General features: G+C 28.7%; 62 protein-coding genes, 1 tRNA gene, 2 riboswitches and 1 other annotated feature (2 of these 66 cut by a window edge). Of the genes, 5 read left to right on the top strand and 58 right to left on the bottom strand.

The features are described from left to right. On the bottom strand, positions 1-275 hold the start of the coding sequence (locus tag M2214_RS05850) for an aspartate kinase (RefSeq protein WP_248483730.1). 931 nt of this gene lie to the left of the window's left edge; only the first 275 of its 1,206 coding nucleotides appear in the window; its start codon is at positions 273-275; the stop codon falls past the left edge of the window. Between the two features lie 21 nt (positions 276-296). Next, entirely contained in the window at positions 297-1,637 is a 1,341-nt protein-coding gene (gene lysA, locus M2214_RS05845) for a diaminopimelate decarboxylase (RefSeq protein WP_330651560.1), read from the bottom strand. A 106-nt stretch (positions 1,638-1,743) separates the two neighbouring features. Beyond that, positions 1,744-1,909: riboswitch (Lysine riboswitch) on the bottom strand. 135 nt (positions 1,910-2,044) lie between these two features. Continuing rightward, a riboswitch (Lysine riboswitch) is annotated at positions 2,045-2,218 on the bottom strand. A 309-nt stretch (positions 2,219-2,527) separates the two neighbouring features. Between lysA and M2214_RS05840 the strand changes: the two genes are divergently transcribed. Next, a complete protein-coding gene (locus tag M2214_RS05840; RefSeq protein ID WP_248483729.1) occupies positions 2,528-3,106 on the top strand; it encodes a hypothetical protein in 579 nt (192 codons plus the stop codon). 93 nt (positions 3,107-3,199) lie between these two features. On the opposite strand, the gene M2214_RS05835 is transcribed toward M2214_RS05840, so the two are convergent. Further along, positions 3,200-3,868, bottom strand: a complete 669-nt coding sequence (locus tag M2214_RS05835; protein WP_248483727.1) for a hypothetical protein — start codon at positions 3,866-3,868, stop codon at positions 3,200-3,202. Between the two features lie 477 nt (positions 3,869-4,345). Here M2214_RS05835 and M2214_RS05830 point away from each other — a divergent pair, with 477 nt between their 5' ends. Next, the gene (locus M2214_RS05830; RefSeq protein WP_248483725.1) at positions 4,346-5,455 is read left to right on the top strand and encodes an N-acetylmuramoyl-L-alanine amidase family protein; all 1,110 of its coding nucleotides are present in this window, start codon (positions 4,346-4,348) and stop codon (positions 5,453-5,455) included. A 367-nt stretch (positions 5,456-5,822) separates the two neighbouring features. Here the strand turns inward: M2214_RS05830 and M2214_RS05825 are convergent, their stop codons facing one another. Then, on the bottom strand, positions 5,823-7,202 hold the full coding sequence (locus M2214_RS05825; RefSeq protein WP_248483723.1) for a [Fe-Fe] hydrogenase large subunit C-terminal domain-containing protein: 1,380 nt from the start codon (positions 7,200-7,202) through the stop codon (positions 5,823-5,825). A 276-nt stretch (positions 7,203-7,478) separates the two neighbouring features. On the opposite strand from M2214_RS05825, the gene M2214_RS05820 reads away from it, so the two are divergent. Then, the gene (locus tag M2214_RS05820; RefSeq protein WP_248483722.1) at positions 7,479-7,616 is read left to right on the top strand and encodes a hypothetical protein; all 138 of its coding nucleotides are present in this window, start codon (positions 7,479-7,481) and stop codon (positions 7,614-7,616) included. Positions 7,617-7,664: 48 nt separating this feature from the next. Here the strand turns inward: M2214_RS05820 and M2214_RS05815 are convergent, their stop codons facing one another. The 14 genes from M2214_RS05815 to M2214_RS05750 form a co-directional block, all read right to left on the bottom strand. After that, entirely contained in the window at positions 7,665-9,080 is a 1,416-nt protein-coding gene (locus tag M2214_RS05815) for a CAP domain-containing protein (RefSeq protein WP_248483720.1), read from the bottom strand. 281 nt (positions 9,081-9,361) lie between these two features. Next, positions 9,362-10,498 (bottom strand): iron-containing alcohol dehydrogenase family protein, encoded by a 1,137-nt coding sequence (locus tag M2214_RS05810; RefSeq protein WP_248483718.1) that lies wholly within the window; start codon positions 10,496-10,498, stop codon positions 9,362-9,364. Positions 10,499-10,815: 317 nt separating this feature from the next. Beyond that, positions 10,816-11,265: a hypothetical protein gene (locus M2214_RS05805; RefSeq protein WP_248483716.1), complete on the bottom strand. Its 450-nt coding sequence runs from the start codon at positions 11,263-11,265 to the stop codon at positions 10,816-10,818. Between the two features lie 106 nt (positions 11,266-11,371). Continuing rightward, positions 11,372-11,926: a host-nuclease inhibitor Gam family protein gene (locus M2214_RS05800; protein WP_248483714.1), complete on the bottom strand. Its 555-nt coding sequence runs from the start codon at positions 11,924-11,926 to the stop codon at positions 11,372-11,374. Between the two features lie 40 nt (positions 11,927-11,966). Continuing rightward, on the bottom strand, positions 11,967-12,389 hold the full coding sequence (locus tag M2214_RS05795) for an NUDIX hydrolase (protein ID WP_248483712.1): 423 nt from the start codon (positions 12,387-12,389) through the stop codon (positions 11,967-11,969). 97 nt (positions 12,390-12,486) lie between these two features. Next, entirely contained in the window at positions 12,487-13,113 is a 627-nt protein-coding gene (locus M2214_RS05790) for a CatB-related O-acetyltransferase (RefSeq protein WP_248483710.1), read from the bottom strand. 200 nt (positions 13,114-13,313) lie between these two features. Further along, positions 13,314-14,051 (bottom strand): amino acid ABC transporter ATP-binding protein, encoded by a 738-nt coding sequence (locus tag M2214_RS05785; protein WP_248483708.1) that lies wholly within the window; start codon positions 14,049-14,051, stop codon positions 13,314-13,316. A gap of 10 nt (positions 14,052-14,061) precedes the next feature. Next, on the bottom strand, positions 14,062-14,733 hold the full coding sequence (locus M2214_RS05780) for an amino acid ABC transporter permease (protein ID WP_248483706.1): 672 nt from the start codon (positions 14,731-14,733) through the stop codon (positions 14,062-14,064). A 15-nt stretch (positions 14,734-14,748) separates the two neighbouring features. After that, complete coding sequence (locus M2214_RS05775; protein WP_248483704.1) at positions 14,749-15,543, bottom strand: amino acid ABC transporter substrate-binding protein; 795 nt, start codon at positions 15,541-15,543, stop codon at positions 14,749-14,751. 194 nt (positions 15,544-15,737) lie between these two features. Continuing rightward, positions 15,738-16,292: a nitroreductase family protein gene (locus M2214_RS05770; protein WP_248483702.1), complete on the bottom strand. Its 555-nt coding sequence runs from the start codon at positions 16,290-16,292 to the stop codon at positions 15,738-15,740. A 164-nt stretch (positions 16,293-16,456) separates the two neighbouring features. After that, complete coding sequence (locus M2214_RS05765; RefSeq protein WP_248483701.1) at positions 16,457-16,633, bottom strand: hypothetical protein; 177 nt, start codon at positions 16,631-16,633, stop codon at positions 16,457-16,459. Between the two features lie 142 nt (positions 16,634-16,775). Next, entirely contained in the window at positions 16,776-16,964 is a 189-nt protein-coding gene (locus tag M2214_RS05760; protein WP_248483699.1) for a hypothetical protein, read from the bottom strand. A 468-nt stretch (positions 16,965-17,432) separates the two neighbouring features. Continuing rightward, positions 17,433-18,500 carry a transglutaminase domain-containing protein gene (locus M2214_RS05755; RefSeq protein WP_248483697.1) on the bottom strand — a complete coding sequence of 356 codons (1,068 nt, stop codon included), beginning with the start codon at positions 18,498-18,500 and terminating at the stop codon, positions 17,433-17,435. A gap of 86 nt (positions 18,501-18,586) precedes the next feature. Further along, positions 18,587-18,662: transfer RNA gene (locus tag M2214_RS05750), tRNA-Gln, on the bottom strand. Positions 18,663-19,058: 396 nt separating this feature from the next. Between M2214_RS05750 and M2214_RS05745 the strand changes: the two genes are divergently transcribed. After that, the gene (locus M2214_RS05745; RefSeq protein ID WP_248483695.1) at positions 19,059-21,062 is read left to right on the top strand and encodes a methyl-accepting chemotaxis protein; all 2,004 of its coding nucleotides are present in this window, start codon (positions 19,059-19,061) and stop codon (positions 21,060-21,062) included. 86 nt (positions 21,063-21,148) lie between these two features. Here the strand turns inward: M2214_RS05745 and M2214_RS05740 are convergent, their stop codons facing one another. From M2214_RS05740 to M2214_RS05550, 39 genes are all read right to left on the bottom strand, one after another. Next, entirely contained in the window at positions 21,149-22,675 is a 1,527-nt protein-coding gene (locus M2214_RS05740) for a YifB family Mg chelatase-like AAA ATPase (RefSeq protein ID WP_248483693.1), read from the bottom strand. Between the two features lie 13 nt (positions 22,676-22,688). Beyond that, positions 22,689-23,042: a YraN family protein gene (locus tag M2214_RS05735; RefSeq protein WP_248483691.1), complete on the bottom strand. Its 354-nt coding sequence runs from the start codon at positions 23,040-23,042 to the stop codon at positions 22,689-22,691. A 206-nt stretch (positions 23,043-23,248) separates the two neighbouring features. Beyond that, complete coding sequence (locus M2214_RS05730) at positions 23,249-23,521, bottom strand: EscU/YscU/HrcU family type III secretion system export apparatus switch protein (protein ID WP_248483689.1); 273 nt, start codon at positions 23,519-23,521, stop codon at positions 23,249-23,251. Between the two features lie 4 nt (positions 23,522-23,525). Then, a complete protein-coding gene (locus M2214_RS05725; protein WP_248483687.1) occupies positions 23,526-25,001 on the bottom strand; it encodes a hypothetical protein in 1,476 nt (491 codons plus the stop codon). A 1-nt stretch (position 25,002) separates the two neighbouring features. Next, entirely contained in the window at positions 25,003-25,782 is a 780-nt protein-coding gene (locus tag M2214_RS05720) for a ribonuclease HII (RefSeq protein ID WP_248483685.1), read from the bottom strand. Between the two features lie 54 nt (positions 25,783-25,836). Next, a complete protein-coding gene (ylqF, locus tag M2214_RS05715; protein WP_248484783.1) occupies positions 25,837-26,706 on the bottom strand; it encodes a ribosome biogenesis GTPase YlqF in 870 nt (289 codons plus the stop codon). Positions 26,707-26,896: 190 nt separating this feature from the next. Further along, entirely contained in the window at positions 26,897-27,238 is a 342-nt protein-coding gene (gene rplS / locus M2214_RS05710) for a 50S ribosomal protein L19 (RefSeq protein ID WP_248483683.1), read from the bottom strand. Positions 27,239-27,318: 80 nt separating this feature from the next. Beyond that, positions 27,319-28,074 (bottom strand): tRNA (guanosine(37)-N1)-methyltransferase TrmD, encoded by a 756-nt coding sequence (gene trmD, locus M2214_RS05705; RefSeq protein WP_248483681.1) that lies wholly within the window; start codon positions 28,072-28,074, stop codon positions 27,319-27,321. Then, positions 28,074-28,577: a ribosome maturation factor RimM gene (gene rimM / locus M2214_RS05700; RefSeq protein ID WP_256466708.1), complete on the bottom strand. Its 504-nt coding sequence runs from the start codon at positions 28,575-28,577 to the stop codon at positions 28,074-28,076. Before rimM ends, trmD begins: the two co-directional genes overlap by 1 nt. Before the next feature lie 164 nt (positions 28,578-28,741). Beyond that, positions 28,742-28,972: a KH domain-containing protein gene (locus tag M2214_RS05695; RefSeq protein ID WP_248483677.1), complete on the bottom strand. Its 231-nt coding sequence runs from the start codon at positions 28,970-28,972 to the stop codon at positions 28,742-28,744. A gap of 27 nt (positions 28,973-28,999) precedes the next feature. Then, positions 29,000-29,245, bottom strand: coding sequence for a 30S ribosomal protein S16 (rpsP, locus tag M2214_RS05690; RefSeq protein ID WP_099190410.1), 246 nt, complete (start codon positions 29,243-29,245; stop codon positions 29,000-29,002). A gap of 21 nt (positions 29,246-29,266) precedes the next feature. Then, positions 29,267-30,622, bottom strand: a complete 1,356-nt coding sequence (gene ffh / locus M2214_RS05685; protein WP_248483675.1) for a signal recognition particle protein — start codon at positions 30,620-30,622, stop codon at positions 29,267-29,269. After that, positions 30,619-30,987: a YlxM family DNA-binding protein gene (ylxM, locus tag M2214_RS05680; protein WP_248483673.1), complete on the bottom strand. Its 369-nt coding sequence runs from the start codon at positions 30,985-30,987 to the stop codon at positions 30,619-30,621. Before ylxM ends, ffh begins: the two co-directional genes overlap by 4 nt. A gap of 91 nt (positions 30,988-31,078) precedes the next feature. Continuing rightward, positions 31,079-32,362, bottom strand: coding sequence for a signal recognition particle-docking protein FtsY (ftsY, locus tag M2214_RS05675; RefSeq protein ID WP_248483671.1), 1,284 nt, complete (start codon positions 32,360-32,362; stop codon positions 31,079-31,081). A gap of 10 nt (positions 32,363-32,372) precedes the next feature. Next, positions 32,373-35,933 carry a chromosome segregation protein SMC gene (gene smc, locus M2214_RS05670; RefSeq protein ID WP_248483669.1) on the bottom strand — a complete coding sequence of 1,187 codons (3,561 nt, stop codon included), beginning with the start codon at positions 35,931-35,933 and terminating at the stop codon, positions 32,373-32,375. Between the two features lie 14 nt (positions 35,934-35,947). Next, positions 35,948-37,015, bottom strand: coding sequence for an elongator complex protein 3 (locus M2214_RS05665; RefSeq protein WP_248483667.1), 1,068 nt, complete (start codon positions 37,013-37,015; stop codon positions 35,948-35,950). Then, positions 37,015-37,725: a ribonuclease III gene (rnc, locus tag M2214_RS05660; protein WP_248483665.1), complete on the bottom strand. Its 711-nt coding sequence runs from the start codon at positions 37,723-37,725 to the stop codon at positions 37,015-37,017. Before rnc ends, M2214_RS05665 begins: the two co-directional genes overlap by 1 nt. Before the next feature lie 130 nt (positions 37,726-37,855). Continuing rightward, a complete protein-coding gene (locus M2214_RS05655) occupies positions 37,856-38,290 on the bottom strand; it encodes a CD1247 N-terminal domain-containing protein (RefSeq protein ID WP_248483663.1) in 435 nt (144 codons plus the stop codon). A gap of 67 nt (positions 38,291-38,357) precedes the next feature. Beyond that, the gene (gene efp, locus M2214_RS05650) at positions 38,358-38,915 is read right to left on the bottom strand and encodes an elongation factor P (RefSeq protein ID WP_248483661.1); all 558 of its coding nucleotides are present in this window, start codon (positions 38,913-38,915) and stop codon (positions 38,358-38,360) included. Between the two features lie 25 nt (positions 38,916-38,940). After that, on the bottom strand, positions 38,941-40,005 hold the full coding sequence (locus M2214_RS05645) for a M24 family metallopeptidase (RefSeq protein WP_248483659.1): 1,065 nt from the start codon (positions 40,003-40,005) through the stop codon (positions 38,941-38,943). After that, positions 40,005-40,448, bottom strand: coding sequence for a type II 3-dehydroquinate dehydratase (gene aroQ, locus M2214_RS05640; protein WP_248483657.1), 444 nt, complete (start codon positions 40,446-40,448; stop codon positions 40,005-40,007). Before aroQ ends, M2214_RS05645 begins: the two co-directional genes overlap by 1 nt. Positions 40,449-40,487: 39 nt before the next feature. Continuing rightward, positions 40,488-41,000: a shikimate kinase gene (locus M2214_RS05635; protein WP_248483655.1), complete on the bottom strand. Its 513-nt coding sequence runs from the start codon at positions 40,998-41,000 to the stop codon at positions 40,488-40,490. 1 nt (position 41,001) lies between these two features. Then, entirely contained in the window at positions 41,002-41,277 is a 276-nt protein-coding gene (locus M2214_RS05630; RefSeq protein ID WP_248483653.1) for a late competence development ComFB family protein, read from the bottom strand. Positions 41,278-41,288: 11 nt separating this feature from the next. Further along, positions 41,289-41,795, bottom strand: a complete 507-nt coding sequence (locus M2214_RS05625; protein WP_248483651.1) for a PilW family protein — start codon at positions 41,793-41,795, stop codon at positions 41,289-41,291. Continuing rightward, a complete protein-coding gene (locus M2214_RS05620) occupies positions 41,788-42,216 on the bottom strand; it encodes a pilus assembly FimT family protein (protein ID WP_248483649.1) in 429 nt (142 codons plus the stop codon). The genes M2214_RS05625 and M2214_RS05620 overlap by 8 nt, the downstream gene beginning before the upstream one ends. Before the next feature lie 18 nt (positions 42,217-42,234). Then, positions 42,235-42,912 (bottom strand): hypothetical protein, encoded by a 678-nt coding sequence (locus M2214_RS05615; protein ID WP_248483647.1) that lies wholly within the window; start codon positions 42,910-42,912, stop codon positions 42,235-42,237. 3 nt (positions 42,913-42,915) lie between these two features. Beyond that, positions 42,916-43,272: a hypothetical protein gene (locus M2214_RS05610; RefSeq protein ID WP_248483645.1), complete on the bottom strand. Its 357-nt coding sequence runs from the start codon at positions 43,270-43,272 to the stop codon at positions 42,916-42,918. Between the two features lie 87 nt (positions 43,273-43,359). Continuing rightward, positions 43,360-44,379 (bottom strand): potassium channel family protein, encoded by a 1,020-nt coding sequence (locus M2214_RS05605; RefSeq protein WP_248483643.1) that lies wholly within the window; start codon positions 44,377-44,379, stop codon positions 43,360-43,362. A gap of 217 nt (positions 44,380-44,596) precedes the next feature. Continuing rightward, positions 44,597-45,472, bottom strand: a complete 876-nt coding sequence (gene aroE, locus M2214_RS05600) for a shikimate dehydrogenase (RefSeq protein ID WP_248483641.1) — start codon at positions 45,470-45,472, stop codon at positions 44,597-44,599. Beyond that, positions 45,472-45,993 (bottom strand): tryptophan transporter, encoded by a 522-nt coding sequence (locus M2214_RS05595; RefSeq protein ID WP_248483639.1) that lies wholly within the window; start codon positions 45,991-45,993, stop codon positions 45,472-45,474. The genes aroE and M2214_RS05595 overlap by 1 nt, the downstream gene beginning before the upstream one ends. Positions 45,994-46,111: 118 nt before the next feature. Further along, positions 46,112-46,371: a binding site (T-box leader), on the bottom strand. 78 nt (positions 46,372-46,449) lie between these two features. Beyond that, a complete protein-coding gene (locus M2214_RS05590) occupies positions 46,450-47,625 on the bottom strand; it encodes an NAD(P)-dependent malic enzyme (protein ID WP_248483637.1) in 1,176 nt (391 codons plus the stop codon). Positions 47,626-47,634: 9 nt separating this feature from the next. After that, entirely contained in the window at positions 47,635-48,195 is a 561-nt protein-coding gene (locus M2214_RS05585) for a Fe-S-containing hydro-lyase (protein ID WP_248483635.1), read from the bottom strand. 9 nt (positions 48,196-48,204) lie between these two features. Continuing rightward, complete coding sequence (locus tag M2214_RS05580) at positions 48,205-49,047, bottom strand: fumarate hydratase (RefSeq protein WP_248483632.1); 843 nt, start codon at positions 49,045-49,047, stop codon at positions 48,205-48,207. A 124-nt stretch (positions 49,048-49,171) separates the two neighbouring features. Continuing rightward, complete coding sequence (locus tag M2214_RS05575; RefSeq protein ID WP_248483630.1) at positions 49,172-49,387, bottom strand: hypothetical protein; 216 nt, start codon at positions 49,385-49,387, stop codon at positions 49,172-49,174. Position 49,388: 1 nt separating this feature from the next. After that, complete coding sequence (locus M2214_RS05570) at positions 49,389-50,543, bottom strand: Ger(x)C family spore germination protein (protein WP_248483628.1); 1,155 nt, start codon at positions 50,541-50,543, stop codon at positions 49,389-49,391. Positions 50,544-50,561: 18 nt separating this feature from the next. Then, positions 50,562-52,064 carry a spore germination protein gene (locus M2214_RS05565; RefSeq protein WP_248483626.1) on the bottom strand — a complete coding sequence of 501 codons (1,503 nt, stop codon included), beginning with the start codon at positions 52,062-52,064 and terminating at the stop codon, positions 50,562-50,564. 129 nt (positions 52,065-52,193) lie between these two features. Then, positions 52,194-52,829, bottom strand: coding sequence for a nitroreductase family protein (locus M2214_RS05560; RefSeq protein ID WP_248483624.1), 636 nt, complete (start codon positions 52,827-52,829; stop codon positions 52,194-52,196). Positions 52,830-52,931: 102 nt separating this feature from the next. Beyond that, on the bottom strand, positions 52,932-53,369 hold the full coding sequence (locus M2214_RS05555) for a MarR family winged helix-turn-helix transcriptional regulator (protein WP_248483622.1): 438 nt from the start codon (positions 53,367-53,369) through the stop codon (positions 52,932-52,934). Positions 53,370-53,679: 310 nt separating this feature from the next. Next, positions 53,680-53,916: a sigma-70 family RNA polymerase sigma factor gene (locus M2214_RS05550; RefSeq protein WP_330651582.1), complete on the bottom strand. Its 237-nt coding sequence runs from the start codon at positions 53,914-53,916 to the stop codon at positions 53,680-53,682. A gap of 146 nt (positions 53,917-54,062) precedes the next feature. On the opposite strand from M2214_RS05550, the gene M2214_RS05545 reads away from it, so the two are divergent. After that, complete coding sequence (locus tag M2214_RS05545; protein WP_248483620.1) at positions 54,063-55,679, top strand: Na+/H+ antiporter NhaC family protein; 1,617 nt, start codon at positions 54,063-54,065, stop codon at positions 55,677-55,679. Between the two features lie 26 nt (positions 55,680-55,705). On the opposite strand, the gene M2214_RS05540 is transcribed toward M2214_RS05545, so the two are convergent. Further along, positions 55,706-57,671 carry the end of a 2-hydroxyacyl-CoA dehydratase gene (locus M2214_RS05540; protein ID WP_248483618.1) on the bottom strand. Its footprint extends 2,243 nt past the window's final position, so only the last 1,966 of its 4,209 coding nucleotides appear in the window; its start codon lies beyond the right edge, outside the window — the gene reads right to left on this strand; it ends in the stop codon at positions 55,706-55,708.

The raw sequence follows: 57,671 nt of genomic DNA, 5'->3' as shown, positions 1-57,671 counted from the left end.
GAATTGTATCCTTGTTCCTTAAATATCATTGATAGTAATGAAATAGACACTTGTTCTCCTGTAGACATAAGCATATCTAACTCTCTCTTGCATGGATTTTGTGAAATTTCTTTAGCCATTTCAACAAGTCTATCAGTACTTTTGCCCATAGCAGAAACTACAACTACTACATCATTTCCTTTTTCTCTTTGATCTATCACTCTTTTTGCAATATCTTTCATTCTATCTATACTTCCTACAGAAGTTCCACCGTATTTCTGAACTATTGTAGCCATATTAATTGCCCCCTTTAATATTTAAAATAATATATCATTTCTAATAAGATCTTCATACGTTTCTCTTTTAACAGCAAGTCTTGATTCTCCACCTTTAACAAATACTACTGCCGGCTTTAAAATTCTATTGTAATTGCTGGACATGCTGTAATTATATGCACCTGTGCTTAGAACAGCTAATACATCATTTCTTTGAACTTTTGGTAGTTTAATATTTTTTATTATAATATCCCCAGATTCACAACATTTTCCTGCAACAGTATATGTTTTTCCATGTTCAAAATTCATTTTATTAGCAACAACAGCTTCATACTTAGCATTATATAAAGCTGTTCTTGGATTATCAGTCATACCTCCATCAACAAATATATACTCCTTACCTGAATATGTTTTTTTAGTTCCTCCTATTTTATAAAGTGTAGTTCCTGCATTAGCAACTATTGCTCGTCCTGGTTCTATCATTACCTTTGGAATTTTTACACCAATTTTTTGTGTTACGTCTTTTATTAGTAAAAGCATATTATTAAGACACTTTTTTATATCAATTTGATCATCTTCATCAGTATAGCGTACTCCAAACCCTCCACCTAAATTTAATTCTTCAGTAGTAAAATTACTCTTATCTTTTATTTCTTTTATAAATTCAAACATAGCTAAAACACTTGAATAAAATGACTGCTCCTCAAAAATTTGAGAACCTATATGACAATGAAATCCCTTTAAATTGACTCTATCACTCATTTGAAATTTATTTATTACAAAATGAATATCATCACTAAATATTGATTCACCAAACTTTGAATCATTTTTAGAAGTCTGAATATACTCATGGGTATATGCTTCTATTCCTGGATTTACTCTTAATAATACATCTATTTTTTTATCTAATTCTTCACATAAGCTCTCTAATAAGTCTAATTCTTGTCTATTATCTACTATTATTCTACCTACACCTGATTTAATAGCTAAAGTTAATTCTTCTTCTGTTTTGTTATTTCCATGCATATATATTTTATTTGGAGGAAAATTTGCTTTTAACGCAGTATATAGTTCTCCACCAGATACAACATCTAAACATAACCCTTCAGCTTTTATAATTTTACATATAGCTAAATTTAAAAATGCTTTAGAAGCATATATTACTTCAGTATTAATTCCTTTCAACGAAAAACTTTTATTAAATAATTTGCAATTATCCCTAACTAACTCTTCATCTACTACATATAGTGGAGTTCCATACTCTTTAGCTAAATCAACTACATCACAATTTCCTATTTCAAAATTTCCCATATCATTTATATTCATTGTTCCAAATAATTTCATTATAACGTCACCTCTCTTATATATGTTTTCATTTTTCATGCTTTTTTATAAATAAAAAAAACAGTCATGAGCAAAAGGTACTCATGACTGTTTTATACAAAATCAAAGTATATTTTATATAAAAACAATAATTCCTTTTGCCCCAATATGATAAGTCCTCCTTTAGAAAATTGGGCTATTTTCTAAAGACAGTACTATGCTTATTCAACATAGTCCCAATACATAAATTCTATGTATTTCGGCGGTTGGACCTTTCCAATCTATAACATTTATATGCTGTACTCTTTACAACCGCGGCCTCTATATCATATTGTTTATATTTTTTATTTTTAAATGTAATAATTCCTTGTATATAAAAAAGCAGTTATGAGCAAAAGGCACTCATAACTGCTTTATACAAAACTAAAATACTGTTTTATACAAAAACATCTATTCCTTTTGCCCCAACATGATAAGTCCTCCTTTAGAAAATTGGGCTATTTTCTAAAGACAGTACTATGTTTATTCAACATAGTCCCAATACATAGGATTTATTCATCTATGTATTTCGGCGGTTGGACCTTTCCTGTATATATCTATCATATGCAGTACTAATTGCAACCGCGGCCTCTATATCATATTGTTTATATTTTTTTTTATTTTCTGATTAATTGTTTAAAAGAATTCTAACAGATATTATACTGAGAGTCAACAATATTTTTAAAAATAAAGTTTTAAATTTTAGTATCATCAGAAATGAACCACTGAAAAAATGCATTTAATAAAGTTGTTAGAAGTAAATATGTCAGCTATTTAAGTAAAAGTGGAAACAAAAATAATTTATCAAAACTTGGGGACTATGATAAATAAATGTGTTATAATGTGCATAAAATAAATTAAGGTTATATTATACAAAAGGGCAGAAATAATTTACTTGTTCAAATAAAAAAATGAAAGGTGATATAATGAGGAAAAAAAGATATTTTCAAAATCACTATAAATATGATAAAAATAATAATACTTATTTAATACAAGTGTCTCTTGATGATTATGATGATGTATATGATGATTGGGACCCTTCACCTTTTAAGAAAAGAGATATTGAAGACGAATTTAATGATTTTGTAGTAAATTCATCAGAGGATATACCTTTAAGTTTCAATATCCAAATTATTCTTTATTTACCTGAGTCTAAAAAAGATCCAAAGAAAGAAGTAGCTTTATTATCAGCCTATAAAAATTATTACAGCTATGCACTCGATAGACTTGTAAAGAGCAAATCCAATCTTAACAAAAAAACTTTATCGTATTTATTTCTTTCTATTTCATTTCTTAGTATGGGTTATTTTTTTATTAAAGATATACAAAACGTATTTCTTAATATTTTACACGAAGGAATATATATAGGTGGATGGGTGTTTTTATGGGAATTTTTCACTAATATTTTCATAACAACAAGAGAAGTACAGGCGGAGTATAAGCTGTATAAAAGATTGTATCAGTCTGAAGTTAAATTTATTTATAAGTAGTTTTTACATCAATATTATCCAGAGAACAAAATTTTTATAATCCCTTAGTGTATAAAAAAAGATGCATATGAAAATCATACACATCTTTAAATCTTATAATATTGAACTAACTAAAGCAAAAATACTTTCTTTAAAGTAAGCTACAGTTATAAGCTCACTTGCAACTATTATCATTGGATATACACAAGTAGTTTTTAATACAGATAATCCAGTTAAACTCTTAATATAGTTATAAAGTAACTTATATTGAGTAATCTTTGCTATTATAAATAATATCATACTAATTTGTACTGATACAGCTGATGCAACTATTCCTAAAGATATATAAGCAATAGGTACAATGTACGATATATTTATTGAAACTATTAGATTCTTAAAATCTACCTTTTTATTAGATAATAAGTTTATTAAAGCTATAAAACTTATTATCATTAAACTTTCGATGAATATAGCTTTTGATCCAATTACAAATACATTTGTCCAGTTAGATAAGTTAAATACACTAACCCCTTTCGATAAATCAAAATTTTCTGTCAAGCTATATATGTTATTTATGATATTATTCGAAGAAAGATTAGCTAAAAAAACCATATTCATCAAACTAAATACAATAGAACAAAATCCTAACATTCCTATACTTTCCACTATACTAAACTGTGGAGATGATGATTTTATTTGCCCCTTAATGCCCTTACCTAAACTAGCAATTACTTCACTAATAAGGTTTCTTCTTTTACCATAAACTAATTCTCTTTTTTGCATTTCTTACACCTCTTTTTTTAAAAATTTACTTTTCTTAATTCAATATTAACACCATTTATTTCGTTTTTCTAGCATTGTTATTTTTTTGATTTCATGTTTTTTTGATATTTTTTCTCCAAAAAAATATTATGTATTTTTGTCACTCAAAAACATGCTTCAATAGATTCAAAATACAACATTTTTTATGTTTCTAATCATGATTAATCTTTACAAACAACTTTGTATTTTTTTATAAGTTTTTTAGTTTCCGCCGGATTTCGTTAATTTTTTTTCAATACTTTTGGTAAACTATATTTAAGTATTTAAACATATACATATATTAAATAAAACAAAACTTAATTCAAGTGGAGTTTTTGCTCCAGCTGGATTTTTAGTTAAGCTAATCTAAAAGCTGTTAAGGTCTTATCTCTATCCTTAAGAGAATAGAGTTTTAGAACTTTTAGCTTTCGAATAAACTTATATAAAGAGGTGATTAAAATGAGTAATCCATTAATAATTATAGACCCTGGCCATGGAGATGTTGACCCTGGTTGTTCTTATCAAGATATTTATGAAAAAAATATTGTACTTGATATAAGCTTGTATCAACTTAAAAGATTTGAAGAGATTGGAATTAATGCGACTATAACTAGATACTCTGATATATACCTTAATCCAAACGAAAGAGCTAAAATAGTTATGGAGTCTAACGCAGTTTATTGCATAAGCAATCATATAAATACAGGTGGTAGAAAGGGTTGTGAGGTTATTCATTCCATACACAATGATGGAAAATTAGCTTATGAAATATTCAATAAATTAGTAGAGTCTGGACTATATCCTAGAAGAGTTTATTCAAAAAAAAGTACTCAGTATTCAGGTCAAGATTACTATTTCATGCACAGAAATACAGGGTCTTGCATAACCAACATAGTTGAGTACTGCTTTATAGATAGTCAAAATGATAGAGAAAAATTACTTAAAGATTGGAAAATATATGCCGAACAAGTTATAAAAGCTTTTTGCGAATATATAAATCATCCTTATAAAAATAATACAGAATATATAGATGCAATTAATAAGCTTTGTGAGTATGGGTTTATAAATATTCCATCTTACTGGATAGAAAGTAATTCATATGAGATACCGTACTTTGAAGAATTAGTGATTAAATATACTGGCAAAGATAATTTTGATGAAGCCATTATTCATCTAGCTCAATGTAATATTATAGATTCACCTAATTACTGGCTAAATAATAATACTTATAGTATTGAAAATATTCAGCTGTTTATTATAAAGATCTCCGATAATATAGAGCATTTTGAATTTGCAGATTCTGTTTATACTCTTTATGATTATGGAGTAATAAACTCTCCTTATTATTGGATAGATAATTCTTCATATGAAATAAAATATTTCGAAGAATTAATTATTAAGTATACTAATAAATCTACATTTGAAGATGGAATTATATATCTTGCCGGTTGCAATGTTATAAATACTCCTGAATATTGGTTAGATAATGATATTTACAGTATTGAAAATGTACATCTTCTTATAATAAAACTTGCAAACCATATAGAACACTTTGAAAAAGCATATTAAAAAGGGATTCTAAATAGAATCCCTTTTTAATTATCTACTCCGTAGATATTTTATTCATCTCCTCATCTATATCCATATTCCATCATACATCTATATATACAATTCATATATTTTCTAGGATTATTTTTATGTTTGTAATAGCATTTATCTATACAATTCTTATATTTTTTATGTTTTTTATTTCCTCCCTTTTTTGGGTGATGAGGGTGATGAGGGTGATAAGGTTTATAAGGTTTATAATAATCGTTGTAATACATAGTCTTTTGGCTCCTTTTATAAAAAATCTTTTTTCTATAAATTATGATTTTTTATATTAAAAGTTACCAAGATTTTGCTTTATATTACCTGTTATATTCTTGAATAACTACTATCTTTTTAGTATATTAACTATTTCTTCATTTTGCATCATCTTATTTATATCATGAACTTTAAATTGGCTTAATATCTTAACTACATTTTCATTATCAAAAGGAGTCATTATTAAAGAATCCTCACCAAACTCATTAACTAGTGATGTGGCTTTAGCTACATCTATGTTAGTTCTAGGTCCTCCAACGCACCCACCTTTACATCCCATACCCTCTACAAAGTTATAATCTATCTTTTGATCACTAGACAGGTCACTTAAAAGTTTATTACAATCCTTAGCTCCATCTACCTTTTTTGATTTTAACTTTATAAGTCTTTTAGGATTTAATCTGTTGACTACACTTTTAACAGAAAAGCTTACTCCTCCTGTTCTTGCATATACTCGTCCGGCAAACGATGCTTGATCCTTCTCATCATTTGCAAGTCTGCTTAAATTTATATTAAGAGTATCAAATACCTCTTTAAGCTCCCTAAACGTCAGTACAAAATCAATATCACCTCTTAACTCTTCTTCTTTTGCCTCAGCTTTTTTTGCTATACAAGGACTTATAAATACTACCTTTGAACCCTCATAAATCTTCTTGAGAAATCTTCCTGACGCAATCATTGGTGATATAGATGGTGGCATATGTTCAAATAACTCAGGATATTTCTTTTGAACTAGTTTAAACCACACAGGGCAACAGCAACTAGTCAAATAAAAATCTTCTTCATCTTGAACAAGTTCAATAAATTCAAAAGCTTCTTTTATAGTCAATATGTCAGCAAATAATGCAACCTCTATCATATCCTCAAACCCCATAAGCTTTAAAGCTGTTCTAATTTGACCCATAGTTACATCTCCAAATTGGCCTGTTATTGATGGTGCAACTGTTGCATATACCTTGGTATTCTCATCTTTTAACATATCAATTAAAGGAACAAACTCTATCTTATCTGCCAAAGCCCCAAAATCACATTCCTTAACACAGTCCCCACAATCTAAGCATCTATTATTTTCTATAATAGGACCTTTTGTTCTTTTGTATATATTAGATTCATACTTACAAGTATCTTTACAGTTACAATCCTTTTCACAATAATCACAAACACCATCTATTTTAGTAACTATAGGATTATTAACCTTTTTTATTTCTTTTATGTTTTTCATCTCACCCTCAAATCTTTCATTAGTGCTCGGATCAAGTCCCATTGCTACCCTTATATGATTTTTGATAAAGTTCATATCCTTTTCTTCGAATCCATACTTTTCTTTAATATCATAAGCTAAATTTTCTAAATCATCCTTATCCTTTAATTTATCATTCCAATATCTATTCACAATTTCTGAGAATATATACATTCTCTTTTCTTGAAAATTTTTAAATTTTTTATTCAAATTACCCACCTCTAATATATCTTATTTAGGATATTATTACCAAAGCAAGTACCTTATATGTACAAAAAAGAGGATAGATCAATTTTTGATCTATCCTTGTGGAATAATTAAATGACTTCACTAAAGAGGATTGCCAAGTTCATCTTAGCTAGCTTATTTAATACATACCCCTTGATTATTATTTTAAAACATTTTTAATGATTTTTTATACCCCATTTGTTGTAAATTAATAGTATAACATAATTGCTAACAATTTATTTAAAGGAGTAGATTAAGTTGAATAAGAACAAGTTAATGGCAATACTCGTCTTGTTCTCTGATTATATGATAGCTGTATCTCCTAAAGATAATAGCATATTAGTTGAAAATATATCTAGAATTTTAAGTGAAGAATTAGCATTTAGAAATAAATAAAACAGTTGGGTAACCCAACTGTTTTATTTATGCTCTTTTTCATGTCTATTATCTAGATGTATAGAATAACTGAGTATAATAAGCTCTATAAGGAGAATTAGAATTATAGTTAATACCTACTCCCATTTCTTCACAATTAGTATTTAACATGTTTTTTCTATGACCATCAGAATTAACCCATACAAAATATGCAGCTATACTATCTGATTGGCCTGCTGCTATATTTTCTCCATAAGTTCTCCAAATAAGATTGTTATTAGTAAGCCTCTTTCCTGGATCTTCTCCATTTAGGTTCACATGATTAAAATATTTATTAACAGCCATATCTGTACTATGCTTTCTTGCAACAGCTGATACGTTATCATTATACTTCAAAGGTGAAAGATTATATCTACTTCTTAACCCATTAACTAGGTGAAAATTTTGTTTTTCTTGAGAGTATATATATTCAAGATCTGAATTTGACATTCTAGTTTGTCCTTTAGTTATATATATAGTGTCCAACTTATTAGAATTATTTTTATCATATAAAAAGTTGATATTTGCTTTAGTTTCTCGCTTGTACTCATCAAAATTATCACTATTTACCTGATTGCTTGTAACCCCTATTTTATACCCTCCAAAAGCTTCAAAATTATTTGAATTAGAAAGTATTGAATATACACTACCATCTACAATTTCTATTTGAAAATGATTTGAGTAATCTTGGTTAAAGTAAACATACCACTCCCCAAAATTTAAAGATTTAAGTGTGTCATTTGGTTGACCAAATTTTTCAATAACACTATTTTTGCTGTCACCTATATTTATACTCTTTTGATTTATATAAATATATTTACCTTTAGTATTATTTTGTTTACTTGAATTAAATTTATCATTACATCTAACAGTAAGCGCTATGGCTTCTTCTATGCTAACATTATCTTTAGGATATAAATGATTGTTGTATCCATTCATAATTTTATAGTAGTTCATAGCTTTTACAGATTCAAAAGCCCAATTAGATATGTCTTTCTCATCTTCATACATTTGACTGAAGCTATGCGCTGAATTAGCATCTTCATGATCCTTAGTTATTCTATAAACCATCGTGCAAAATTGTTCACGAGTAAGACTATCATTAGGAGCAAATTCATTTTCTGATACTCCATTTATTATTCCTACCTTTTTTGCTTTTAAAGCATATTGATCTTTAGTATCTACAAAGATATTCATGTTATTTGATTCAAGCTCTATTTTTTTATTATTAATAGATTCATATAACCTCACCGCAAGCTCTACAAATTCAACTCTATTCATATCACTTTGGTATCTATCTTCATACCTATTAGTAGTAAGTAGCTCTTCTGATTTTGCCTTTTCAATTTCATTTTTAGCCCATTCACTAGGTTCTGCCAAAACATTAACTGAAGCAATTGAAAATAATAAAACAGTCAAAACTAAAGCTAAAACATTTCTTTTCATGTGCAAACCCCCTTTCTTTAAAAATTTTATCATTCTTTGTCGATTTTTGTAGGACGTCAAAATAGTAGTATCCTTTAATCTATATTCCTAAATATATTAACATTATTTTATCTGAAAGAAAAACTAGGTTTGAAAATTCAAACCTAGTTTCATGGGGATTTTAAAAATATTTTGATTAGGGGTTTCAAAATATACTTAATAGAACTTATTATAGTTTAGTATATATATACCTAAACTTTTCTTCTTTAAACATCAATTTTATAAATTTATATATTCTTTTATTATAACTTTAAAGCTTTTCTCAAAATTTCTTTTACATCTTCAATTTTGGCTTTTCTAGGATTCATAATCAGACCAATTTCATCCATTGCAGCGTTTGCTATAATATCACAATCATCCTTTGTAATCCCAATATCAGATAACTTTGGTACCCCAATATTTCTATTAAGTTCATGAATCTTAGCTACAACTGAATCAGCAGAAATTTGACTTTCTTTAATTTTCATAGCACGACCTATTTTATTTAGCTTATCCTTCATATAAGGGGCATTGTATTCTACAACAAAGGGTAACATAATAGCACTAGCTACTCCATGAGCTATGTTAAAATATGCTCCTAACGGATGTCCTATACCGTGCACAAGCCCTAATAAAGCGCAGTTACAAGCAAATCCCGCTAAGAGACTTCCATTCATCATATTTTCTCTAGAAGCTAAATTAGTACTATTTTCAACAGCTTCTTCAATATTATTAGAAATAAGCTCAATGGATCTTAAAGCATTAATGTTTGTAAATTCATTAGAAAACTTCGATACATAAGCTTCAATAGCATGTGTTAAAGCTGCCATTCCTGTAGTAGCTGTAATACTAGGCGGTAATCCTATAGTTAATTTACTATCCACTATAGCATAATCTGCATTAATGTTTTTACCTCCTATTACCATTTTAATCTTCCTATGAGTATCAGTTATAACTGCAAAATTAGTTACCTCACTAGCTGATCCAGCAGTTGTAGGTATAGCAATTAAAGGAAGTCCAGGATTTTTCACAAGATTAAATCCTTCATAATCACGTATATTTCCTTGGTTTGATAATAAGATATTTATCGCTTTAGATGAATCTATAGCACTACCTCCACCTACTGCAATAATTAAATCTATATCTTTTTCTTTATATTCTTGCACACACTCTTTAACCATTGTGTCTGTAGGATTTTCTATAACACCATCAAATACTAGTACATCAACATTTTCAGTATTAATATGTTCTAAAACTAAATCTACGATACCTACTTGCTTAACTCTTTTATCACAAATCAACAACATCTTAGATACCTGATGTTCTGATATTATATCTTTAATTTTCTTTAGCGAGCCTTCTCCAAAAAATACTTTACTTGGGATTTCAAAAAGTTGCAATTTTATTTTCCTCCTATTCAATACACCTCTATGTAGGTAAGTTTTTTTAAAGATCATTCTATTAATATAATGATTTTTAGTATATATATATATATATATATTAGTAATATCTTTTAGAACATGAATAGCTCAAATTTATTATAGAATTATGTCGTTAAATCGATATTTATTGTAATTATAATGTGAAATATGTATTCAAATTATATCTAATTATTAAAAGAGTTTGATAACAAACTAATTGTACAGTCAAAATAATCTTTCGTCAAACTATTTTTTAAATTCATATTTTGTTAGTCATCCATGAATAATAATTATAATCAATTTTCATATGCTATTTTTTCAATATCATCTAAGTATCTAATCTTCATACAATAACTTGTATCTCTTCTTCCCATATATACGTTACCTATTTGTAGAGATTTAATTTGACTCCAAAATATTTCTTTTGAAGGCTTTTTCGTATGTATTGAATACAACTTAATAGAATTATCATCAATAATCATGCCTATATTTTGGAGAAAATACTGATAACTTACTATTATAAGTAAAAACGCATAAATAAAATATGTTATTATTCCTTCTTCACCATTATTGTGAGTCATATATTTTAATAAATTGTTCTCATTATCACCAATTTCTACAATAGCTTCTTTATAAAATACAAAAATATTTTTTATAGTGAGAAATATCAAAATTGTAACTACAATAGAAAATACAATTAATATTATTTTTTTCTTCTTATTTCCTATACTATATTCCCTATACAAAAATCTTCCTCCTTATATGATTTTACTATATTTTACCATATATTCATTAACATAAAAACATAAAAAGCACTCTTATTTAGAGCGCTTTAATAATCTAAATATATTATTAGAATTTAATTTCAAATTTTCCGGGCTTAATATCCACATATAGCCCTTCAACTTCAAGCACCTCTCCAGTAGTTTTGTTAATTATACACCCTTCATTTATAAATAAATTTTTCTTTAAATCTGACCACGCTATATCTTCTTTTATTTTTATATACTCTTCATATCCATCTAAGTTCTTTATACTTTCAATTACTTTTTCCTTGTCTATTTTAAAATCTTGTTTATCTTTTTTTATTATTATCTTTCCAGCAGGTAAAGAATATGTTTTTTGAGTCTTAGTCTCTTTCATTTTGACAGTTTCAATATATTCTCTTAATTTAGCTTCAAAAAAGCTTGTTTCACTTTCCATCTTCTTTCTTTCTTTTTCTAAAGCTGATTGTATTTCATTTATCTTATTTGAAGCCACTCTTTCAAATCTTTCATATTCTTCTCTAGCTTCTTTTATCTTATCTAAGGCCCAGTCAGCTGTATTATCATTCTCTATCTTCCAAGTTTCTTTTTCTTCTTCCTCTACATTTAGAAATAAATCTGATAATCTAAAATTTTCATTCATATTTATTTTCTCCTTTATTTAAATTAAGCAAATGCGTATTTTATATATTTTTTAAGCCTAATACCTTCTCATACAGCTTAGGTTGAATCTGAGCATATGTTAAAGCATCTGGAATTTCTTTAAATATTCCGATTTCTTTTATTTCAAATTTTGGTAATTCATCAAGCTTTTCTATTTTTACATAAAACAATCTTCCAAACCTGGTTTTATTATCCATTGTTACTGAATAATCATATACACCCATGATACTATATTCTTTCGCTCCTGTTTCCTCAAATAGCTCTCTTGATCCTGCTTCATCTATGCTTTCACCTAATTCCCTATGCCCTCCTGGTAACTCCCAAGTGCCTCTATCTTTATGTTTAACAAATATATATTCATTTTTAAACTCTGCCACTATAACTGCAAATTCTAACTTTTCATCTTCTACCTTTCCAATTTCATAAAAATCTATTTTTATCATATAGTTTTCTCCTTCAAATTAATATTCAAGAGTTCAAAACTCTTCATTACAAATGTATATACTTTTTTAATTCTTGAGATAATATTTCATGGATTATCTATATATTCGAAATATCATAAATAATTTTTATATTATTGCTTGTAATCAAAGGCATGTACTCTTTAATCTTTTTAACATCCCAATTCCACCATTCAATTTCTATAAGCATTCTGATTTCTTCATCAGTAAATCTTTTTTTTATAACTTTTGCTGGATTACCACCTACCACAGTATACGGATCTACATCTTTTGTAACTATAGCTCTAGCTCCGATTATTGCTCCATCTCCTATTTTTACTCCGGGCATTATAATTGCCTCCGTTCCAACCCACACATCATTTCCTATGATGGTATCTCCAGAAAACTTAATTCCATCGTTAGGATTTACATCCTGAAATTCATCAAAATAGTAAAATGGATATGTACTAATCCAATCTTGTCTGTGTCCTTGATTTCCAGCCATAATAAATACCACTCCTGAAGCAATAGAACAGAACTTGCCAATTATTAATTTATCAACATCAACTCTATCTGGATGAAGATATCTTATACAAATATCTTCAAAATGTTTATCATGATAATATCCTGAATAGTAAGAATAATCTCCAGCAATAATATTTTTACTTTTTACATTATCTTTTATAAAATAACTATCGGTCCAACCTTCAAATACTTTATTTCCCATATACTCCTCCTACTCAATTGCTATTTTTTTAATTAGTTTGATATAATGTATATTTTATCATAATTAACGACTTCAAATTACATTCTTGTATAAATATGTAAATGATTAATACCTTTCATTCTCTATTCAATATTATAAATAGTAAAAGGGCTGTCTTGATCTAGAAATTATTCTAGATCAAGACAGCCCTTTTACTATACTTACTTATTTATTATTTGTTTTAAAAATCTTTTAGTTCTTTCATGTTTTGGATTATTAAAGATTTCATCAGGATGTCCTTCTTCTATTATGTTTCCATTATCCATGAATATAACTCTGTTTGCAACTTCTTTTGCAAATCCCATTTCATGAGTAACTATAATCATAGTCATATCTTTTTTGGCTAAATTTCTGATAACATTCAGTACTTCTCCCACAAGCTCAGGATCAAGTGCGGATGTTGGCTCATCAAATAATATAACCTTAGGATTTAATGCCATGGCTCTAGCAATACCAACTCTTTGTTGCTGACCTCCCGATAATGCAGATGGGTAATTATTCATTTTATCAGAAAGTCCAACTTGATTTAATATATCTGATCCTAAAGCACTTGCTTCTTCTTTACTCATTTTCTTGTTTACTATTAAAGACTGAGTAATATTTTCAAGTGCTGTTTTATTTTTAAATAAATTATAATTTTGAAAAACCATTGCAGTTGATTTTCTTAAATTATTTATATCTTTTTTAAACGGATTAGCTGCATCTATAGTTATATCATCAATGTTTATTATTCCACTCTCTGGTTTTTCTAAATAGTTTATACATCTTAGAAATGTTGATTTACCTGATCCAGAAGGTCCTATAATAACTACAACCTCTCCTTTTTTAACATTTAAATCTATACCTTTCAAAACATGTGTATTGTCGAACTTTTTATCAATTCCTTTTATATTTATCATTTCTTCACTCCTAATATGCCTTAGACATATTTCTTTCTAATTTATCTACAATATAAGTAAATAAAATGGTAATTACCCAGTATATTATTCCTACTGCCAAATAATTTTCAAAGAATCTATAACTTGCTGCTGAACCCATCTTAGCTGCTGCAAGCATCTCTGAAACTCCCAATACAAAAGCTAATGAAGTTTCCTTCATAAGGCTTATGAAAGTGTTTCCTAAAGATGGTATGGCAATTCTTGCAGCTTGAGGAAGAACTATTTTTGTCATTCCTTGAAAATATGTCATTCCAACTGATAAAGCGGCTTCCATCTGCCCTTTATCTACAGAATTAATAGCTGCTCTAATAATTTCTGACATATAAGCAGAACTATTAACACTCAAAGTTACAAAAGCTGCTGTGTATGCATTTATTCCACCTAATGAAGGAATAACTTGTGGAAGTCCATAATAAAATATGAATAACTGTACAAGCAGTGGTGTGCCTCTAAAAAAGGAAACATATATATTAGATAAAGGGTACAATATTCTTATTTTATACGTTCTAATCAAAGCTATACTGGTTCCTAGCACTAATCCAATAAATATTGATATTAGTGCTAGGCTTAATGTAATAGGTAAAAACTTAATAAATTCTGGAAACCTACTTATAAAATACTCTATCGAAAAATTAATACTCATTTAATCCACCATCTTCTATTCTTTAGTAATGTCTATTTCAAACCACTTCTTAGATATTTTTTCTAAAGTTCCATCACTTCTCATATCTTCAACTGCTTTACTTACTTTATCTACTAGTTCTTTATTCTCTTCATTATCAACAAATGGGAATGCATTCTCTATTTTACTTATAGGATTCCCACCTAATTGAATATCTAGTCCTGATTTTTGAACATTTGTCATAGCTGCTAACTTATCATTTAAAACTGCATCTATTCTTCCAAGTGCTACATCTTGAAGTGAGCCTAAAAAGTCTTCATAAGTAACTACTTCAATCTCGTTATTTACATCAAACTCTCTTATAATTTGTTCGTAATTCGATCCAAGACTCACGCCTACTTTTTTACCTTTTAAATCCTCTAACGATTTAACATCTTCATTTCCTTTTTTAACTATTAATTGTGCTCCACTATATACATATGGTGTTGGGAATATATATTTTTGTTTTCTTTGCTCTGTTATAGTTATTTGATTCGCTATTGTATCGATTTTTTTAATGTCAATCATTCCAAATAATCCACTAAATTCAGATGTTACATATTCAACTTCATATCCTATTCTACTACTAATTTCATTCCATACATCTATTTCAAAACCATCTAATTCTCCTTTATCATTTTTAAATGTATAAGGGTGATATCCTCCAGATGTTCCAACTTTTATTACATTTTTGTCTGTTTCATCTACAGTTTTTGAAGAACATCCTACAACTCCTACTAATAAAATAAATATTGTCAATGCCAGTATAATTCCTTTTTTGTTAAATTTCATTTTGAATCCTCCTTTAAATTTATGTTCTTATCAAATTGATAATTACATTCTAACATTATCAATTTGATAACGCAAGATATTTTTTATTTTCTCACCAAAAAAAGCTATTTAACTGTGTTTTGCACAGTTTAATAGCTTTTTCATGTATAAATATTCCAATATCTATTTTCATTTTGATAAAACCATATGTTTTTTTATCTAATATAGTTTACTACATCTTCATTTCTTTTTGGTGCATTTTGTTTTTTATCTAAAGCTTTATATCCTAAAGCTACTGTATATTGAGGTTCATATCCATCAGGAATATTAAGCTTTTTAACTTTATCTTTTTGAACTAAATAAAATTTGCTAAGACCTACCCAACAAGATCCAATCCCTATACTTTCTGCAGCTAACAGCATATTTTGAGTAGCAGCTGATGAATTTACAAATTTGCTGTAACAATCTTTTTTCTCAGACACCACTATTACAGTAGGGGCATTGTAATGTATATCATACCTTTCGTTATTACCTAGTTTAGCTATCCATTCATGACTATAACCTTTCATCACCGTCTTAGACTCTTCATTTATTTCAGATATTATGCTCTTGTTTTGGATTACAGTGAAGTGCCATGGCTGTTGGTTATGCGCACTTGGAGCATATATTCCAGCTTCAATAATAGCCTGTAATTCTTCTTCTTTTATCTGTTCTTCTTTAAACTTTCTAGTACTTCTTCTTTCTTTTATATTTTTGATAACATCATTCATAAATACCCTCCCAATATTTTCAATCAATTTTCTTATTAGAGATTATATCATATATTCTGATAGGGTTATTCAAAATATTATCCACATAAACTTTCTTCCAAATCTTATTCAATACTTTACTATACGTCAGATAAGAATGAATTACTTTTGATAATTTATCAAAACTAATACCTATGGATTTTAATACCCAGTCTATTTAGCGATTGTGCAAGTTCAACACCTATTGCTCCACCTACTAAAATAATCATTTTCTGAGGCAGTTTTTCTAAATAAAATATATTCTCATTAATTAAATAATTTATTTTATCAATTCCATCTATATGAGGTATAAATGGCGCCAACAGATCTTTGCAGACTCCTTTGCTTAAAATTCGTAATAGAAATTATTCTTATCCATAATTTTAAAAAATAATATAATTAATAAAAAATAAAATTCCTTAATTAAATTAAGGAATTTTATTTTTTATTAATTATATTATTTTTTTATGCTTGTTCATCATACGAGCCTGATCTTTTATGTGAAAGCTTAGATCTTTTTGTAAGCCTTTTGTTATTTGGATCAATTTTTTTGCTATCTACAATTCCAATATCGCTTCCTTGTTCAGAATACATTTTTCTAAGCTCTGAATTTGATTTTCCACGTGTTTTCATAAGATTTTTATTGTTATTCATTTGAGTTTCCTCCTTATTTTATTTATCTCTCTTTATTAATTTAACCAATCAATAGAAAGATATAGTAGAAATTATTGAAAATCTCTTATATTTTTGGAAATACTTTATATCTTTTTTAATCAATTAATAAAGTGAAAATTAATTCAGATAAACTTTTTACTCCCTCTGAATAACAAAAAATTATCTTGTCTATAATCCATATACATCTGAAAATTCTATATCGATTCTTTCAATCAATCTTGTTTCATAATCACTATAATTACTTATAAAAATATCCTCTTCATCAAATTCCTTAACAGGCAACTCTATAATGAATTCAGTAAATTCATCTACCTTTTCTTAAATAATATCAAATCATGGTAGTATTTGTATTTAAATAAAAATGACCTATAAATAGGTCATTTTTATCTAAAATCGGATTAATAATTTTGACTTTACACATATTCAATTACACATTCATATATCATTTTAATTAAAATAAAGTATATAAATGATTATATCTTCATATTCTTCTGATTTAATCTCTATTTCCCATCTATTTGAAAACTTATTTAATTTCAACTCTGCATTACTACTTCTAGGTGTAAATTCTATAGTCTTTCCCTGTATTTCATTTCTATTTAGATAATATTCTTGTATATTTGGATCAAAATTATATAATGATACTCCATCTATTTTTATATCACTTAATGATAACATTGTTTCTTTTCTTATTCCTTCATATTTTGTATCAGCTAAAGGATAAAGTGTTTTATCCCATGAATGATCTTTTTCCATGAATTCATCTGTAGAATTAAAATACTCATAGCTTACTTCATTTATTTTATCAGATATATTTACATATGAAGGATCATTCCAAGTTGTATCTAAATGATACCATTTTCCTTCTATATAAACCATATTCCATGCATGATTTCCTCCTGTCACCAATTCATTTTGTATACCTACTTTATCTAACATTAACTTTGCTAGGTGAGCATACCCTGAACAAACAGTCTTTCCTTCAAATAATGCTGTATACGAATTTGTTTTTTTATTGGTTTTATCATACTCTATGTTTGTTACTATCCAATCATTTATAGCTTTTTCTTTTTCAAAATCAGACATCGTAGAATCAATTATTTCGGATGTAATTGAATTCACCCTATCTTTTACCTTAGAATATTCTTCTTTCGTCAAATTATATTGGAATGATATTTTAACTTTTGATTTGTAAGAATAACTAGTTGTATTCGTTTCATAGTTATTCACCAATAATGTATATTCTCCATTTTCCTCAATCAGACTTTTTACTACTTCGCTAATTTTTTGTATTATATCAGAAGTATCTCCCTTATAAGTAAAACTCACTTCATTATCTAGATTTTCTATAGCAGTCTTTATATTATCTTCAACTTGGTTTAAACTTGTATAAACTGAATCTGCATTAACAAACTCTATTTCTTCTAAATTATGTTTGACTATATTATTAACCTCACTACATCCTGTCAGTAAAATCAACATGGTGTATATAATTACTTGTAGTGCTATCTTCATAACTCAATCTCCCCTATACTTCAAATTATGAGTTTTTTATTATATAATAAAAACCTCAAGAACATAATTCTTGAGGTTTTTTTAATTGGCTGGGGATGCTGGACTCGAACCAACGCATGCAGGAATCAAAATCCTGAGCCTTACCGACTTGGCGAATCCCCAATATTATAAATTATTAAATGTCACTTGCACTCCGTGCTTACGTACATATTACTACATTTTTATAAATACGTCAACATTTTTTTATATTATTTTGATATTTCATCTAGTATTAAGTCTATTCCTACGGCACCTACGAACTCTTCATTATCATAAACTGCTTTTGCTATAGTAATACATATAATATCCTTTTTCTTTTCCAAAGTATACATATTGTATTTTCTCACCGTAAATATTTTTTATTTATCCCAATGCTAATTTATTAAAGTATTTCTGCACTTTTATAATTTCATTGAATTTTGCAAAAAATTTAACAATAATTACAAGGAATTTAAAGATAATTGTAGAATATATAAAAAAACAATCGAAAATAGTCAGTTTTAAAAAAGGAGGCAATATATGAAAGTTACAATTAAGAGCAAATTAATTATTCTCGTTTTAGCATTAATAGTAATACCTCTGTCTATTTTAGGAAGTACATCTTATATAAAATCCAAAAAGGTATTAGAAAAACAGTTTAGACATTCTATGGAAGCTCTAAATAATGATATTAAGGAATCTATTAAAAATTATTTTGATGGATATAAACATGGTATTCAAATGATAGGTAGCAATATGGATGCAGAACAAATACTTATTCACCCAGAATATGAACCTTTTTTAATGGAATTATTAGAAACTTATATAGAAAGTTATCCAGATGCAACTCACATATACATGGGAACAGTAGACGGAGGTTTTAGAATATATCCTCATACAGAGATGAGTAGTGATTATGATCCTAGATTAAGACCGTGGTATCAAAAAGCTGTAGAAAACCACAGTGCTGTTTTTACAGATATATATCAGGATATTGTTAATAAAAAACCATCAATTGCTTGTGCATCTCCTGTTTATGAAAATGGAGACAAAAACAAATTAGTTGGTGTAGTTAGTGTAACAATACCAATAGATGTATTATCGACTAAAATAAACTCTATAAAAGTAGGAGAAAAAGGATACCCATATATTTTAGATTTTAATGGAAATTTTATTACTCATAAAAATCCTGAGTTAATAGGAAAAGAGATAAATGTACCGGAAATAAAAGACGCTGTAAGTAGTAATTCAGATACAGGTATTGTAGATTATAAGTGGAAAGAATCTAATGGAACTATATCTGAAAAGTTTTCAGTATATAAAAAAATGCCAGAGTTTGGATGGACAGTTTTATCTGCTATATATATAGATGAAATAAAAAAAGATACCAGTGGGATACTTAGTAATGCTGTATTAATAGGGATAATTATACTTATAATTGCATCAGTAGCAGGCATAATGCTTGCAAATAATATGACAAAAAATATCAATTCTATATTGAATGGTATGAACAAGGTGAAAGATGGAGATTTTACAGTAAAATTAGGTGTTAAGTCAAATGATGAAATTGGATTGATGTCACATAATTTTGACATTATGGTGGAAAATGTTAAAGGTCTTTTAAATAATGCAAAGAATGTAAGTGAAGAAGTATCGGGTGCTGCAATAAATCTTGTGGCTACATCAGATCAAACAAGTGCATCCAGTGAAGAAATAGCAAAAACTGTAGAAGAAATAGCAAGAGGAGCAAGTCAGCAGGCAGTAGATGCAGAAAACGGAGCAAGGCTTGCATCTAATTTAGATGATAAATTTAATAAATTGGCAAATAATACAGATACTATGTTTAAAAATGCAAATGAAGCAATTAGTGTAAACATAGAAGGAGTAAATGTAGTTAATGAGCTTAAAGAAAAAACTGATTTAAATAACCAATCTATTAATAAAATAGAAGATGCAGTAAAACAGTTAAGTGAAAAGTCTAGTAATATAGAAAATATATTACAAACAATAAGATCTATATCTGAGCAAACAAATTTATTGGCACTAAATGCAAGTATAGAAGCAGCAAGAGCAGGCGAAGCAGGAAAGGGATTTGCAGTTGTTGCTGAAGAGATAAGAAAGCTTGCACAAGGATCCAGTGCTGCAACTGATGAAATAAAAGAAATAGTAGATGCTATAAAATATGAAAGTGAAAATACAGTTGATATTATGAGCGAAGTAAAAAATGTTTCAATTGACCAAAATAAATCTGTAATAGATGTAAATAATTCATTTGGAAAAATATCAAAATCAATAGATAATATTACAAATGAAATAGAGCAGGTTAATAAGTTTGTAATAGATATAATAAAAGATAAAGATTTAATAGTTGAGTCTATAGGAAGTATGTCCGCAGTATCAGAAGAAACAGCAGCAGCATCTGAAGAGGTTACAGCTTCAGCTCATCAGCAATCAATAGCTGTTGATGAAGTTGCAAGGAGTGCAGAAAGACTTAGTGAACTTTCGTTAAAGTTAAATGAACAAATAGATAGATTTAAAGTGTAATATTAACCCCCTTAAAGTAAATAACTTTAAGGGGATTGTTATTCCAGTTGTATTTTAATAAGTATTATTTTCCGCTTAATTAAGCACTATCCCCAATAATTATAATAAGCCTTCCTAAAAGAAAGTGCCTCAGCTATATGACTCACCTTTATATCATCTTCTTCAAGATCTGCTATAGTTCTTGCAGTTTTTAAAAGTTTATAATAACTTCTTGAACTAAATTTATACTTACTAAACACAGTCTTTATAAAATCCTTGCACTCTTTATCTAAGTAACAATATTCTTCAATTTTCTTAGTATTTATATCATTATTAGTATTTATACCATAACCATTATATCTTTCACTCTGAACTTTTCTAGCTTTTTCAACCCTCTTTTTTACATCTTTTGATGTTTCTTCTTTTTTATTGCTTTGAAATTCTTCAAAATTTAAAGGATTTACCTCTACGAATAAATCAAATCTATCAAGAAGTGGGCCTGATGCTCTATTTAAATATCTATTTATTTCACTAGCAGTACATTTACATCTTCCCTCATTAGGGCCTTGAAAGAAGCCACAATGGCATGGATTCATAGCTGAAATAACTAAAGTATCACAATCATAGGTTTGACTCATCTTAACCCTAGATATATTAATATACTTATCTTCTATCGGTTGTCTTAAACTTTCTAACGTTCTCCTATCAAATTCAAGCATTTCATCTAGAAAAAGTACACCTCTATGAGACAGCACTACCTCTCCAGGTTTTGCATCTCTTCCCCCTCCGATTAAGGCAGTCTTAGTCGCTGTATGGTGTATTGATCTAAAAGGTCTTTGAGTTATTATCCCTATATTCTCATCTATAAGTCCTGCTGCGCTGTATATCCTACTAACTTCTATCACCTCTTCTTCTGTCATATCTGGAAGTATAGTGTTTATCCTTTTAGCTATCATTGTCTTTCCGCTTCCAGGAGGGCCTATCATTAGCATGTTATGGTTTCCTGCTGCGGCTATTTCCATGGCTCTTTTCACAAAATAATTCCCCTTTATATCCGAAAAATCTAATCTATAATCCTTATTTTTAATCAACTTTTCTTTATTAGTATATATATCAAGCTTTATATTACCAGCTAAAAAATCTATAACCTGCTTTAAATCATCTACAGGATAAATATCTAATCCATCTATGTATGATGCCTCCTTTAAATTTTTAGAGGGTAAAAACACCCGTTTTATATTATTAGACTTTGCATTTATTATTATAGGAAGAATTCCCCTTACCTTTTTTAACTTTCCATCAAGAGATAATTCGCCTAAAAACAGAGTTTGGCTCATATATTCATTATTTAATTCATATAAATTGCTTAATATTCCAACAGCCATAGAAAGATCAAAATAAGGTCCTTCCTTTCTTATATCAGCAGGCGATAGATTAATAACTATCCTAGAATTCAAAAAAACATATCCTGAATTTAATATTGCAGACTTTATCCTTTCTTTAGCTTCTTTAATAGATGCATCAGGAAGACCTATTATATTAAACACCGGTAACCCCTTCGTTATATCTACCTCAACATCTACAACAAATCCATCTATTCCTATTAAACAAGCACTCTTTATCTTACAAAACACATTAACACCACCCTTAGTTAACACAAAAAGCATTTTCTATATGATTGATATCATTATCACTTAAATATACCTCTATAACATCAAAACCGATATCCATATTTTTTATGTTCTTATACATTATATATTGCTTTGCAGTCGATATAATCTTTCTCTGCTTTTTATAATTTACAGCCTCACTTGGATATCCATAATTTATAGATTTCCTGGATTTTACCTCTACAAACAAAATCTTATTCTCTTTATATGCTATTAAATCTATCTCTCCTATTTTCGTTCTATAGTTCTTCTCAAGTATATGAAAGTTGTTCTTTATCAAATAATTGCACGCAATTTTTTCTCCTAATCTTCCTTTTTCCTTATTATTCATATATTCCTCCACATAACAAAATTCGCTTTATGCTAACGCATAGCTCATGTCGCCAACGAGTCCTACGGGCTCCGTTGCTCAAAATAGTTGATACTGTAGTTCTTTCACCAATGTTATCCATAATGCTATTTTTTATAATCCTTTAGTATATAAAAATACCCATAATCTTTTTATTTAGATTATGGGTATTAAAAAACAAACTTATACTATTTAATTTTAGAATCCATATCAGATATAAATATCAAAATTTCTGCAACAGCTTCGTAAAGCTCTTGTGGTATTTCTTGTCCTAATTCTAGGTGTTCAAGCTGTTTTGCAAGTTTCTCATCCTTGTATATAGGTATATTGTTTTCTTTGGCGGTTTCTAATATCTTATCAGCAACCTTTCCCTTTCCCTTACCTATGAGCTTTGGAGCATCATCTTTATCTATATTGTACTTCAAGGCTGTAGCTATTTTTATTCCCTTATTTAATTTCATATAATCACACCCACATATTAAAATTAGAGAACTTATTGTTTATATACTCAATATTATTTAGTATTTGCTCATTTTGAGTTTTTATCTTGTAGTTTATATTGATATTATTTATGCCTATGTTCTTTAATACATCTACTAGCTTTGTTTCATTTTTTTCAAACATATTCTTTGTTTTTTCATCTCTCAATCCAAAGACTATACTTAAATCCTTGTTATCGTAGTTTAACATAGTATCTATTCTATTTAAATTATGAGTGTTTAATGATATAAGTATGCTTATAGAATTTTTGCTACCTTTTTTATTTTTTGTTTTTTCAGATAAGACTATTTCAGCTAAATTTTTATACTCTTTATATTCAAAAGGAATTTGAAAATACATGTATTCATTTGATATATCATTTAAAAGCTCAAGCTTTTGATTTACCTCATGAAACTCCCCTTTCATGCTCTCTCCTAACTTTATTTCATTTTGAATATTTAAAACCTTTACCAACGAGTCCATATCCTGTTTTATTTTCTCGACATCGATTTTTTTATCTGTATTTAAATTTTGAATCATACTTTTTATTATCTTTTTTATATCCTCTTTAGGTAATGTATCTGCTTTGGATGTATCATTAGAGATATCTTTTTGAGTATCAGATTCAGTTGTATTTTCCTTTATTACATTGAGCTTTTGTATGTCTTCTTTTGTATTATGAGGATTATTTTTTTTAATATCCTGAGTTACTCCTTTACCAAGTCCTAAATCTTCATCTATTATATTGTTTATTTCCTTTAATATATCATCTAAATTTTCTCCTTTTAAAAGAGAATCTAAATTTTTCATATTATCTATATTTATTTTAAATTTATTTTTAAATAAAAATAGTATATCTTTTTCTTTAAAATCTATATTCTTTAAGTCTTTTAAAAAATTCAATATATTCTTGCCATCTTTGTTTATATATATATCTTTTACGATTTCTTTTATTTCTTTAGCTTCTATATTCTCTATATTCTTGTTTAATATCTCGACCTCTTCTTTTGTAAGTCTTGATAGTATATTAAATGAACCTATATTATCTTTTATGATTTTAAAATTCTTCAAATTAACAGGAATATTTTGTTTTATCATCTCTTTTATGAGTGATTTATTTTCTTCATTATTTGGCAGTTTAAGATCACTTATCAAATTATTTATCTTAGCATCTAATTCTTTCTCAAGTGCGGTTCCCTCTATTTGAGGTTGTAAAACTATATTCTTATTTCCATTTAAAACCTTAAAATTAACCTCTTCTCCAAGTAAATTTTCAAGAGGTATATTGCTATTTGCCATAAACGCTTTACCGTTTTGAAGAAGTATTTTTACTGCATTAGATTTAACATCTAGTATCTTTCCTGTTACAGATTCATTATTTTTTATAGCGTCATTTATCTGCTTGCTTCCCTTGGCACCTATTGTCCTTAAATTAAAATCACTATATCCCGAAATCCTCATATTAGTCTCCGTTTAAAATAGATTTGAGAAAGGATCTTCTGTGAATAGGAGTTATCCCTTGATTTTTTATAGCTTCATAATGCTCCTTTGTTCCATATCCTTTATGCTTTGAAAATCCATACTCACTATATTTATCGTCATATTCATACATAAGTTTATCCCTAGTTACCTTAGCTAAAATACTAGCTGCTGCTATTGATATAGACTTGCTATCTCCTTTTATTATAGCTTTTTGTGCTATATCTATATTAGGTATAGTAACTGCATCTATTAATAAGCAATCTGGCTTATTCTTTAAATTATTTATGGCTTTTTTCATAGCAAGATATGTAGCGTTCAATATATTTATTTCATCTATCTTGCCGTTATCAACTATCCCTATTCCATAATCTAGCGCTTCATTTTTTATTGTTTCAAATAATTCGTTTCTCTTTTCTTCACTTAGCTTCTTAGAGTCATTTATATACTTTATATCTACATCTTTATCAAATACAACAACTGCTGCAACAACAGGACCAGCTAAAGGACCTCTCCCTGCCTCATCTATACCACCTATATATGTATATCCGTTTTCATAAGACCATCTCTCAAATTCTTTTATTCTATGTATTCTCTCTTCTTCTTTTCTTAAAGCATCTAATTTCTTAGATAACTTAAGAGCTATTTTTTGAACAGACTTTCTCTCATCATTACTTAAAATATCTATATACTTCATATAATCATTTTCATCTATATTGTTTACAAACTCATTTATATCCTTTACCTTCATATTTCCAAACATATTTTTTCCTCCTTTTATATAAAAAATAGAGAAAGAATTAATTCTTTCTCTAGCTTATTTTTCAAAGTCAGCAGGCACTTCTAAAGTCATTTTTCCTGTTTTACCTTCTCTAAATTCATTTAGAACTATTTTTGCAACCCTTGTATAATCTATTTCTTTACGCGCCATTAGACATCCTCTTTTAACTCCTATCATCTCCATAGTTTCAAGAGGTGTTTGACCTAATTCTTCTAGCTTATATCTTTCTTTTAAGTTTTCAGGATATATATCTTCAAGCTTTTCTATAAATCTTAGAGCTAATGTCTCTACATCTAGTATCTCATCCTTTATTGCTCTAGTAAATGCTAAATTCATAGCCACATTTTCATCTTCAAACCTAGGCCAAAGTATTCCTGGTGTATCTAAAAGTTCTAAATTCCCCTTTAATTTAACCCATTGGTTTCCCTTTGTAACTCCAGGTCTATCTCCAGTTTGAGTACTTTTTCTTCCAGCAAGCTTATTTATAAGAGTTGATTTTCCTACATTTGGAACTCCAACTATCATAAGTCTAATAGCTCTTTCCTTTCTTCCCTTTTTTATCAAAGCTTCCATCTTTTCTCTTACTGCTTCTCTACATTCTTGTATTATCTTATCTACACCTTTTCCAGAGATTGTGTTTACAGGTATAGCCTTAACGCCTTGTGATTCATAATAGTCTTGCCATAATTTTATCTTACTTGGATCTGCCATATCGAACTTATTTAAAACAACAACCTTTGGCTTGTCCTTTATTATATTGTCTACATCTGGATTTTTACTACTAAATGGGATTCTGCTGTCTAATAGCTCGACGACCACATCTATTAGTTTTAAATTTTTTTGTAATGATTCTTTAGTTTTTTTCATATGTCCTGGATACCAGTTTATATTCATTCTATTATCCATGTTTTCCATATTATCACATCCATTTTATATTTTAATCTTACTCTATATATTAAAAAGTTCATTTCATGTTATTGCATAGCTCGTGTAACCATAGTGAATAGTTTTATTCATATATCAACATTATAAATAAGTTGAATTTATTATAATCTATATATATATTAAAAGGGACTGAAAAACAGTCCCATTAAAATTACTTAGCTTCTTTAATTTTAGCTTTCTTTCCAACTCTTTCACGGATGTAGTAGATTTTAGCTCTTCTAACTTTACCTTTTCTAACTACTTCGATTTTTTCGATTTTTGGAGAGTGAACAGGTAATACCTTCTCAACACCTACACCAAAAGATATTTTTCTTACAGTGAAAGTTTCTCTAGCTCCTCCACCTTGTCTTTTGATAACTACTCCTTCAAACATCTGAACTCTTTCTCTTTTACCCTCTTTGATCTTTATGTGTACTTTTACAGTATCACCAGTTCCAAATGCAGGTATTTCCTTCTTAAGTTGTTCTTGCTCAATAGCTCTTAATATATCCATGTTTCTTCCTCCTAATCATAGACGTTCTTAATATTTTCCATAGCAGAGGAACGCCCGTTATTTTCAACCATTAAATTTTATCACTTTTTTTTATTATTTGCAATAGTTTTTGATCTTTTTTGTATATATTTCTTGTCTTTATCTGTTAAAGCTGCTTTTTTCATCAAATCAGGTCTTTTTTGTATAGTTATATCTATAGATTGCTCTCTTCTCCACTGATCTATATTTTTATGATTTCCAGATAACAATACATTAGGAACCTTTTCATCCATAAATTCTCTAGGTCTTGTATAATGAGGATATTCAAGCAAATTATCTTTGAATGATTCTTCTTCAAACGATTCATCCTGGCCTAAAACACCAGATATTAATCTTGATATAGAGTCTATTAATATAAGTGCTGGTAGCTCTCCACCTGTTAAAACATAATCTCCTATAGATATCTCATGAGTTACTATAAGATCTATTATTCTTTGATCTACTCCCTCATAATGCCCACATAAAAGTATTATGTCATTATCAAGAGAAAACTTTTCAGCCATTTCTTGCTTATACACTTTCCCTTTTGGAGTTAGATATATAACCTTTGGATCTTCTATGTTAAATTTTTGTATTATATGCATATAAGTATCGTATATTGGCTGAGGAGTCATAACCATACCTGCTCCCCCACCATATGGATAATCGTCTACTTTTTTATGCTTATTATTTGAAAAATCTCTTATATTATAAAGTTTTATATCTATTAAACCCTTATCATTAGCTCTTTTCATTATACTTTCATTTATATATGACTCAAATATTTGAGGAAATAATGTCATTACGTGGATTCTCATTATATCATTCCTTCTATTGGATCTATTATCATCTTTTTATCTTCAATACTAAGTTCAGGAACAAATTTTTTAATAGCTGGAATTAATATTTCTTTATTTTCATCGTTCTTTATTAAGTAAACATCATTAGCCGCAGTTTGTAATACTTCATCTAAAACTCCAATATATTCTCCACCTACTGTATATGCTTTTATGCCTATTAAGTCAGATATAAAATATTCATCATCTTCAAGCTCTCTAGCATTTTCTCTTGGTATTCTAAGATATTTTTTCATAAGCTTTTCAGCATCATTTATACTATCTATTCCTTTTATCTTTAAGATTACTACGTTTCCTTTGTATCTTACTTTCTCAATCTCATACTTAGTCTCTTTATCATCAGATATATATACCCAATCTATTTCTTCAAATCTCTCTTTGTAATCAGTTAGTGGGTATACCCTCATTTCACCTTTTAACCCTTGAACTTTTACTATTTGACCAATTTTAAAGTATTCTATCATTATTTTCACCTACCTTTTTTATAATGAGTAGGAAATTATATTCCTATTTAAATTGTGGATAAGTATAATTTCTGTTATGAATTTCAAAAAAGTCTACGTTTAAATTCTCCAAAAGAAGACTTTTTTATTATGCACAAAAAGGATTAGGGTTAACCCTAATCCTTTTATTGAACAATTTCAACACTAACTTGTTTATTCTGCTTAATAGCTGCAGATTTAACTAAGGTTCTAATAGCTTTTGCTATTCTACCTTGTTTCCCTATAACCTTACCCATGTCTTCTTGGGCAACTCTAAGCTCTATGATTATAGAGTGTGTTCCTTCTGTCTCTTTAACAACAACTTCATCAGGGTTATCAACTAGAGATTTAGCTATCTTCTCGACCAATTCTCTCATGATACCACCTCCTATTTAGAAGGATATCTATTCCATAATTCCGTTTTTCTTAAATAAAGACTTAACAGTATCAGTTGGTTGAGCACCATCTTTTAACCATTTAGAAGCTCTCTCATCATTTATCTTGATTTGCTTTGGTTGAGAAACTGGATTGTAGTATCCGATTTCTTCGATGAACTTACCATCTCTCGGAGAACGAGAATCAGCAACAACTATTCTATAAAAAGGTTTCTTGTTAGCACCCATTCTTTTTAATCTTATCTTAACTGCCATGTATTTCACCTCCCTTAAAATTTATAATTTATTTCCAAAGAAAGGAAGTTTCATTTTTCCTCCCTTTTTCATACTCTTTTCTAAATCTCCAAATTGCTTCATCATTTTTTTAGTTTGTTCAAACTGTTTTACAAGTCTGTTAACCTCTTGTACCTTGGTTCCACTACCATTTGCAATCCTTCTTCTTCTACTTGCATTTAGAATTGATGGATTTTTTCTTTCTTTTTTTGTCATAGACTTTATGATAGCTTCTATTCTGCGGATTTCTTTATCATCAAAACTTACATTCTTTAGCTCTTTTGCTCCGCTCATTCCAGGAATCATCTCCATAATCTTATTCAAAGGTCCTAAGCTCTTTACTTGTTCCATTTGAGTTAAGAAATCTTCAAAATCAAATTCCTGATTTTTAATTTTGGCTTCTAATTCCTTAGCCTTTTTAACATCTATAGCTTGTTCAGCTTTTTCTATTAAAGATAGAACATCTCCCATTCCAAGAATTCTCGATGCCATTCTATCTGGGTGAAATGCCTCTAAATCATCAAGCTTTTCTCCCATACCTATAAATTTTATAGGCTTTCTCGTAACAGATCTTACCGAAAGTGCTGCTCCACCTCTAGTGTCTCCATCTAATTTAGTAAGAACAACTCCATCTATTCCTAATGCTTCATTGAAATTCTCAGCAACATTTACAGCGTCTTGACCTGTCATAGAGTCTATAACTAATAATATTTCATGAGGTTTAACCTCAGTTTTTATGTTCTTTAATTCATCCATTAAAAGTTCATCTATATGAAGTCTACCAGCCGTATCTATAATAACAACATCGTTATTATGATCAAGTGCGTGGTTAATTCCTTCTTTTGCTATATTAACAGGATTTTCTTTATCTCCCATTGAAAAAACAGGTATTTCAAGTTGACTTCCTACAACTTGTAGCTGCTTAATAGCCGCGGGTCTGTACACGTCACAGGCTACTAATAACGGCTTTTTACCTTGTTTCTTAAGTAATCCCCCTAGTTTTCCTCCGGTAGTAGTTTTACCTGCCCCTTGAAGTCCAACTAACATTATTACAGTAGGAGGCTTCGATGCAAAGCTTATTTTACTTTGAACATTTCCCATTAAATCTGTAAGTTCTTCATTAACTATCTTTATTACATGCTGTCCTGGAGTTAAACTTTCCATTACTTCTTGACCTACAGCTCTTTCTTTAACCTTGTTTACAAACTCTTTTACAACCTTAAAGTTAACATCGGCCTCAAGAAGTGCAAGTTTTACCTCTCTCATAGCATCTTTAACATCTTTTTCATTCAATTTACCCTTGCTCTTTAATTTCCCAAGAGTACCTTGAAGCTTCTCTGCTAATCCTTCAAAAATCATCTCAACAACTCCCTACAAATTTCTTCTAGATTTTCAATCTTAGGGACTAAACCATTAAAATTATTATCAACTTTAATTTCTTCTTTTATATCAACAACTTTTTCGTACAAGCTCTCTATTAGCTTATTTCTTTTATTGGATTTTTCTACTAGATTTAATTTTTTTTCATAATCCTGTAAAATCTTCTCAGCTCTCTTTAAAGTGTCATAGACCCCTTGTCTTGAAATTTTAAGATTTTCACTAATCTCACCCAATGAATAATCCTCATTATAGTATAGATTAACTGATTCTCTTTGTTTTTCAGTTAAAAGTTCTTTATAAAAATCGAATAAAATACCAATCTCTATGACTTTGTTTAATTCCATATTAACACTTCCCAAAGAATTATAAGTGTAAAGCTTGTCGCCTTTACAGATGTATTTTATATCAGATAATCCATCTTGTCAATAATTTTTATTAATTTTCGTCACCAAATAATGCTTTTACAAAATCTTTAGCATTAAAATCTTGAAGATCTTCCATTTTTTCTCCAACACCTATAAGCTTAACGGGTACATCAAGTTCTGATTTTACTGCAAGTACAACTCCACCTTTTGCAGTTCCATCCAGTTTCGTAAGTACTATACCAGTTATATTAGCAGCCTCTTTAAATACCTTTGCCTGAGATACTGCATTTTGACCAGTTGTAGCATCTACTACGAGTAAAACCTCTTTAGTAGCTTGTGGATATTCTCTATCTACAATTTTAAATACTTTACCCAGTTCATTCATAAGATTCTTTTTATTGTGAAGTCTACCAGCTGTATCACATATTAGTACATCTGCCTTTCTAGATTTTGCTGCAGCTATTGCATCAAATATTACAGCTCCAGGATCTGATCCCTCTGAGTGATTTATCATATCCACTCCAACTCTATTTGCCCAAACTTCTAACTGGTCTATTGCAGCAGCTCTAAATGTATCTCCTGCAGCTAACATTACACGTTTTCCTTCTTTTTTAAATCTATTAGCCATTTTTCCTATAGTAGTAGTTTTTCCTACTCCATTAACGCCCACAACCAATACAATAGCTGGAGCTGGCTCTATGTTAAGACTTGATTGTTCATCACCTAATATATCAGAAAGTATTTCTTTAAGTTCATCTCTAACATCTTTTGCCTCAGTTATTTTTTTACTTTTTACTCTATCTCTAAGTTTCTCTACAATGTCCATTGTAGTATTAACACCTACATCTGATGTTATAAGTATCTCTTCTAAATCTTCAAATAGTTCTTCATCTACCTTTACATAGGCTTTTAAAACTTGATCTACTCTATCTGTTATCCCTTTTTTTGTTTTAGACAATCCATCCTTTAATCTTGAGAATAGGCTTACCTTTATTTCTTCCTTTTTTTCTTCTTGTTCTTCTTTAACTTCCTCTTCAATTTCTTCACTTGATTCAATTTCATCTTCTTTAGTTTCTTCTATTTTCTCTTCTTTAGCTTTCTCTAATTTTTCTTCTATTACTTCTTCTAAATCTTGTTCAACGTATTCATCAACACTTATTTCATCTACTTTAAGTCCCTCTTTAGGCTTTTCTTCTATGGTCTTTTCTTTATTAACTTCTTCTTTAGCTTCCTCTTCCTGTTCTTCCTTTGATTCCCCTTTAATGTCTTCTTTAGATTCTTCTACTTCTTGTTCTATTTCCTGAATTTCTTGATTTTCTTTTTTCTTAAACTTATCAAATATTTTTTTTAACATAATTTACCTCCTAGCTCGCATTTTCATTAGTTAATTCTTGTGCTTGTTCTAGTTTTAGACTCAGTACTTTAGATATTGCTTTTTGCTCCATAGTTACACCATATATGTAATCTGATACCTGCATAGTTCCTCTTCTGTGAGTTATAGCTATGAATTGTGTATCTTTAGATAAACCTCTTAAGAATTCTCCATATCTATAAATATTAGCATCATCAAGAGGTGCTTCAATTTCATCTAATACACAAAACGGTGTAGGTCTTGTACTTATTATACTAAATAATATGGCTATTGCAGTTAATGCTTTTTCTCCTCCAGATAAAAGATTTATGTTTTTAAGCTTTTTACCAGGAGGTTGTGCTATTATTTCTATGTCACTTTGTAAAAGGTTAGATGGATCTACTATCTTAAGCTCTCCATGTCCTCCACCGAATAGTTTTTTGTAAATAACCATGTAGTACTCATTTATCTTTTTAAAGTTAACACTAAACTCACTTCTCATATTAGCCTCAAGATCTACTATTAATTTTTCTATTGATTCTATAGATTTTTCAAGATCCTTCTTTTGTTCTTCATAAAAATCATATCTTTCTTTTACTTCTTTATATTCCTGTATTGAATCAAGATTTACGTTTCCGATTCTCTTTATTTGATTCTTTAAGTTTTCTATTTTTTTCTTATCTATTTCTATCTCGTCATTTTTTAACGGTGTAGCATCTTTAAATGTAAGCTCATAATCTTCCCATAATTTATTGAAGTAATTTTCCTGACTAAGTTCAAGCTTATCTATTTTTGATTCTATCTTATACATACTTTCTTTTAATTGAGTATAGTTTTCTTCTTTTATTTTAAACTCTTCTTTTTTATCTTTTATCTCTTTTAGTATATTTAATTTATCATTTTTATAATCTTCATACTTTTTATTAAGGTCTATCATCTGTTCATTTAATTCTTCTTTTTCGACCTTTATCAAAATCTTCTTTTCACTTACATTTTGCTTTTCTAATTCTGAGCTTTTCATCTCTTTTTCTTTTGTAGCTGTGTTATTTTCTAGGTCGTTAATATAATCTTTTGCCATTTGAATTTGGTTTTGATTATTTTCATATACTTGAGTAAATTTAGCTATTTCAAGCTTTACTTCATTTAAAATTTGTATATCAGATTCGTATTTATGCTTGTATTCTTGTTTTTTAATATCTATTTCCTTTATAGTTTGTTCTATTTGAGATGTTTTGATATCAATTTCTTTTATTTCTTCGTTTAATTTAGTTATCAATTCATTCGTATACGATAGATTGTCATTAAATCCCAATTCTTCTTTTTCTAATTTAGCTTTTGTGTGTTCTATTGAATTTATATCTTGTTTGATATTATTAATATCTGAATTAATTTTAAAAATTGTTTTTTCCTTTTCTTGTATAGATACTTCTAAGTTAGATATATTATTCCTTTTTGTTTCTACGTCCTGTTCTGTATTAGATTTATTTTCTAATAAATTTTGTATTTCTACTGTTTCTTTTTCTATGTTTTCTTTAAACTCTTCTATTATTCTTTTTCTAGACAATAGGTTATTTACTGATTTCACACTACCACCAGTTAATGAACCTCCTGAGTTGAATACATCTCCCTTTAATGTCACTATCTTATACTTATAGTTAGTCATTTTACCAAGCTTTATAGCACAATCTATATCCTCTACAAATATTGTTCTTCCAAGTATATTTTCTATTATATTCTTAAATTCATCCTCAAACTTAACTATATCGCTGGCTATTCCTATTAAACCGTCTATTTTAGGTATTTCATTTATATTTACCTTTCTAGGTTTTATTATATTAATAGGTAAAAATGTTACTCTTCCTAGGTTGCCCTGCTTTAAGTATGAAATAGCTTGTTTTGCACTATATTCATCTTTTGTGATTACATTTTGAAGAGAAGATCCCATAGCAACTTCAACAGCTACCTCATATTCCTTACCTACCTTTATAACCTCTGCAACTGCACCCTTAATTCCCTGAAGTTTTTTATTTTTTAGTACCTCTTTTACACCTCTATAAAAACCTTCATATCTATTTTCCATATCAACATATACATTTAACTTAGAATTGTATTCATTTATTTTAAGTTTTTTGTTATTGATACTAGATTCTATGTTTTTAAGATTTGCAATAGATGAATTCAAATTATTTATCTCTTCATTTTTATTCAATTTCAATTTTTTAATAATATCATTATTCTCTTTTTCAATTTCTACGTTAGTTTTTAGTTTAGATTTCTTTTCTTCAGCCTGTAAACTTATCTCATCTATATTTCGTCTGACTTCTACTTTTCTATTTTGTATATTTTCAACACTGGTATTTAAACTTGAAAGTCTTATATTTTTATTGTTTTTTTCATCTAATAAATTTATTGCATCATTTTTTAGATCCTCAATCTTTTGCTCTATAGAATTTAGTTCAAGCATACCTTTGTCTGTGCTACCTTGAACCTCTTCCTTATTTTTGTTCAGATTTTCAAGATTTAAGAAAAGTTTATCATTATCATCAGTTAAAACCTTTAGCTCTTCTTCTTTTTGAAGCTTTTTTGATTTTAATTCTGATAATTCTTTTTCATTCCTTTGTTTATTAATCTGTATATTCTTTATTTTTTCATCTATTAAATTCAAGTCTGCTGTTTTCTTATCTATACCCACCTGAATTTGATGTATGCCTTCATTAGATTCAGTTATTTTGATCTCTAATTCAGATAATTTCTTCTCTATATCTATAATCTCTGTTTCTTGATTTTTCTTTGTTTTTTCTAAGTCTTCAAGTTGTTCAGAAAGTATCTTGCTGTGATTGTTTATTTCTTTCAACTCAACATCCAATGCCTCTATTTCCCTTATATAAGAGTTTACTTGAAATACTTTAAGCTCATCTGTAAGTTTTATATATTTTAGCGATTTTTCCTTTTGTATCTCTAAAGGTTTTAATTGATTCTCTATTTCATAAAAAATATCATTTATTCTCTCTAAATTTTCTTTTGTATTTTTAAGGTTTTTTTCTCCTTCTTGCTTTTTATACCTGTATTTAGATATACCACAAGCCTCATCAAACACTTTTCTTCTATTATTCACATTATTTCCTAGTATTTCATCAATCTTTCCTTGTTCTATTATAGAATATCCTTCTCTTCCTATTCCCGTATCAAGAAGTAATTCTTTGACATCTTTTAACCTACAATTTTTATTATTTATATAAAACTCACTCTCTCCAGATCTATAAGCTCTTCTCTTTATGCTAACTTCGCTGTAATCAATATTTATTATTCCTTCGCTATTATCTATAATAAGAGATACCTCACAATAGTTCATAGGTTTTTTATTGTCAGCACCTATAAATATTACATCTTCAAGCTTATCTCCTCTTAGGCTCTTTATACTTTGTTCTCCAAGAACCCATCTTATAGCATCTAACACATTACTCTTACCACTTCCATTAGGTCCTACAATAGACGTTATTCCTTTTTCAAATACTATCTCCGTTTTATTAGGAAAGGATTTAAAGCCCTTTAATTCTAACCTCTTTAAATACAAAAAAATCCCCCCAATTAAATTTTATATATATTATATAAATTCTTGTATATTTCATTTAAATTTGTCTTAGTTAATACCTCATTGTACTCAAAAGAAAATTCATCTACAGGTAGATTATCTTCTTTAACTAACATTTTTATATTGTATCTTTCATATAAGTATATTATATTGCTTTTTTTATTTCCAACTATTTTTGATATATTCCTCTTATTTACATAAACAGTAATTGAATCTTTTATATTGCTAGACTTTATTATATTTTCTATATAATCCCTATATATTTTAGCTTCAATAAGTTCTCTAAGAGATGGATGATGAGGCCCGCATACAACATCTTTTCCAAGCGATATATCCTCTGTAGTTTGAAGTCCCACTCTTATTACCTTTATATTTTCCAGTTGAAACTTTATTAAAAGCTTTTTTGATATTTCTATAGTAGTATCTAAATCAAACGGACTATACTTACTTTCATTGTATAAATTTTCAAGACCTGTATCCTTTACTACAAGAGTTGGATATATCCTTACAAAGCTCGGTCTTAAAGCTATAAATTTATCAGCAGTTTGTGTACATTTTTTCTCATTATCACTAGGAAGACCTAGCATCATTTGAAGTCCAAGTTCAAATCCATACTTTTTTATAAGATTTACAGCCCTTACTACATCTTCTTGACTATGACCTCTTATACTTTGCTTTAATACATCATCATCCATAGATTGAACTCCCAGTTCTATAATGCTAACTTTATGCTCTTTTAAGTTATCAAGTATAATTTCATCTATGCAGTCTGGTCTTGTTGAAAGCCTTATATCCTTTATTATTCCTTTATCTACATATTCTTTGGCAACCGATAATAGTTCCTTTTGGATATTTATATCTATTGCAGTAAAGCTTCCTCCAAAAAATGCAACCTCTATATGTACACCGTCATCCATAGTCTCTAAATATTCTTCTATTATATTTTTAACATCATTTGCACTAACATCAGTTGATACCCCAGTTATCTTCTTTTGATTACAAAATATACAATCATGGGGACATCCCTTATGAGGTACAAATACCGGTATTATTCTTCTTTTCATTAACAACCAACCCTCTTTAATGCTTGTTTTGCAGCCATTTGTTCAGCTTCCTTTTTGCTCTTTCCGCCACCTTTTCCTAAAATTTCTTTACCAAGTCTCACCTGAATAATAAATTTTTTATTATGGTCTGGACCAATTTCCTCTATTACATCATAAGTTATTCTCTCATTAGTCTGACTTTGAAGTACTTCTTGAAGATGCGTTTTATAGTCTCTAAATATTTTACCTTTTATAGAATCTTGTATTATATCTTTCATATGACTTATTACAAACTTACTAGCAGCTTCAAGTCCACCATCTAAATAAATCGCTCCTATTATTGCCTCAGTAGCATCTGCTAGTATCGATATACGCTCTCTACCTCCTGTTACCTCTTCGCCCTTACCTAGTAACAAATATTTTCCAAGATTAATTTTTTTTGCAAACTCACTTAAAGATTCCTCACAAACTATATTTGCTCTAATCTTTGTAAGCTCTCCTTCAGGCAAGTTTTTCTTGTTTTCAAACAAATAATGACTAACTACTATTCCAAGTGCTGAGTCACCTAAAAACTCTATTCTCTCATTATATTGTATATTTCCCTTTTTATTTTCATTTGCATACGAACTATGAGTTAAAGCCTCTAATAAATAGCTCTTATTTTTAAATGTATATTCAATTTTTTCCTCTAATTCTCTTTCATACTTTTTCATTTGTCTATTCATTATCATACTATTATACCTCCTAATTTTGAAGGAACTCTTATCAAATTATAGTTTACTATTTCTAAAGTAATTTTGTAAAGAAATTTAAATAAAAAACGACTGCTAAAAGCAGTCATTTTTTATGCAAACTTCTATATTATTCACCACAGTTACAATCGTGATCTTCTCCTGAATGACAATGACCATCGCAACAGTCATCTTCAGCAAATAATATTACTTCTTTGCAGTTAGGGCAAAGAATATCTACATCTTCATCGTATAGCAATTCTTCGTCTATTTCTACATCTTCTTTACAAGTTGGACACTGGAATTGAACGTAACTAAATTCTTCATCTTCATCCAATTCATCTTCATAAATTTCATCCTCTAAATCTTCTAAGTCTTCATCTATAGTCTCTATGTATTCAGATATTTCATCTTGTTCTTCCTCAAGCTCGACTATAGCATCTGCAAAATCATCTAAAATATCAACGATATTTATTAATAATTTTCCTTCTTTAGTACTTTCGTCAACACCTAATCCATCTGCTAATCCTTTTAAGTAAGCTACTTTCTCATATAAATGTTGCATAGTAATATACCTCCTTAGAAATTTGTATTTTGTTCTATATATGAATTATATCCAACAAGCAAGTATATTAAACTCTTGATAAATATTCTCCAGTTCTAGTATCTATCTTTATTTTATCTCCTAAGTTTATAAACATAGGAACTTGAACTACAGCTCCAGTTTCAACTGTTGCATTCTTAGTTACGTTAGTAGCCGTATCTCCTTTTACTCCTGGCTCTGTTTCAGTTATTTCTAACTCAACAAAGTTTGGTGCTTCAACTTGGAAGGCTTGTCCTTCGTGGAATCTTATAGTTGCTGACTCGTTTTCTTTTAAAAACTTTATAGCATCTTCAACTTGTTCATAGTTAAGTGGAACTTGATCATAAGTTTCGTTATCCATGAAGTAGTATAATTCTCCATCTGCGTATAAGTATTGCATTTGTTTAGTTTCTATATTAGCCTTAGGGAACTTATCACCTGGATGAAAAGCTTCTTCTCTTGTAGATCCTGTCTTTAAGTTTCTATACTTAGTTCTAACGAAAGCTGCTCCTTTACCTGGCTTAACGTGTTGGAAATCTATTACTAAACATAGTTCTCCATCCTTTATAAAAGTAACTCCTTTTCTAAAATCACCTGCTGAAACCATTGTTATCCCTCCATAATTTAAATTTCTAGTAAGATAGTTCTATTAATTCTTTAGTAGAGCTAGATAATACTTCATATCCATCAATTGTCACTACAATTAAATCTTCTATTCTAACTCCTCCAAAATCTGGAATATATATACCAGGTTCATCTGTTATTATCATTCCAGGTAAAAGAGTGTTTTGTGCATTTGGATTAACATTAGGCATTTCATGTACTTCAAGTCCTACTCCATGGCCTAAACCATGCCCAAAATATTCTCCATAGCCTGCATCTGTTATGACTTCCCTAGCAATCTTATCTAGTTCAACACCAGTCATACCTGGTTTTATATTTTCTAAAGCTCTCATTTGAGCATTTAAAACTATATTGTATATTTCTTTTTGCCTGTCGCTTGCCTTTCCTACAACTATTGTTCTAGTCATATCTGAGCAATATCCATTATATACGCAACCAAAATCTAATGTCAAGAAGTCACCTTCCTCTATTATTTTGTCACTTGCAACTCCATGAGGAAGAGATGATCTATTTCCTGATGCCACTATAGAATCAAATGATAATCCAGTAGCTCCTTTTTTCTTCATGAAGTACTCAAGTTCAAGAGCCACTTCCACTTCACATACACCCGGTTTTATAAAAGTTAGTATATGAGAAAAAGCTTCATCTGCAATACTTGCAGCCTTTCTTATAGTATCTATCTCTTTTTCATCCTTTATAGCTCTTATTGCAAGCATATGCCCTTTTAAAGGAATAAAGTTTATATTTTCAAGTTCTTTGCTGAATCTAGAATAAGTTGCAAAGTCCATATAATCATCTTCAAATCCTAAATTCTTTATATCCATATCTTTTAAAAACTCTGTTACAGGTTTTTCTCTTGATATTTCTACTATTTCAAATCCTTTACATTGGTTTGTAGCTTGTTGTATATATCTAAAATCTGTGAAGAATAAACTTTTATCATTTGTTATAAGAACATATCCTGTAGTTCCTGTAAAATCTGATAAATATCTTCTATTTTCACCTTTATAAATTAAAACAGCATCTAAATCATTATTTTTCATATGTTCTCTTAGTTTATTTATTCTATTCATTACTTTCCACCCCTTATGTAGTTTATTATACTATATAATCCTAGTATATAACTATAAAATCCAAACCCTGTTATTTGTCCTATACACGCTTTGGCTGTAACACTTTTTTGTCTAAATTCTTCTCTTTTATGAATATTTGAGATATGAACCTCGACAAATGGCTTGTCTATCGATTTTATAGCATCATAAATAGCATAACTATAATGTGTATAAGCTCCTGGATTTATCACTATACCGTCGTATGTATTTATACAACTTTGAATTTTATCTATTATTTCACCTTCATGGTTGCTTTGAAAAAATTCTACTCTTATATTCATCAATTTTGATTCTTCTAGTATTAGATTATGTAAATCTTGTATGGTATCTTTACCATATATATCTGTTTCTCTTTTGCCTATTAAATTTAAATTAGGCCCATTTAATATTAGTATATTTTCCATCAAAACACCTCTAATATAAAATTATACCATTATATAATATCATATTTTAGGTAAACTTAGTAGTATATTAGACACTACTTCATCTATATTTTTATCATCTATATCTATTTCAAAATGAGAACATCTTGAGTATTTATCTAACCTAGATTTTAACAGAGACTCTATCTTTTGCTCTTTATTTTCAACCATTAGTAAAGGTCTTTTTATTTTAGATTTTTTTAAGTTTCTTATTATAGTATCTGTTCTCGCCTTTAACCAAACAACTTTTCCTATTTTTCTAAGTAACTCTATATTTTGATCATTACTTATTATGCCTCCACCAGTTGACAATATTATATTTTTTTTGTTTGAAAGTATTTCCAAACTCTGTTTTTCCAAATCTCTAAAGTATTCTTCTCCCTTTTTATTAAATATTTCGCTTATACTCATATTTTCTTTTTGTTCAATATATATATCTGTATCTATTATCTCCATATTTAGTTTTTTAGAAAGTAATTTTGCAACGCTACTCTTGCCTGTAGCCATAAATCCTATTAGCACTATATTTTCCAATTTATTCATCTCCATTATGAGGATTTTTAGATACCTTTTCTATAGCTTTTATAATTTCGCTTATTATTTTTACATTTGACTCAGTTGTACTTTCATCTATTTTTATAAATACATTCCCCATTTGAGTTACTCCGTATCTAGGCTTTAAATTGTTAAGAGCTATAGCCTTTATATCCAAAATACATCTTTCACACTTACATATATCTTCATATTCTTCTAATAATTTATTTAGATGTATATCCACCAAATCCTCCATATAATTCTTTAATTTGTTCAAAATAATTCCCCCTACTCACTATAATAATTTCTAAAATAAATTAAAAAACTAGTGTTTATAACTTCGCTATCCTTTTGTAATTTTAATGAAATTTCTGCACCACTTCCATTGTCTATATTCTTTATTTTTATATTTTCTATATAATCACCAAACTCATATCCATTGTAGTTTAGATTTTTTTTGATAAAAAGCTTCTTTTTATTATATATATGATATATGCTACGTATTTGTCCATCTACATTAAATCTTACTTCTTTTATATCTTTTTCATAAAATTCATTTACATGAAGCTTATTTCCATTTTTATCTATAACACTGTCTATTCCAGATGATAAATATAAATTGCTCTCTATAAAGCTTTGTATCATTTGAGATTGTTCTTGTATTTCAACATTTGAATGCGAAATATTGTATACTTTGGTGCTAAATATAAATATATTAAATATAATCATAAGCAAAACACTTATAAAACCTATGGATATTATGAGTTCTATAAGTGTTACCCCTTTATTATTCATATATACCCTCTTTTATTAAAACTCTACCACTAATTGGAACTATAGTTATGATTTTAGTTTTTTTATTGATTTTATCTTTTATTTTTATAGTCTCTCCTCTATGTCTAATAACTCCATTTAATCCAAAATCTATTTTTTCAACACTATAATATATGTCTGTATTTTTTGGAAGTCGAACTTTTTTCTTTATTTTTCCAAAATCCTTTAATATGTATGAAGTAGTACCCTCTTCTGATTTTTCATAATATATCTTAGCTGAATTACCGTAGTTCATATTTTTTATTCTAGTATATCGTATATCAGAGCATAATTGTCTTACAAATGAATCTATTTTATAATCTCTTATATTTATTTTATATATAGGTATTAATGAAATAACCATAATTAAGCTTATGGTTATCAAAAGTTCTACCAAAGTCACATTCCTTTATTATCCATCTTATTTCCTCCTAAACCAATTTCTAAGGTAAATCAATTCTTCTATATTGTTTTCATTATATATATCGTCCTTATTTGGTACATTTATATAGTAACCTTGTACTATCTCATTAACCATTCCGTCATTTGTATAAAAAGATGATATTTTGAAATTGATTTTATCATCTTCTATATCAAAGTTCTCATCTAAAACACTTAGTTTAACATCTTGTGATTTTAATTTTTTTATATTCTTTACTAATAGATTATAATATTTCGCTCTTAAAAAGCACTTTTCATATTGTTCTTTAAATATAGAATTTAATTTTTCATCTATTTTGTCTTTGTTTAGCACAAAATGTATCCCAGTTTCATCCTCTATTAAATCTACATACTCACTGTCTAATCCTCGTATTTCTTTATTCTTTTCTTCCTGTAAAAAATTATGATATTCATTTTTCATAAATTCTTCAACTTTATTATTTGCTATTTCTATACTAAATTCAACATGCTTTGCAACTTCTAAATATGCTTTATCAAGACCTCCTTCACTTTTATAAAAGCCTTCTTTTGATTTAACATATATATCTTGTATATCATAATTTGTTTTACTAATATTTATTAATGTTATGCTAATTATCATAACTAACATAAAAAGTAAAAGTGAACTTATCAATATATAACCTTTTTCATTTTTCATATATCAATTCCTTATAACCTTTACTGTTTTTAAGTTTACAACTTCTTTTTCACCTTTTTTAACTTTAACAAATACTTCAAAAAGACGACCACTACCGTCATCCTTTTTATTTATATCTGTATCCACCTCGTACTTACCATACATTTCTTTTGAATCATCGTATTTTATAAAATTTTCATAGTCTTGTTTTCTTATTGTTTCTATATATTCTTGAGCTATATTTAAAGCCTCTAATTTTTCTTTTGACTTCATGTTAAGCATAACACAGCTTGTGATTATAGTTAGGAATACAACTGCTGTTATTTGAATAAGAGTCAATGATATTATAATTTCTACCAAAGTCAATCCTTTATTGTTCATACATCACCTACCTTTAATTGGATTATTGACTTTTAATTGGTAAATAATACATAAAAAAACTATAGGTGTAATTATATACCTATAGTTTTATAATTTTTCTTTAGATATGTAGATAATAGTATCATCTTTATTTATTATATGGTCTTTATCAGGGTTTAATAAAACATCTTTATTTGCAATTCCAAGAATAACAGCATTATATTTTTCTATATACTTAGATACTAGGTTTTTGAACGGAATACCTATATCTTCATTCTTGACTTTACATTCGTATATTTCATTTCCATATGCACTAGTCAGAAGTTCTTTTAAAGCGCGGCTTACGTTTTTATAAAGAGCACTTCTTACCATTACTCTACTGCTCATTTGATTACTTATTATAATGTCATTAACGTTTGCTCTTTGAAAATGAGTTACATTTTCTTCATTTAATACCTCTGCAATTAGGTGTATATTAGTATTTAGCTTATCCACTGCCAAACATATTAGAACTGATTTAGCATCAGCCATACTACTTAACTTTTCATCAGCAACTACAATTACCGTATGTGCATTTTCAATATTGGCTTTTGTTAGAGTTTCATCTTTAGTAGCATCCCCATGTACAAAAAAAGTATTTTTATGTTCAAGTACAAGTTTTTCTATTTCATCTATAACAACAACTTTTTCATCGGGATTATCTTGTATCAATTCTTGCAATATAATCTGACTTTTATTATTCCAACCAATAATAGCAATATGATTTTTAAATTTTATATCCATAAGTCCCAGTCCTTCCTTTAATTTATTTTCAATAAAAACTGATGCAACTGCAGCGGTGATAAATCCAAATGCACTTATACCTACTAACATAAGAATTATTCCTATTATGCGTCCACCTAATGTTACAGGGTAATAATCTCCATAACCAACAGTAGTACAAGTTACAAAACCCCACCATAGTGAATCACCAAAACTCAAGTCTGGATTTATAGGACTTTCGTAAAAGTAGAACGCTGCCGAACAAGTAAATAAACTAATTAATCCTACAGTTAACAGTTTATAAATATTACTTTTCTCTAATGATATATGTAATGTTTTGATTGCATGAATAAAAATAGTTATCATTGCATCTCCCTCCTGTATAGTTAAGTACAATTTGATATCCATAGTCACATATATAGATTTTATTATAGTATGGAATATTTTTCAATCTAAAGTATCTCACCCGAAAAAAAGAACCTAGATTTCATTTGCACAAAATCTAGGCATTTACTAAATAAGTTTATTTCAACAAGCTTTATTTTATGATTAATCATTCAAATTTACTTATTAATTTTAATTATTAAAATCTAAGTTCTTCAACTTGAGACAAATATTCTCTGTCAGGTCTTACTCCAGTCCATATATAAAAAGCTTCAAGTGCTTGATTTATAAGCATATCTATTCCACCTAAAGTGTCTAGGTTATTCTCTTTTGCCCATTTTAAAAATCTAGTCTCTTTTGGATTATACACTATATCACATACTAAAATTTCTTTATCAAGCTTTATTGTCTTATCTATTGGAAGCTTGTCTACGTCAGGAGACATACCTAGTGATGTTGTATTTATCAATATATCTATATTCTCTAAGTCTTCTTTACTTATACTTATATCCCCTGTTTTTACAATAGATTTAAAGTTTTCCTTTATAGTATTGGTTATATTTTGAGCTTTATCTATGCTTCTATTTCTAATTTCAATAAACTTTGCATTATTACTTGCTATTTCTACAGCTATACTTCTAGCTGCACCTCCTGCCCCTAGTATCATTACTTTTTTATCTTTTATTTCATAGCCCTTATCAAGTACTGAATTTACAAATCCAATTCCGTCTGTATTGTATCCTATCAATTTTCCATTGTCATTTTTTATAGTGTTAACTGCTCCTATTAACCTAGCATTAGTATCTATATCGTCTAAATAGTTCATAATGTCTACCTTGTGAGGTATAGTCACATTAGCAGCATTTATCTTTAGTGCTTTTATGGCCATTATTGCATCTTTTAAAGAGTCTTTGTCTACATCAAAGCACATATACTTTGAATTTATATTGTATTTTTCAAATAAACAATTATGAATATTCGGTGAAAAACTGTGTTCAACTGGCTGCCCTATAAGACATGCTAGTTTTGTACTTCCGTTTATCATATTATCATCTCCTATAGTTACATTATACATTATCTGCTCACAAATTTTGCCCCAGATATTCTAATAGCAGTATTCACACAGTTGTATATAAGTGTAGTTACGAATATATTTGCAAAAGATGTAGGTAAAACTATAGTTAAAAACAAAGTCTTAAATGGAGCAGGAAGACCTACTATGAAAAGTGCTGAAATTAAGAATACACTTCCACTTATTATAGTTGCTAAAAATGCTATTGAGGCTATGCTTATTTGCTTTTCTTTATATTTGCCTATTAGTTTAATCATAAAGTAAACTACTATACAAGTTACCATTTTATCTATAACATTAGCTATTTGCCCGCCTGGAAATGTAGTAGTCATAGCCGTTATAAATCCACCTATAACCCCTGTTAAAATAGCATTTTTAAATTCACTATTTATCAAAATGGCTACAACCATAATAGAAAGCATCAAGTCAAATTTCATCCCAGCTACAACACCAGGTATTATTTGGTGTAGTATAAATCCTATTGCAAGTAATAAAGCTGTTAATATATTTTTTCTTAAATTCATATAAATCTCTCCTTTTTTTATATTATTTAATCAGTCAAAGTACCAGTCTCCTTCAGTTCATAACATATATATCAACCCCTTTTGTTTTTTTGTATAAAAAAAAGCCCATCATCCCTATAAAAGGGACGAAAGACTTATAGTTTCCGCGGTACCACCCAGATTAAATAGCTTATAGCTATTTCACTTTAACAGATACGAAGATTCCTCTTGATATCCTGTTTCTGTAACGGGAAACCCCCGGCCTTGGCTAATTTCATTCGATTTCGCCTAGCTTCTCACAGGTCCATTCATTAAAGAGTTAACAATGGGACTTTCACCAATCTCCCACTCGCTGAGTATTAAACAGTTTAACTACTTACTCCTGATCTTAGAATTTGTTCTTGCTTTTTTTATAATTATATTAAACAAATCAATAAATTGCAACTATTTTTGATGATTTTATATATATTATTAAAATTATATGTTATTTACACCTGTTTTTATAGCTGCTTCTTTCACTGCATTTGCAACGTTATGAGATACATTTTTATCAAATGCCTTAGGAAGTATATTATCTGCTCTAAGTTCGTCATCAGATATAGTATTCGCTATTGCTAGAGCTGCTGCTATTTTCATTTCTTCGTTTATTTCGCTAGCTCTAACATCTAGTGCTCCTCTAAATATTCCTGGAAAAGCTAATACATTATTTACTTGGTTATCAAAATCAGATCTTCCTGTTCCTATTATAAATGCTCCTGCTTCTTTTGCTTCATCTGGCATTATCTCTGGTGTTGGGTTTGCCATGGCAAATACTATAGCCTTATCATTCATACTAGCAACCATATCTTTTGTTAAAATATTAGGTGCAGATACTCCAATGAATACATCTTTTTTATTTATAATATCTTTTAAACTTCCTCTTTCATCATTTTTATTCGTAATTTTTGCCATTTCCTGTTGGGCCCAATTCATGTTCTCTTTTCCTTCAAAGATAGCTCCATCTTTATCGCATAAAACAATATTTTTAACCCCCATGCTTATAAGAAGCTTAGATATTGCTATTCCAGCTGATCCCGGACCATTGACTACAACTTCTATGTCCTTTATATCTTTACCTGTAAGCTTTAAACTATTTATAATTCCAGCTGCAACTACTATAGCAGTCCCATGTTGATCATCATGAAATACAGGTATATCTAAAAGTTTTTTTAATTTATTCTCTATTTCAAAGCATCTCGGAGCAGATATATCTTCTAAGTTTACTCCTCCAAATACAGACTCCATAAGCTTTACAGTTTTTACTATCTCATCTACATCGTTAGTATCAAGACAAATTGGAAATGCATCTACATCTGCAAATTCCTTAAAAAGTATAGCCTTTCCCTCCATAACTGGTATAGATGCCTTTGCTCCTATATTCCCAAGTCCTAAAACCGCACTACCATCACTTACTACAGCAACTAAATTAGATTTCGATGTATAATCATATACCTTATTTTCATCATTATGTATTTCTCTACATGGCATTGCAACCCCTGGAGTATATGCTGTTGATAGATCATCTTTATTCTTGACTTCAATTTTACTATTAACAGATATTTTACCCTTATTTTCCTTATGTAATTTCAACGCTAATTCATTGTAATCCTTCATTTAAAATACCTACTTTCTTTCGTATTTTTTTCTTTCTATATCGTATAAATTGTTACCTTTACTATCTATAACTACAACCACAGGAAAGTTTTCAACAGTAAGTTTTCTAACAGCTTCAGCTCCTAAATCCTCATACAGTATAACTTTACTTTCCTTAATGCAACTAGATATTATAGCACCTGCTCCACCTGTTGCAGCAAAGTATACACAATTATTGTCCTTTATCCCTTTAATTACCTCTTCTTTTCTATATCCTTTCCCTATCATCCCCTTAAGCCCTCTTTCAAGCAAAGGAATTGTCATATCATCCATTCTATAGCTTGTAGTAGGTCCAGCTGAACCTATAACTTCACCTGGCTTATTAGGAGATGGTCCTACATAATATATTACACTTCCATTTAAGTCAAATGGTATTTCTTCATCTTTTTCAATACATTCTATAAGTCTTTTATGAGCCATATCTCTTGCTGTGTATATTGTACCACTAATATGTACTATATCACCCGCCTTTAAATCACTAACTATTTTTTCATCAAGTGGTGTTCTTATTAACTTAATATTTTTTTTCATAAAATCCCCCTATAATACAATTTCTTCATGTCTTGATGCATGACAATTTATATTAACAGCAACAGGAAGGCCTGCTATATGAGTTGCAAAGGTCTCTATATTAACACTAAGAGCTGTAGTTCTTCCTCCAAGTCCTTGAGGCCCTATACCTAAATCATTTATTTTTTCTAAAAGTCTTTTTTCCATATCCTTTATATGATCTAACTTATTATTATCTCCTATTTCTCTAAGCAAAGCCTTTTTAGACATATACGCTGCCTTATCCATAGTTCCTCCTATTCCTACTCCAACAACGATAGGAGGACAAGGATTTGCACCTGCATTTGATACAGTCTCTATTACAAAATCTTCTACTCCCTTAATCCCATCAGAAGGCTTTAACATTTTGATTCTACTCATATTTTCACTACCAAATCCTTTTGGTGCAAAAGTTATTTTAACTTTATCACCTTTTACTATTTCGTAGTATATTATAGCTGGTGTATTATCTTTAGTATTATTTCTAATTAAAGGATCTTCAACTACTGATTTTCTCAAATAGCCCTCTTTATATCCTTGTCTTACCCCTTCATTTATAGCATCTGTTATATTTTGACCTTCAAATAAAACATCTTGACCTACCTCTAAAAAAACTACAGCCATTCCAGTATCTTGGCATATAGGCATACTATTTTTTTTAGCTTCTTCTGCATTTTCAATCAGAGTATCTAATATATGTCTTCCTATATCAGACTCTTCTTTTTCTCTACTTTCCTTAAAAGAATGCATTACATCCTTACATAAATTGATATTAGAGCTTATACTCATTTTTTTTACAGCCTCTAATACATCACTAGTATTTACTTTTCTCAATAATACTCCTCCTAACAATATATAATATTATATATACTATTGTATTTTCAATCTTAACATTATTCAAGTTTTTTATTTTAATGTTCGCATATTATCCAAAAAAAATAAAGGTATAAAACTACCTTTATTTTTTTCCTATAACCATAAAAACTACCTTTTCTATATATTTAGCAGGACTTGGTATCTTAACTCCAAGCCCTAGAAGTATGCTTATTACTAATGATATGGAAAATATCGAACAATAAAGAATCAATTCTTTTCTTTTATGATTTTTAACTAATGGTACTATTTCTAAAAAACCGATTATTAAGTAAGCTACTATTATCATAAATACTACCATATTAATCACCCACCTTAATAGGCTTTGATGTTAAAGCACTTCCTTTTATGTTTACTTCAACATTTATATCTACCTTTAAATGTGCAAACAGTTCATCCCAATCACCTTTAATTTTTTTCCATTCATTAGGCATTTTTCTATAAATAGTATTACCAAATCCAAATATATCACTATCATAATCTTTTTGAGCCCTTTTTATAGTTTTTAATAGCTCTTTTTTTACTGTTTCTTCAGCTTCAGCTTTTAGTTTTTTTCTTCCTGGTTCACTTATTAAATCTGTACTTCCTACTATTTCTCCTATTCCAACATCTAATTCTGAATCAATCTTCATAACCATACTTCCATCTTTTATAACAGGCTCTAACTTTGTTTTAGTTTTAAATATTTCAAGTGTACAATCTGTGTCAGTATTATCTACATTCCTTACTACAAACACACCTGATTTTAATTTATCCTTTATAAGCATCATGCTCATTGTCTCTTCTCCATTTATATGTCCTACAAGCTTATCTTTTTTGAATACACCCATTCCATATATTTCTGGAACTCTTTGATCACCTTTTGCCGCTATATTAACTAATGGAACTGTGCACGAAATTCCTTCGCCTGCTAAATCCTTTAAAAACTGGTGTAATTCTATAGCTTCAAATTTAGAAACCGAATCCTTATTTTTAAGTTTATCCTCTAAATGTGCAGATATAGTAGAGTGCAATTTAGTCTTACACTCCAATATCTCTTTTGCCGTTTTTTCCTGAGATATTAAAAGCCATATATCAGATCTTACCTCTGCATCTCTGTTTATAAAGTCTATAACTTCAACAACACCCTTTTTAGCTATATCTTGACTTATTACGAATACCTTAGCATGAGGCCAGTATCCTCTTTTTCCAGAATGAAATACACTATTTCTTGCAGCATCAAATATAGATTTTCCTCTTTCCGATACAACATCTGCCTCCAGTTTAAAATCCTGACCTGCAAGTGGCTTTATAATTTCAATACTCAAAACATATTCCTCTTTTTCTTCAAATGAGTCTACCGCTGCTCCATTTATTATATTCACATCATTGATTTCTCTATAATTCCAACATCCAGAAAGTATAAACATAGAAATTGGTATTATGAAAAATACAATTTTTTTCTTTAATTTAATCATAATTTTATACCTTCCTTTTTATCTAGTGGAATTTTTCTTTCTTATTCTATTTTTACTACCCATAAATTTTGGTCTATATTCCATATACCACCATGGGGATCTTATAGCTGTGTCTTTTATATCTTGATATTTTGTACTAACTAAATCCATCATATAAGGTACTCCAAATGATCTCATAGACATTAAATGTATGAACAATCCTATAACTCCAAATATATATCCATATAGTCCTAAAAATGAAGCTAATAACAAAAATATTACTCTTATAATTAGAACTGGACCTAGCATTTTAGGCACTAAAAAACTTGAAATACCAGTTAAAGCTATAATAATTACTATAGGGGCACTGGCAAATCTTGCATTAACTGCTGCATCTCCTAATACTAAGGCTCCAACTATACTTATTGTAGCTCCAATTGGCTTTGGAAGTCTTACCCCTGCTTCTCTTAATACCTCAAATACAAATGTCATAGCAATAGCTTCAAATATAGTAGGAAACGGTATTCCTTCTCTTGCCGCAGATATACTTATAAGAAGTGGCGTTGGTATCATCTCTTGATGGTATGTAACAAGAGCCAGATAAATAGCAGGTGTACTTGTCGTCAAAAAAAATCCTATGTATCTTAACATCCTATTTATAGATGAGTATATAAAGTTATTGTAATAATCCTCATTTGACTGAAAATACTCTATAAATAAAAATGGAAGTGTTAGCACAACTGGTGTTCCATCACATATTAAAGCGATTCTTCCCTCTAGCAAATTAGCAGCAACGACATCTGGTCTTTCTGTATAGCCTATTGTATTAAATGGTGATAAGGGCTCATCCCTTATTAACTCCTCTATATATCCAGTATCTAATATCCCATCTATGTCTATATCATCCAGCCTTTTTTCTGCTTCTTTAACTATTTGGTCTGATGCTATATTTTCCATGTAACATATACATACTTTAGTTTTTGTTTGCTTGCCTAAAACCTTATACTTATACTTCAAGTCCTTGTTTAATATCTTTCTTCTTATCAACGATAAATTTACATTTATAGATTCTGTAAAACCTTCTCTAGGCCCTCTTACTACAACTTCTGATTCAGGCTCAGTTACACTTCTTATTTTCCAGTCTTTAGTATCAAATACAACTGCTTGATTATCAGATTCACATAAAAGAATAGTATCACCATAGAGTATCGCGTCTATTAATTGTTCTACATCATCCTTTTTACTCATACTTGAATAACATATTGTATAGTTTAATAAATCATCTATATCATTCTTTGATTCTTCATTTTTCATTATAGGGCCTATTATGTATTCATTTATAGCTGGCTTATCACACATACCATCACAAAATATTGCGCAGTATTTTCTTTTGTTTGAACTTTGATCTGTGAACGATCTATATATTACAGTATCATTATCTTTGAATGCTTCTTTGAATATATTTATGTTTTCGTCAAGCGATTTTGTAAGTTTAGTAGGTTTATCTTTATTTAAAATTTTATTTTTAATTTTTTTTATCACAAAAACACCTCTTTTAAGTTTTACTCTATTGTATAATTATTTCCATATTACAATTATGTATTCAAATTTATTATAGATTAGTAAAAAAAAGCCTATGGCATATTTATCAATACCATAGGCTTTTTTTTACTAATCTATAATTGTCATAACTTCTTCTATATCTTTTCTTGGCGGACTCATTACCTCTCCATCAGGTATTCCTATAGGAGTCATAGCTACAAAAGTATATCCTTCTTTTTTAAATCCTATAAACTCAGATAGTTCTTCTTTAGCATAATTTGGTCCAGTCATCCAACAACCACCATATCCCATATTAGCAGCAGCTAATAATAAATTTTCCATAGCTGCACCTATATTTTGTATTCCAGGAGCTGGCTTTAATAAAGAATGTATTTCTTCTTTTGATGCTCCTCCTTCTTTTAATAAGCCTAGTGCTGTAACAGGATATTCTCCTGCATATACTATAACAACAGATGGAGCATTTTTAAATATAGTGAAGTATCTTAAAAATTTCATAAATTTTTCACGTTTTTTCTCATCATTTGTATAAGATGCTATTTCTTCATGTTTTTTCTCTATTATCCTAGCCATTTCTTCTATTTTCTCTTTATCTCTAACAATTACAAAATGCCAATTTTGAACATTCTTTCCTGATGGTGCATGTGTTGCTGCTTTTATCATCTCTTTCATATCTTCCATAGGCACTTGCTCTTGCTTGAATTTTCTAACACTATGTCTTTTGTAAATAAAATCTAAATTACTCATAAAATCCTCCTTGTAAATCTATTATATTGTATACGATATAATTATAGTTTGATATCAAACTATTGTCAATCGAAATCTACACTTCTTTATGTATATTAATTATTATATGTCAAAATTTTTATTAATCTTATTAAGTAAATAATAAAACATCTCTTCTTCTTCTTTAGTAAATCCTTTATATACAGTATCTATTAATTTTTTAGATATTTCTTCAAATTCAGGTTTTATATCAATACCTTTTTGAGTTAAAGTTATATAAGTTACTCTTCTATCTTGTTCACATTTTTCTTTTTTAATGTAACCAAAAGAAACTAATTTATTACATAAAGATGTAACAGTAGATTTATCTCTTCTTATAAGCCCAGATATTTCCTTCATACTTAACTTTCCATTATTTTTATATAAAACAGATAATATAGAACCATGGGATGGTACTATATTATCTATATTATGTTCCTTTAGTTCTTTTTCCAAAAATTTCTGATATTTCTTTCTTGTAGTGCTTATGTACCCTACAATATAGTTTCTATATTTATTCATAATTTATCCCTCTTTTATAATTTATTATTCTAACACCTAAAAGTTATTCGAAAATCTATAGATATTATAAACAATTTTGAATTTATTTACAAACAAAAATTCACTTTATGATATCTCATAACTCATGTCGCCAACGAGTCCTACGAGCTCCGTTGTTCAAAATGGTTGCTGCTTGTGTTCTTTTATCGATGTTAGCAATAGATTAAAATTTGTATAATTTAATTCAAAAATAAAAAATGATGGTTATAATTATAACCATCATTTTTGTAGCTAAACATTAAAATTTACTTTAGTATAAGACTAGTGCATGTTAATGTCCTTTTTGTAAATTAAATTCTTTTTTAAGCTTTTTTAAAGCTCTTTTTTCTATTCTAGATACATACGACCTAGATATATCTAATTTTTGAGCTATTTCCCTTTGAGTTTTATAACCACTTTTAGTAAGTCCATACCTCAGTTCTACTATTTCCTTTTCTCTGAGTGTCAATACCTCGTCTATTTTTTTATATAATTTTTTGACTTGTATTTTAAGTTCAACTTCATCAATAACGTGGTCAACATCCGTTCCAAGTATGTCTATTAAAGATATTTCATTATCTTAAATATCTTATCAGCAAAAAACTTAATTAAGTTATTATTTAATAAATATGTGAATATATTTTAAATAATTAAATTGATAAGGAGGTTTTTATTATGGATCATTTCGGATTATTATCTATAATCCCACCTATAATGGCTATACTCTTAGCTTTTATAACAAGGCAGGTTCTGCCGGCTTTATTCATAAGTATATGGATAGGCGCCACTATAATCTGTGACGGTAACTTCATATTAGGATTTGCAAAGACTATTCAAGACTATATAGCAGGTTCTATAGCCAGTCCATGGAATGCTGGTATAATAACATTTGATATAGCACTTGGAGGTATGATTGGTATTATAGCTAAATCAGGAGGTGCTAAAGCAATTGCTGATTGGCTTTCTAAAAAAGCTAGTACTGCTAAAAGCGGACAATTTGCAACATGGGCTATGGGGCTTATTATATTCTTTGATGATTATTCCAATACGTTATTAGTAGGAAATACTATGAGACCACTCACTGATAAGCTTAAAATTTCTAGAGAAAAATTATCCTATATTTGTGACTCTACAGCAGCTCCTGTTGCTAGTATGTCTTTAATTTCAACATGGATAGCATACGAATTAGGTCTTTTAAGAGATTGTTTTTCAGCTATAGATGTCAATATGAATGCCTATTCAGCTTTTATTCAGTCAATTCCATATAGATTTTATAGCATAACTGCTTTGTTCTTTGTATTGGCTGTTTGTCTTTCAGGACGAGACTACGGTCCTATGCTAAAAGCAGAGGTCAGAGCTAGAAAAACAGGAAAATTAGTTGCAGATGGATCTACTCCACTTGCATCAAGAGAATTAACTGATATGAAAATAAAAGAGAATATTCCACTTAGATGGTATAATGCATTAATTCCAGTATTTACAGTGGTTGTTATGGTAATAGTAGGTCTTTATATAAATGGATACAGTTCAATAATGAATGGTGAAGACCAAGAACTTATAAAAGCTATTAGTGCACATCCTTATTCTTTCTTATCAGTAAGAGATATCATAGGTAATTCTAATGCAGCAGTTGCTATGATGTGGGCAGCATTTACAGGAACTATAGTTGCTATGTTACTGGTTATATCTCAAAAAATACTTACATTTTCTGAAGCTATGGAAGCTTGGGTTGACGGAGCTAAATCTTTGGTTATGGCTCTTATGGTTTTAGTTGCAGCTTGGGGTATTGGTAAAATGTGTAAAGATTTAGGTACTGCACATTTCTTAGTTAGTATTTTACAAGGAAATGTTTCAGCAAAAATAATACCTTTAGTAGTGTTTATACTTGGATGTATAATAGCTTTTTCAACAGGAACATCTTGGGGTACAACTGCTATTTTAATGCCTATTGCTGTTCCTCTTGCTTATCAGCTAAGTGGTGGAGAAGTTGGAAGTTTGCTATTTGCTACAATAGGTGCTGTATTTACAGGTGCTGTATTTGGAGATAACTGCTCACCTATATCCGATACTACTATAATGAGCTCTATGGCTTGTGCTTCTGATCATATAGACCATGTTAAAACACAAATGCCTTACGCTATAACAGTGGCGATAATAGCAACTATTGTTGGATATGTGCCTGCTGCATTTGGTGTTAATCCTATAATCTCTATATTGGTTGCTATCATATTAGCATTTACTGTAGTTAGAGTATTCGGTAAAAAAGTCGATGATGTTGTAAAAAATGAATAAATATAAAATAAGAGGCCATCGGCCTCTTATTTTATATTTTCAAATGCAGTTGATAACATAAGTTTTATTCTGTTTATTTGATTAACTTCACTTGCACCAGGATCATAATCTACAGCTACTATATTTGATTTTGGATATCTATTTTTAAGTTCTTTTATTACTCCTTTCCCAGTTATATGATTTGGAAGACAAGCAAAAGGCTGCATACATACTATATTTTCAACACCATCTTCTATAAGTTCTATCATTTCTGCAGTTAAAAGCCACCCTTCTCCTGTCTGATTTCCAAGTGATACAACCGAGCTTGCCTTATTAGCTAGTTCATATATCTTCTTTGGAGAATTAAAATTTTTGCTTTTATTTAGATTTTTTCTTATGTAGTCTCTTATATATTCTACAAAATCTATTATTATTTTGCTCAAATCTTTATTTAATTTTTTGCCTGATAAATATTCATATCTGTATATATTTCCATATATACTGTATAGGAAAAAATCTATAAGATCTAAAACCACAACCTCTGCTCCTTCATTTTCTAACATATCAACTATATTATTGTTAGCTAAAGGATGGTATTTAACTAATATCTCTCCTACCAATCCGACTTTCGGCTTTGGTTCATACGCTATTTCTAAATTGTCAAAATCATGTATTATATTCTTTATATTTTTTTTGAATTGACCCATCTTTCCATCTCTAATATTTTCAAAACATTTTAAGGTCAAATCATCATATAATTCATTTGCAGAACCTGCAATTTTCTCATAAGGTCTAGTTTTGTATAATACTCTCATGAATAAATCACCATATATACAGGCCATGGTAACCTTTTTCATAAGAGAAATACTCATCTTAAACCCAGGGTTTTTCTCAATTCCAGATAGATTTGCAGAAATAACAGGAATATTATTAAATCCTGAATCTCTTAGAGCCTTTCTCAAAAATCCTATATAATTACTAGCTCTACATCCTCCACCTGTTTGAGTTATCATTATTGATGTGTTATCTATATCATATTTATTAGATTTTAAAGCGTTTATCATCTGGCCTATAACTATTATTGAAGGATAGCATGCATCGTTGTTTACGTATTTAAGTCCTTCATCTATACACTTTCTATCCATAGATTCTATCACTTCAAGATTATATCCTTCGCTTTTAAACGCCTCTTGTATAAACTTAAAATGTATCGGAGACATTTGGGGGCATAATATAGTGTGATTTTTCTTCATTTCCTTAGTAAATACTATTTTACCATTATTATTTGATTCATATTTTTTTATATTCTTATTTTTTTCTTTAATTGCAGATATTAATGATCTTATCCTTATGTTAGCAGCACCTAGATTATTTACCTCATCTATCTTGATTAAAGTATATATCTTATTATCAAGTATTTCCTTAACCTGATCGCTGGTTACGGCATCAAGTCCACAACCAAATGAATTAAGCTGTATAAGCTCTAAATTATCATTATCCTTAACATAGCTTGCAGCTAAATAAAGTCTTGAATGATACATCCATTGATCTAATGCTCTTAGAGGAGTTTTAATTTTTCCTAGATGCGATACACTATCCTCCGTTAAAACATATATAGAATTAGATGTTATTATATTTTGTATTCCATGATTTATTTGAGGATCTATATGATATGGTCTACCAGCTAAAACTATACCTATCTTAGAATTCTCTTGTAAGTATTTTACAATTTCTTCTCCTTTTTTTCTTATATCATTTTTAACTTTGATGTCTTCATCCCATGCCTTATTTACCGCTATATCTATTTCTTGTTTTGATATATTAAAATCACTTAATATATCATGCATCCTCTTTATAAGTCTTTTTTTATTATTATAGGGTATAAATGGATTCATAAATTTTACATTATTATACTTTATTATATCCATATTGTTCTTTATGACTTCAGAATAAGATGTTACTACAGGACAATTAAAGTTATTGTTTGTATTTTTGAATTCTCTTTTTTCATGA

Source organism: Tepidibacter aestuarii, from assembly GCF_934924865.1.
Taxonomy (GTDB): domain Bacteria; phylum Bacillota; class Clostridia; order Peptostreptococcales; family Peptostreptococcaceae; genus Tepidibacter_A; species Tepidibacter_A aestuarii.
This window is presented reverse-complemented; position numbering and strand designations above follow the sequence as displayed.

Coding starts and splice junctions, on each gene's coding strand:
- ffh (WP_248483675.1), bottom strand. CDS start 30,622: ATGATTTTTGAAGGATTAGCAGAGAAGCTTCAAGGTACTCTTGGGAAA.
- rpsP (WP_099190410.1), bottom strand. CDS start 29,245: ATGGCAGTTAAGATAAGATTAAAAAGAATGGGTGCTAACAAGAAACCT.
- trmD (WP_248483681.1), bottom strand. CDS start 28,074: ATGAGAATCCACGTAATGACATTATTTCCTCAAATATTTGAGTCATAT.
- M2214_RS05595 (WP_248483639.1), bottom strand. CDS start 45,993: ATGAATTTAAGAAAAAATATATTAACAGCTTTATTACTTGCAATAGGA.
- rplS (WP_248483683.1), bottom strand. CDS start 27,238: ATGGATATATTAAGAGCTATTGAGCAAGAACAACTTAAGAAGGAAATA.
- M2214_RS05830 (WP_248483725.1), top strand. CDS start 4,346: ATGAGTAATCCATTAATAATTATAGACCCTGGCCATGGAGATGTTGAC.
- M2214_RS05615 (WP_248483647.1), bottom strand. CDS start 42,912: ATGAAAAATGAAAAAGGTTATATATTGATAAGTTCACTTTTACTTTTT.
- M2214_RS05815 (WP_248483720.1), bottom strand. CDS start 9,080: ATGAAAAGAAATGTTTTAGCTTTAGTTTTGACTGTTTTATTATTTTCA.
- M2214_RS05625 (WP_248483651.1), bottom strand. CDS start 41,795: ATGAATAATAAAGGGGTAACACTTATAGAACTCATAATATCCATAGGT.
- M2214_RS05590 (WP_248483637.1), bottom strand. CDS start 47,625: ATGAAGGATTACAATGAATTAGCGTTGAAATTACATAAGGAAAATAAG.
- M2214_RS05835 (WP_248483727.1), bottom strand. CDS start 3,868: ATGCAAAAAAGAGAATTAGTTTATGGTAAAAGAAGAAACCTTATTAGT.
- lysA (WP_330651560.1), bottom strand. CDS start 1,637: ATGAAAAATGAAAACATATATAAGAGAGGTGACGTTATAATGAAATTA.
- M2214_RS05725 (WP_248483687.1), bottom strand. CDS start 25,001: ATGAGGATTTCGGGATATAGTGATTTTAATTTAAGGACAATAGGTGCC.
- efp (WP_248483661.1), bottom strand. CDS start 38,915: ATGGTTTCAGCAGGTGATTTTAGAAAAGGAGTTACTTTTATAAAGGAT.
- aroE (WP_248483641.1), bottom strand. CDS start 45,472: ATGTATAATGTAACTATAGGAGATGATAATATGATAAACGGAAGTACA.
- M2214_RS05800 (WP_248483714.1), bottom strand. CDS start 11,926: ATGAATGAAAATTTTAGATTATCAGATTTATTTCTAAATGTAGAGGAA.
- M2214_RS05840 (WP_248483729.1), top strand. CDS start 2,528: ATGAAAGGTGATATAATGAGGAAAAAAAGATATTTTCAAAATCACTAT.
- ftsY (WP_248483671.1), bottom strand. CDS start 32,362: ATGTTAAAAAAAATATTTGATAAGTTTAAGAAAAAAGAAAATCAAGAA.
- M2214_RS05585 (WP_248483635.1), bottom strand. CDS start 48,195: ATGAAAAAAAATATTAAGTTAATAAGAACACCACTTGATGAAAAAATA.
- M2214_RS05610 (WP_248483645.1), bottom strand. CDS start 43,272: ATGAACAATAAAGGATTGACTTTGGTAGAAATTATAATATCATTGACT.
- ylqF (WP_248484783.1), bottom strand. CDS start 26,706: ATGGATAATAGAATGAATATAAACTGGTATCCAGGACATATGAAAAAA.
- rnc (WP_248483665.1), bottom strand. CDS start 37,725: ATGATAATGAATAGACAAATGAAAAAGTATGAAAGAGAATTAGAGGAA.
- M2214_RS05795 (WP_248483712.1), bottom strand. CDS start 12,389: ATGATAAAAATAGATTTTTATGAAATTGGAAAGGTAGAAGATGAAAAG.
- M2214_RS05785 (WP_248483708.1), bottom strand. CDS start 14,051: ATGATAAATATAAAAGGAATTGATAAAAAGTTCGACAATACACATGTT.
- M2214_RS05730 (WP_248483689.1), bottom strand. CDS start 23,521: ATGAAATTAAATAAGGGAATAAAAATAGCTACAGCCTTGAAGTACAAT.
- M2214_RS05745 (WP_248483695.1), top strand. CDS start 19,059: ATGAAAGTTACAATTAAGAGCAAATTAATTATTCTCGTTTTAGCATTA.
- rimM (WP_256466708.1), bottom strand. CDS start 28,577: ATGATAGAATACTTTAAAATTGGTCAAATAGTAAAAGTTCAAGGGTTA.
- M2214_RS05720 (WP_248483685.1), bottom strand. CDS start 25,782: ATGTTTGGAAATATGAAGGTAAAGGATATAAATGAGTTTGTAAACAAT.
- M2214_RS05560 (WP_248483624.1), bottom strand. CDS start 52,829: ATGAGTAATTTAGATTTTATTTACAAAAGACATAGTGTTAGAAAATTC.
- M2214_RS05555 (WP_248483622.1), bottom strand. CDS start 53,369: ATGAATAAATATAGAAACTATATTGTAGGGTACATAAGCACTACAAGA.
- M2214_RS05645 (WP_248483659.1), bottom strand. CDS start 40,005: ATGAATAGAATAAATAAACTAAGAGAACATATGAAAAATAATGATTTA.
- M2214_RS05775 (WP_248483704.1), bottom strand. CDS start 15,543: ATGAAATTTAACAAAAAAGGAATTATACTGGCATTGACAATATTTATT.
- M2214_RS05545 (WP_248483620.1), top strand. CDS start 54,063: ATGGATCATTTCGGATTATTATCTATAATCCCACCTATAATGGCTATA.
- M2214_RS05605 (WP_248483643.1), bottom strand. CDS start 44,379: ATGATAACTATTTTTATTCATGCAATCAAAACATTACATATATCATTA.
- M2214_RS05735 (WP_248483691.1), bottom strand. CDS start 23,042: ATGAATAATAAGGAAAAAGGAAGATTAGGAGAAAAAATTGCGTGCAAT.
- M2214_RS05760 (WP_248483699.1), bottom strand. CDS start 16,964: ATGAATAACAATAAAAATCTTATGAAAACACGTGGAAAATCAAATTCA.
- ylxM (WP_248483673.1), bottom strand. CDS start 30,987: ATGGAATTAAACAAAGTCATAGAGATTGGTATTTTATTCGATTTTTAT.
- M2214_RS05665 (WP_248483667.1), bottom strand. CDS start 37,015: ATGAAAAGAAGAATAATACCGGTATTTGTACCTCATAAGGGATGTCCC.
- M2214_RS05575 (WP_248483630.1), bottom strand. CDS start 49,387: ATGGTAGTATTTATGATAATAGTAGCTTACTTAATAATCGGTTTTTTA.
- M2214_RS05570 (WP_248483628.1), bottom strand. CDS start 50,543: ATGATTAAATTAAAGAAAAAAATTGTATTTTTCATAATACCAATTTCT.
- M2214_RS05770 (WP_248483702.1), bottom strand. CDS start 16,292: ATGAATGATGTTATCAAAAATATAAAAGAAAGAAGAAGTACTAGAAAG.
- M2214_RS05655 (WP_248483663.1), bottom strand. CDS start 38,290: ATGCAACATTTATATGAGAAAGTAGCTTACTTAAAAGGATTAGCAGAT.
- M2214_RS05755 (WP_248483697.1), bottom strand. CDS start 18,500: ATGAAGATAGCACTACAAGTAATTATATACACCATGTTGATTTTACTG.
- M2214_RS05695 (WP_248483677.1), bottom strand. CDS start 28,972: ATGAGAGAATTGGTCGAGAAGATAGCTAAATCTCTAGTTGATAACCCT.
- aroQ (WP_248483657.1), bottom strand. CDS start 40,448: ATGGAAAATATACTAATATTAAATGGGCCTAATTTAAATTTAATAGGC.
- M2214_RS05790 (WP_248483710.1), bottom strand. CDS start 13,113: ATGGGAAATAAAGTATTTGAAGGTTGGACCGATAGTTATTTTATAAAA.
- M2214_RS05780 (WP_248483706.1), bottom strand. CDS start 14,733: ATGAGTATTAATTTTTCGATAGAGTATTTTATAAGTAGGTTTCCAGAA.